Origin of the sequence: Pseudomonas sp. ANT_H12B (assembly GCF_008369325.1) — a bacterium.
Lineage (GTDB): Bacteria > Pseudomonadota > Gammaproteobacteria > Pseudomonadales > Pseudomonadaceae > Aquipseudomonas.
On sequence record NZ_VOBI01000027.1, the window covers coordinates 1 to 55772 of the forward strand.

Sequence of the window (55772 nt, forward strand, 5' to 3'; positions counted from 1 at the left end):
CAATCACTCGCGTATCAGACTGAAGCTAAACGGCCTGAGTCCTGTTGAATACAGAACTCAGGCCGCTCAGGCATAGATGGGTAAACGTCCAACTTTGTGGGGTCAGTTCAGAGCGTGGGAACGATCACTGTTACAGCAACGGATCATCCGCCTTTTTGTGTTTCCAGCTGTCATTGCCCGGCAGTAACAGGTTCAGGGCAATCGCCGTCACCGCGCACAGCGCGATGCCTTTGAGGCCGAAATCGTCCGGGCCAGTCCCGGTGCCGACCAGCACGCCGCCAATCCCGAACACCAGGGTCACCGAAACAATCACCAGATTGCGCGCCTCGCCCAGGTCGATCTTGTGGCGGATCAGCGTGTTCATGCCCACGGCCGCGATCGAGCCGAACAGCAGGCACAGAATCCCGCCCATCACCGGCACGGGAATGCTTTGCAGCAGCGCGCCGAACTTGCCGACGAACGCCAGGCTGATGGCGAAGATCGCCGCCCAGGTCATGATTTTCGGGTTGTAGTTTTTGGTCAGCATCACCGCGCCAGTCACTTCGGCGTAGGTGGTGTTGGGTGGACCGCCAAACAGTCCCGCTGCGGTGGTAGCAATGCCATCGCCGAGCAGGGTGCGGTGCAGGCCAGGCTTCTTGAGGTAATCGCGACCGGTCACGCTACCGACGGCGATCACGCCGCCGATGTGCTCGATGGCCGGGGCCAGGGCCACCGGAACGATGAACAGAATCGCCTGCCAGTTGAATTCCGGCGCGGTGAAATGCGGGATGGCAAACCACGGTGCAGCGGCAATCTTCGCGGTATCGACCACACCGAAGTAGAACGCCATGCCAAAACCCACCAGCACGCCGGAGATGATCGGCACCAGGCGGAAAATACCTTTGCCGAACACAGCAACGATCAGGGTGGTCAGCAGCGCTGGCATCGAGATCAGCATTGCGGTCTGGTAATGAATCAGCTCAGTACCGTCGTCAGCCTTGCCCATTGCCATGTTGGCGGCGATCGGCGCCATGGCCAGGCCGATGGAGATGATCACCGGACCAATCACCACCGGAGGCAGCAGACGGTCAATGAAACCGGTGCCTTTGATCTTCACGGCAAGGCCGAGGAAGGTGTAGACGAAACCCGCCGCCATCACACCGCCCATGGTCGCCGCGAGGCCAAACTGGCCCTTGGCGAGAATGATCGGGGTAATGAAGGCAAAGCTCGACGCCAGGAACACTGGCACCTGACGCCCGGTGACGATCTGGAACAGAATCGTCCCCAGGCCTGCAGTGAACAGCGCCACGTTTGGGTCGAGGCCGGTAATCAGCGGCATCAATACCAGGGCGCCGAAAGCCACGAACAGCATCTGTGCGCCAGACAGCACTGTGCGCCAGAGCGGATCGTTGAACTCATCCTGCATGCTCACGCGTCCTTCTGCTTGGTGCCGAAAATCTTGTCACCGGCATCGCCCAGGCCTGGGATGATGTAACCGTGTTCGTTGAGTTTTTCGTCGATAGATGCGGTGTAGATGGTCACGTCCGGGTGAGCCTTCTCCACAGCGGCGATGCCTTCAGGCGCGGCAACCAGCACCATCGCGCGGATGTCGCGGCAACCGGCTTTTTTCAGCAGGTCGATGGTTGCGACCATGGAACTGCCGGTGGCGAGCATCGGGTCGATGATCATCGCCAGACGTTCATTGATTTCCGGAACCAGTTTTTCCAGGTAGGTGTGAGCCTGCAGGGTTTGTTCGTTGCGGGCCACGCCCACAGCGCTGACTTTCGCGCCCGGGATCAGGCTCAGCACGCCTTCGAGCATGCCGATGCCGGCGCGCAAAATTGGCACCACGGTAATTTTCTTGCCGGCGATTTTCTCGACCGACACCGTGCCGGCCCAACCTTGGATATCGTAGGTTTCCAGCGGCAGGTCTTTGGTGGCTTCATAGGTCAGCAGGGCACCGACTTCCTGAGCGAGCTCACGGAAATTCTTGGTGCTGATGTCTGCGCGGCGCATAAGGCCAAGTTTATGACGGATCAGCGGATGGCGGATCTCTTGGATGGGCATGGGGAAAGGCTCCGGCGGCGGGCAAAAAAACCGGCCTAGATTAATCTATCCGAGGGTGTTGTCCTATAGACATACAGTACGTTAGTCCACAAAGGCTTGATCTGGCCTCGCTTGATGCGTACCTTTGCCCGCTTTTCCGAACCCGTCCCTCCCCCTCACTCCCCCCTGGAGAGCGCCATGTCCGCTGATCTCGAGCATATCCGTCAAATCATGCGAGAGGCTGACTGCCTGTACACCGAAGCTGAAGTCGAGGCGGCCATCGCCCGCGTCGGTGCACACATCAACGAACAGCTGGCTGAAAGCAATCCGGTGGTGTTCTGCGTGATGAACGGCGGGCTGATTTTCGCCGGCAAGTTGCTCACCCATTTGCAATTCCCGCTGGAAGCGTCCTACCTGCACGCGACCCGTTATCGTAACGAAACCAGCGGCGGCGACCTGTTCTGGAAAGCCAAGCCGGAAGTTTCGTTCATCGACCGCGACGTACTGATCATCGACGATATTCTCGACGAAGGTCACACCCTGAGCGCGATCATCAACTTCTGCAAACACGCCGGCGCGCGCAAAGTGCACACCGCCGTGCTGATCGACAAGGACCACGACCGCAAGGCTCGCCCGGACCTGAAAGCCGATTTCGTCGGTCTGCCATGCATCGATCGTTACATCTTCGGCTATGGCATGGACTACAAAGGCTACTGGCGTAACGCCAACGGGATCTTTGCCGTTAAAGGAATGTAAACAATGGCTGCGCCGAGCTTTCTTGATCAAACGTTGTTCGCTGAGTTGGCCGGGAAAGCAGGGGCGAATCCTCGCGGGCGTCAACATCACAACTTCCATCAGATGGAAGAGGCGTGCCATCGCATGGCGGTGGGCTTGCAGCCGAGCACTTATATCCCGCCTCACCGTCACTTGGGCGATAACAAGGCTGAAACCTTGTTAGTCCTCAAAGGACGGCTGGGTGTGTTGATCTTCGATGAGTCTGGCGCTGTGGTGAGCAAGCGGATCCTGCAGGCCGGCGGCGACTGCGTCGGTGTTGACCTGCCAACCGGTGTGTTCCATGGCCTGGTGATACTGGAAGCCGACAGCCTGATGTTTGAATGCAAGGCTGGGCCTTATCGTCCGGTCGGTGAAGGTGAGCTTGCTCACTGGGCGCCACGCGAAGGCGAACCCGGTGTGGCCGAGTATCAAGCCTGGATGCGCGCGCAGTTTGATTGATAGATCTCTGTAATTGAATGGACTCGCCCAAGGAACCCGTCATGAGCCTTTTGATCCGCAGCTGCGCCGCCCTGTTGCTGACCCTCAGCCTGCCCTTGGCGGCCGCCCCGGCGCCGATGCACGCGCAGTTCCTGCCTGCGGACGACCTGACCCTGCGTGATGCGCAGCCCGAGCAGCAACAGCTATTGCAGGTCACCGAATATTCGGTGGTGGTGGGTAGCCAGCGTCAGTCCAATCAGCAGCCGATTCCGGTCACTTCACCGTTGTTGATTCGCCTCAAGGGCAAATCCTTGAACAAGGGCGCGACCATTAATCAAGTCTTGGTCAACTTCGATGGCGAAAGCAAAAGCCTGAAAAAGCCGATCTACGATGAAAAAAGCAAAACCCTGACGCTCTACTACCCGATGGCTCAGTACCGGGTGATCATCGATTTGTTGCGCAACGACACGGTGTATTGCCAGTTCCTCAGCTACGCCAACGGCCATGTCTGGGCCGATCTGCACACAGGCAGCGTTCGTCCGCGTTGAGCCCGGCGCCAAGTGAGGGGTAAACTGCCCGCCCCGTGAAATGTCTGCGAGCTGGAGTCGGCAATGCGTAAAGATAAGAAGCAAGTGATTGGTGACGAGATCGGCGATGCGCAGATCAAACTGTTCCTCGATTTCGAGCCGATCGACGCCACGTCGCCGTCGCTGCACAAACTGATCAAGGCCTATCGCGGCCTGCGGATCGATGACTTCGAGCGTTTTCTGACGTTCTTCGTCGAGGCCGGCCTGGACCTGGACGGCAAGGATGAGCACGGCAATGACTTCGTCACCCTGATCAAGGATCAGCGCAACGCGGGCGAGTACATCGAGCTGATCGACAAGGCTCGCGGTTAAGCTATTTTTACAGGCACAAAAAAACGCCCCGATCTCACTGAGAACGGGGCGTTTTTTATAGAGCCGAATCAAGCGTAGCTTTCGGTCTCATTGCTGGCTTCAACCAGTTCCAGGGCGACATTGTTCTGCACATTGATCTTGCGATACAGCGCAGCATCGGTTTCCAGAACCTTTTCCCGCGCCGGGAAGATTTCCGCGAGCTTGGCAGCCCACTCACCGGAGGTTTTGTTCGGGAAGCATTTTTCGATCAGCTCAAGCATGATCGAAACCGTGACCGAAGCACCTGGCGAGGCGCCGAGCAGGGCAGCAAGGGAACCGTCCTTGGAGGCTACCAGTTCAGTACCGAACTGCAGAATGCCGCCCTTTTTCGGGTCTTTCTTGATGATCTGCACGCGTTGGCCGGCCACTTCCAGGCGCCAGTCTTCGGCTTTCGCTTCAGGGTAGAAACGACGCAGGGAGTCCAGGCGCTGCTCCATCGACTGCATCACTTCGCTGACCAGGTATTTGGTCAGGTCCATGTTGTTTTTCGCCACGGCCAGCATCGGGCCGATGTTGCCGGCGCGAACCGACATCGGCAGGTCCATGAAGGAGCCGTGCTTGAGGAACTTGGTGGTGAAACCGGCGTAAGGTCCGAACAGCAGGGACTTCTTGCCATCGACTACGCGGGTGTCCAGGTGCGGTACCGACATCGGTGGCGAACCCACCGCTGCCTGGCTGTAAACCTTGGCCTGGTGATGCTTGACCACTTCCGGGTTGTCGCAACGCAGCCATTGGCCACTGATCGGGAAGCCGCCGAAGCCTTTGCTTTCTTCGATGCCTGACGCCTGCAACAGCGGCAACGCCGCGCCGCCAGCGCCGAGGAAGACGAATTTTGCGTCGACTTCACGGGAGTTGCCGCTGTTGACGTCCTTGATGCTGACGGTCCAGCCGCTACCGTTACGCTTCAGGCCGGTGACGCGCTTGCAGTACTTGACCTGGGCATCGGGTGCGCTGGTCAGGTGCGCGAGCAATTGATTGGTCAGGGCGCCGAAGTTGACGTCAGTACCGTTCATCACGCGGGTGGCAGCGACGACTTCGTCAGCCGGGCGGCCCGGCATCATCAGCGGCATCCACTCAGCCATGGTGGCTTTGTCTTCGGTGTATTCCATGTCCGAGAAGGCGTGGTGTTTGCTCAGCGTCTTGAAGCGTTCCTTGAGGAAGGAAACGCCATCGTTGCCTTGCACGAAGCTCAGGTGCGGTACCGGGCTGATAAAGGTCTTGGACGAGCCGAAGGTGCCTTTTTTGGTCAGGTACGACCAGAACTGCTTCGACACCTCGAACTGGGTGTTGATGTGCACGGCTTTCTTGATGTCGACGGTGCCGTCGGCGGCCTGCGGCGTGTAATTGAGCTCACACAGCCCGGCGTGACCGGTACCGGCGTTGTTCCACGGATTGGAACTCTCCGCGGCACCGGAGTCCATCAGCTCGACGACTTCCAGCTTGATCGCGGGGTCGAGCTCTTTGAGCAGTACAGCGAGGGTGGCACTCATGATGCCGGCCCCAACCAGTACTACGTCGACTGCTTCGTTATGCGCCATTTAACGCGTCTCCAAAATCTGCAGCACCAAATTGTCGGCATGGCTGCCAGGAGTGACGGGGCGTGTCAGTGATGCCCCAGGTACCCATGGCAGTATCGCCATGTCCGAATCTTCGCATTTTTTCGCAACTTCGACGGACGCTACCTGCCGGGTCTAAAAAGAGTTACATGAACTCACTTCAACGCGCGGCTGGCAATTCGACTTATGGTCGATACATCCGTTTGTGCAACCAAATCCGTAGCGGACAGGCTTCAGGCTCCGGTGTTCGAGGAGTACTCGGTCCTGTGTCGTTGGGCTGTTTCAGACGCTAATGGTGCATGTTCAGACGCAAAACTATTCATTTGCTCGCCACACTCTTGTGAAGTTGTGAAAACCCGTTTTTTTCACGCTCTTTTGAAGACGTGAACCTCAAAAAAGGGCTGTCCCAGCCTGGCACCGTGCCCGGATGGATTGCCGTCATGGGATACATGACAGGCAAAACGGGCAAACAGCTCAGTGACCGAGCGTAATGACAGCTCTGCAGATTCGCGAAAAGTGGAGGTTTTGCTTAAAGAACAGCAAGCGCGCCAGCTTCACTCGATCTGTGTGGGCGGCTCTCTGTGGGCGGTGCGGGGTGTCAATACAAGCGCATTGACGATGCTGCGAGGCCCGATCAGGAGACGTCCTTATAATCGGGGGGAGATTGTAGCGAAGAAACGCAGGGAAATGGTCGTGATTAATGACTTTTATTAGGCGTTCGGTCAGGTGGTCAACAGATGTTGCACCCGTGCACGTGGCTGGCGCTGGCTGACACGGGCGCTAGGGGGCAGGGGATGGTGCAACCAGTTGAGGCGGATTTCTTCGATTTCGACCCAGCCATCACCCATTGGCTGGAGGCTGCACTGCTTGAACGCCTGGCAGTGGCCATTGCGGTCGAGCAGGGCAAAGCTGCGGTGCAGCGGGCGTGGCGCGAACAGCGAGATGAGATAACGCATGGCAAAGTACCTTGTGGGGTGACTGCTGTGAAGGTTGCCAGCAAGCCGTGACGTGAAAGTGTATGGACGATGACAGATGTGTGACAGGAACCGCCTTCCCAAGGGTTTGTCAGACTTTTCAGCAATTGTTGAGAGACATGAGTATCCGGTCTTACAAATGCTGTTTCTCGACGATGGCCCACCGCTATACTGCGCACCTGTTTGTGCCTGATTCTGGAGAGAAGAGCATGTTGCAACGCCTGTTGTTCGGTTTGATCACTGTGACCAGTTTGACCCTGGTCGGCTGCGCCCACAGCCCGCAACAACTGAACCCGGAACCCAAGCTGACGACGCAGCTGGCGCCGGTCGGCCGCGGTCAGCCGGTGGTGGTGCGTGTGGTGGACGGTCGTCCGTCGCCAACCTTGGGCACCCGTGGTGGCCTGTATCCTGAGACCAGCGCGATCACCGTGCAGGGTGCGCAGATTCTGCCGAAGTTGCAGGCCCAGGCCGAGGCGGCCGTTCGGCTGTTGGGCTTCACCCCGACGTCGAATGCGCTGAATGCGCCGCAGTTGACCGTGACCCTGGCAGAGCTGAAGTATCAGTCGCCTAAAGAAGGCATGTATGTGACCGAGGCGACCATTGGCGCGACGTTCCGCTCCGATGTGCAGAATGCCAACCGCCGTTACAGCGGTCGTTACGGTGCGTCCCTGGATCAGCGTTTTGGTATGGCGCCGAATCAGGAAACCAATACCAAACTCGTCAGCGATGTATTGAGCGATGCGTTGACGCGTCTGTTCAAGGATCCGACGATTGGTCAGATTCTCGCCGAATAACCTTTCGCCTGAATTGATAAAAGCCCGGAGCCAGCAATGGCCCCGGGCTTTTTCATGCCTGTCGATTTCTCACGGACCTGTCAGGCGGCCTGCGAATAAAAATCCAGCACACTCACGCCCGTCAGCAAATCCGTCTCTGGCAAATCCGCATGTTGATGCCCACCCAATGCGCAATACACCAACCAGTGGCGGTCCTGAACGTTGAAGGCGAGGCTGCCAACGAGGTTTTGTTGTTCGTCGCTTTGGGCGATGAGGTAGAGGCGATCCTGGTTTTCGGCGTGCAGCATGACGGTTTCCGTGTCGGTTTAGAGGGGCGCCAGACTGGCGTATTCAGATGACGGCGCCGTGACACAGGACAGGAATCGGTCAAATGGTTCGTTATTTGTCGGAAAGCAAGGGCAGGAGGCGAGGCTTTCGGTAGAATTCACGCCGCAGTCGTCGGCCCGGCGTCTGCTACGTCTGTTTTGCCCGAGGTCCGTGATGTCGTTGCATTTGATTTCGCTGTTTACCAACCATCCCGCCAAGTTGATCAACCTGTTGGCTTTGCTGTTGGCTTTTCCGGGCGGATGGTTGCTGCATGCCACTCGTCGCCGCGAACAGCGCGCGCTGGCCAGTCTGGAAGCCCAGCGCCAGAGTCGTCCCAGCGAAGAGCCAATCCTGGATTGGGCGACCTTGCGCATGAATCGTTTTTTCTATCGATTCGGTTTCGCCTGCCTGGGGTTGGCGTTGCTGGTGTCGTGGATCAGCACGCGGGTCTGACAGCGAAAAACGCAGCAATGAAAACGGCGCCCAAGGGCGCCGTTGTCGTATCCAGCCAGAAACTTTACAGCGGCAATCCCGCTTTCACACGGTACTGATTGCGCACCGGCGTCGCATATTGCAGCACCAGAAACGGACGATGCTCCTCAGAGCAATCGTCCAGACGCTGTTGCCATTGCTCCTGAGCCTTGGCCAGCTCGTCAGCCGCAAACACCTCGGCAGCTTTCGGAACCTGCAATTGCGGGTCGGCGTCTTTCCACTGGGCGTAAGCCAGGTAGTGCACCGGGAACAACCGGTACCCGCCGAGGATTTGCCGATCCATCTCGATCGCCAATTGCTTGGTGTCGTCGAACAGCTCGGTGATCGGTGAGGCGAAGTTCACGTGGACCCGGCCCTTGTAGCCGGTGATGCCTTTGGCAATGCTCACATCGTCCTCGCCCGGCACTTTGGTGTAGCTGCCGGTGGTGGCGCGGATGAACAGCTCGCGGGCCTTGGCCTGGTCGCACGGATCGTATTCGTAGCTGATCGACACCGGAGTGACGTTCAGCGAGCGGATGACTTCGCCAAACGGCTCATCCTTGCGGCTCATGTGGAACATCTTGAGGATCGCCGACTCGGTGCGGTCGTCGCCGTCCTTGGCCCGGCCTTCGGCCTGAGCGATCCAGATCGAGGCGCAATCGTTGCGGATCGAGTGGTTGATGTAGGCCGACAGCAGCTGATACGCCGCCATCTTCTCGCGGCGTCCGGTGATCGAGCGGTGCACGATGAAGCTTTTGTTCAGGCGCATCAGGTCGCTGACGAAAGGCTTTTGCAGCAGGTTGTCGCCAATCGCAATGCGCGGTGTCGGCAGGCCGGCGTGGTACACGGCGTAATTGACGAAGGCCGGGTCCATCACGATATCGCGGTGATTGGCGATGAACAGATAGGCGCTGCCGGACTTGAACTGCTCGACGCCGGTGTACGTCACCCCGTCCGTGGCGCGCTCGATGGTGTGGTCGACGTACATCTCGACTTTGTCCTGCAGCGTGGCCACCGACGTGACGCCGGCGAACTCACGGCGTAGCCGATGAGCTATAAGAGGTTTGAGCATCCAGCCGAAAGCACCGGCAAAACGCGGGAAGCGGAAGTGGATGAGGATATCTAGAAATGCCTTGTCGCCTAGCAGTCGGTCCAGCACCGCTGGGACTTCGCTGTCGTCGTAAGGTCGGATGGCATCGAATTCGCCCATCATGCTCTCTTGTTAGAAACGGCTAGGGTAAGTAAAGGTTTTGATCGAAAACCAACGGGGCACGGTCTGAAAAGTTAGCCAGACAAAAATAGCCCTGCAAATAGACCGGCGATTATACGCACAAGTCACCTGGGAGACCGCGATGCTGGAAACTGCGCTGTATGAATGTCCGTATTGTGGTGAAGCGGTTGAGACGTCTGTGGATATATCCGGGGGCGATCAGACCTATATCGAGGACTGCCAGGTGTGCTGTCGGCCGATAAAGTTTGTGTTGCAGGTTGACGCAGAGGAATGGCATCTCGAAGTGTTCAGCGAAAACGAGTAAGGGGCGTCTATGCAGCGAATCTACGAGCCGGAAAACCTCATGGAAGGTGAGTTGCTGCAAGGCATGCTGGCCAGCGAGGGCATCGAGGCGCATCTGGTGGGCCGCCATTTGCTCGGTGGCACCGGTGAATTACCGGTCTTCGGCCTGCTGGGCTTGTCGGTGGATAACGACCAGGCCGAATACGCCCGGGAGCTGATCGCCGCGTACAATGCCGCGCTGCCGCTGCCCGGCGATGAACTGGAGAGCTTTCCCGGCACGCTGGTCTGTTAGGCTGACGTACGTTTTATTCAGAGTCGTGTTGCCCCATGTGTGGACGTTATGCCCTGTTTCGCTGGAACCCCGCCTTCGCGGCCCTGCCTGGCTTCCCCGCCGATCAGCAGGCCCAGTGGAATATTTCCCCCAATGATTCGGTGTTGATGCTGCGCGCAGGCGTCGATGGTCAGCGCGAGTTGGCCCGGGCGCGTTGGGGGTTGACGCCGCCGTGGCTGACCGATTTGTCCCGCACTCCGGCCCATGCCCGGGCCGAAACCGTCGCTGAACAACCGATGTTTCGCCAGGCCCTGCGCGAACGCCGCTGTTTGCTGCCGGCCAATGGTTTCTACGAATGGCGCGGCACGACACGCAAGCGTCCGTATTGGCTGACGCCGGGGGAGGGCTCGGCGCTGTTTTTTGCAGCGATCTGGGAGGCGTATCCGGTGCAGGAGCAGGTGTGGCTCAGCACGGCAGTGATCACCCAGCCGGCTGCGAGTCAGCGCCGGCCGTTGATTCTTGATGCGGCGGGGCAGGAGGCGTGGCTCAACCCCGAGACGCCGTTGCATACGTTGCAGGCATTGCTCGCCAGTGAGCCGGCTGCGTTGCGCGAGCGGGTGTTGGCGAATCTGGTGAATGATCCGAAGTTGAATGGGCCGGAGTGTCTGACCCCGGGCTAAATGCGCGTTCGTGCTGGCCTCATCGCGAGCAGGCTTCCGGCGATTGTTAAACCATGAATTGATTGATCGGCATGTGAGTTTTTTTCTACGGCCATGAGAGCTTTGTCTGAAATGTGCGTCTACACCTCTGTTGTATCTGGCGTCGATACAAATCCACGCCTAGGATACGCGGCATGTTTTCAGGGAGTTTTTTAATGAACAAAACATTGGTTGTGTGTGCACTGAGCGCAGGTTTGCTGCTCGCCGGTTGTCAGTCGGTCAATACCACCAGCGGTGGTGCCGTGGGTGTTGAGCGCAAACAGTACATGTTCAGCATGCTGTCGGCTGACGAGGTCAACCAGATGTACGCCCAGTCTTATCAAAAGACCGTGGGGGAGGCGAATACCAAAGGCGTGCTGGACAAGACCAGTGCCGATGCCAAACGCGTGCAGGCGATTGCCGACCGGCTGATTGCTCAGGCGCCGGTTTTTCGTCCGGATTCGGCCCAATGGAAGTGGGAAGTCAACCTGATCAAGAGCGACGAACTCAACGCCAACTGCGGGCCTGGCGGCAAGATCATTTTCTACACTGGGCTGATCGACAGCCTGAAACTGACCGACGATGAAATTGCCGCGATCATGGGCCATGAAATCGCCCACGCTCTGCGTGAGCATGGTCGTGAAGCGATGTCCAAGGCTTACGGTATCGAAATGGCCAAGCAGGGCGCTGGAGCCTTGTTCGGTCTGGGTCAGGGCAGTCTGGCGCTGGCAGACACCGTGGCCAACTACGGCATGACCTTGCCTAATAGTCGCTCCAATGAAAACGAGGCGGACCTGATCGGTCTGGAACTGGCCGCTCGCGCCGGTTACAACCCGAATGCCGCGATCACCCTGTGGAACAAGATGACCAAGACCTCGGAAGGTTCGCCACCGGAGTTCATGAGTACTCACCCGGCGTCGTCCAGTCGTATTGCTTCATTGCAAGCGGCGATTCCGAAGGTCATGCCGCTGTACGAGAAGGCCCCGAAATCCTGATAGTCATACGGTAAGGCCGCTGACGCCTTCGCGGGCAAGCCTCGCTCCCACAGGTTTTAGATCGATTACATAATTTGTGTACGACACAACACCTGTGGGAGCGGGCTTGCCCGCGATGAACGATAACGTGGTCTACCGACCTACAACATTAAACCCACCCGCTGCTCTGCATCGCCTTGTACACCGCAACCACAGCCAGGATGAAGAACGCCGACGCCGCCAAACGACGAATCAGCGTCAATGGCAATTTGTCCGCCGCAAAGTTGCCCGCCAATACCACAGGCACGTTGGCAATCAACATGCCGACCGTGGTGCCGATAATCACCAGCCACAGTTCCGGGTACTGCGCGGCGAGCATCACGGTTGCGATCTGGGTCTTGTCGCCGATTTCCGCAAGGAAGAATGCGATCAGCGTGGTCAGGAACGGCCCGAACTTACGGGCGGTGCTGGCTTCGTCGTCATCCATCTTGTCCGGCACCAGGGTCCACAGCGCAGTCGCGGTGAAGCTCGCGGCGAGGATCCAGTGCAGCACCGCATCCGAGAAGAAGCTGCCGACCCAGGCACCTACCGCACCGGCTGCCGCGTGGTTGGCCAGGGTTGCGGCGACGATGCCGGCGATGATCGGCCAGGGTTTGCGAAAGCGGGCAGCGAGAATGAGCGCGAGCAGTTGCGTCTTGTCGCCGATTTCGGCCAAGGCAACGATTGCGGTGGGGACGAGAAGTGAATCCAGCATCAGGGTTTTCCTAAGGGGCGGGTCGACACGGCTATGACACGTACAGCCTTCCCGCCCCGGGTAAGGTGTTCGTGTCATAGGTCTTGTCAAACCCTGCGATCCGTCTGATGCGGACGCTTGGGTCGCATACGCCATGGTCTGTTGACCAAGTATGTTGACGTATGCCGGACGAGCATGGCGCTCGTGGGAGACTACTCCCCTAGGACGGAGCGGATTCTGCCTAGGCAAATCCGATTGGGCAAGAACAAATTTTCAGCCGCGTTTGGCCCGATAAATTCTGAAACCCTGTCCTTCAGCCTTGATTGCACACACGCCGAGATGCTCTTCGATCAGCGGTTGGTACTTCAGGAAGCTGTTCGCCACCAAGCGCAGTTCGCCACCGTTTTTCAGATGTTTGGCCGCTTTTCGCAACAAGTTCTCGGTAGCAAAGTAATCAGTGTGCACGCCGACATGGAACGGCGGGTTGCTCAGAATTGCGCTCAAACCCATGGGCGCGGCGTCGATACCGTCACCGGTAATGACCTCTGCTTCCAGACCGTTGGCGGCCAATGTCAGGCGACTACTGGCAGCGGCAAACGCGTCCACATCAAGCAGCGTGACCTGGTAGTGCGGATAACGACGTTTCACCGCCGCCCCCAATACGCCTGCACCGCAACCGAAATCCAGCAAGTGGCCGCTTGGCAGTTTGTCCAGATGCTCCAGCAACAACGCGCTACCGCGATCCAGTCGACCATGGCTGAATACGCCCGGCAGACTGATGACTTTCAACGGGCCTTCGGCCAGTGGCAGTTCATATTCCTGGGCCAGGCTTTCCAGCGATTTGGCTTCTGGCGCGTCGGCCACGGTGACTTGCCAGAGCTGACAATGCCGCGCGCTGTCGAGCTTGCGCGGTTTGCCGAACGGGTTCAGTTGCTTGGCCGCGCCTTCGATACCGCTGCGTTTTTCACCGACCAGGTACAACTCACGACCGGCCAGGCGCGAGGCGAGGGCGTTGAGGATGTAATCGGTCAGATCCTTGGATTTGGGCAGAAACACCACGGCGGTGTCGAATTCACGCTCGGGTGCGTTCACCCCGAAATGGCTGCGTTCGGCAAAACGCGCATCCAGTGCGGCTTGATCGCCGGCATGCCAGCACCAGCCATGAGCATCGGGCAGACGACCCAGCAGATCGTCGGCGGGCAAACCGGCCAGCAACACCGAGCCCTGGAATAACTCAGCCTGACGAAGCAGTACTTCACTGCGCGGATCCATAATCTGCTCCTGTGAAAAAAAGTGCCGCAGTTTATCAACTGACGACACGCAGCGCTTTACCGCTGAAGTATCCCTGAGCGTTTTCGGTCAATTGGCCCACGATCCGCTGCCGCGCTTCGCGACTGCCCCAGGCGTTGTGCGGGGTGACGATCAACCGTGGAATGTCGGCGGCCAGCAATGGATTGTCAGCGGTCGGTGGCTCGACGCTCAGCACGTCGGTGGCCGCACCGCCCAAGTGACCCTTGCGCAAGGCATCGGCCAGGGCCTGTTCGTCGATCAAGCCGCCGCGTGCGGTGTTGACCACAAAGGCGCCGGGCTTCATCGAGGCCAGCTCACGGGCACCAATGAAGTGGCGGGTGTGTTCGTTGAGCGGGCAGTGCAGCGTCAGCGCGTCAATTTGCGGTAGCAGTTCATCCAGCGGCAAACGATCCGGCCGGGCAGGGCGCCCCGGGATCTGCCCGAGCAGCACGCGCATACCGAACGCTTCGGCCAGCCGCGCCACCGCGCCGCCCAGTTCGCCGTGACCGAGCAGGCCCAGGGTTTTGCCTTCCAGTTCGACGATCGGGTAGTCCAGCAGGCAGAACTGTTTCGCTTGCTGCCAACGGCCTTCGCCGACGGCTTTTTGATAGTCGGCCAGGCGCGTGGCCAGGTTGAGCAGCAACATGATCGTGTGCTGCGCCACCGACGGTGTGCCGTAGCCCTGACAGTTGCAGACGGTGATCCCATGGGCGCGGGCGGCGGCGAGGTCAACGTTATTGGTGCCGGTGGCGGTGATCAAAATCAGCTTCAATTCGGGGCTGGCAGCGATGGCGGCAGCGTCGATCAGGATCTTGTTGCTGATGGCGACGGTGGCGCCCTTGAGGCGTTCGATCACTTGGTCCGGCGTAGTCTGGGCAAACAGCTGCAAGTCGCTGAAACACGCTTGCAACGGGCTGAGGTCGAGGTCGCCCAGGTCCAGGGATGGGTGGTCGAGGAAAACGGCGCGGTGAGTGTTCGTCATCAACTGTACCTTTTGTGCAATGAACTGAAGGCGTAATCTGCCGAGCCTACCAGATGAAACAAACAGTTACGCTTGGCCAAAAGGATCCCCCATGTACTGGACAGAGTTTTTGACCGTTGCCCTGATTCACTTGCTGGCCGTGGCCAGCCCCGGGCCGGACTTTGCCGTGGTGGTGCGTGAAAGCGTGACCCACGGTCGTCGCGCCGGGACCTGGACGGCGCTGGGCGTCGGCACGGCGATTTTCCTGCACGTGGGTTACTCGCTGCTCGGCATCGGCCTGATCGTGTCCCAGTCGATCGTGTTGTTCAACGCCTTGAAATGGGCCGCCGCCGCTTACCTGCTGTACATCGGCTTCAAGGCCCTGCGTGCGCAACCGGCCAAACCTGCGACGGACGATCTGCACAAGGAAACGGGCGAACGCACCGCACGCGGCGCCTTCACCTCGGGGTTTGTGACCAACGGTCTGAACCCGAAAGCCACGCTGTTCTTCCTGTCGTTGTTCACCGTGGTGATCAATCCGCACACGCCTCTGACGGTACAGGCCGGTTACGGAATTTATCTTGCCGTGGCGACGGCGGTCTGGTTCTGCCTGGTGGCGATGCTGTTCAGCCAGCAGCGCGTGCGCGCCAGCTTCGCTCGCATGGGGCACTGGTTCGACCGCACCATGGGCGCGGTACTGATCGCCATCGGCGTGAAACTCGCGTTTACCGAGATGCACTGATCGCGCTGAGCGCATTGGACGACCCATACGCGCAAATGCTGGCGCAACGCTAGCATTTGCCCGGTTCTACAAATCATTCCTTTGGCTGATTTGGCTGGCGGTGAAGGGCACTAGAGTGCTTTCTTTCAGCCACGACCGTGTAGTCAGAAAAGGGATTCTTATGTTGCAGACTCGCGTTATTCCTCCAGCCGAAGGCGCTTACCAGTATCCGCTGCTGATTAAACGGCTGCTTATGTCCGGCGCGCGTTACGAGAAAACCCGCGAGATCGTTTACCGCGATCAGTTGCGCTACAGCTATCCGACCCTGATCGAGCGGGTCGCACGGCTGGCCAACGTACTGACGGCGGCCGGGGTCAAGCCCGGGGATACCGTGGCGGTGATGGACTGGGACAGCCATCGTTATCTGGAATGCATGTTCGCCATCCCGATGATCGGCGCGGTCATCCACACCATCAACGTGCGCCTGTCACCGGAGCAGATTCTCTACACCATGAACCACGCCGAGGACCGCTTCGTGTTGGTCAACAGCGAGTTCGTGGGGCTCTACAACGCGATTGCCGGGCACCTGACCACGGTCGAGAAAACCCTGCTGCTGACCGACCTGCCGGAAAAAACCGCTGATTTGCCAAACCTCGTCGGTGAGTACGAGCAGTTGCTGGCGGCCGCGAGTACGCAGTACGACTTCCAGGACTTCGACGAAAACTCGGTCGCCACCACCTTTTACACCACCGGCACCACCGGTAATCCCAAAGGTGTGTACTTCACCCATCGGCAGTTGGTGCTGCATACCATGGGCGTCTCGACCATCATGGGCGCCATCGACAGTGTGCGGCTGTTGGGCACCAACGACGTGTACATGCCGATCACCCCGATGTTCCATGTGCACGCTTGGGGCTTGCCGTATGTGGCGACCATGCTCGGGCTCAAACAGGTTTATCCCGGCCGCTACGACCCGGAATACCTGGTGGAGCTGTGGCGCAAGGAAAAGGTCACCTTCTCCCACTGCGTGCCGACCATCCTGCAGATGGTCCTCAACGCCAAGGCTGCGCAAGGCACCGACTTCGGTGGCTGGAAAATCGTTATCGGCGGCAGTGCGCTGAACCGTGCACTGTATGACGCCGCCAAGGCCAAAGGCATTCAGCTGACCGCCGCTTATGGCATGTCGGAAACCGGGCCGCTGGTGTCCTGCGCTCACCTTAATGACGAGTTGATGGCCGGCACCGAAGACGAACGCACCACGTACCGGATCAAGGCCGGTGTGCCGGGGCCTTTGGTGGAGGCGGCGATCGTCGACACCGATGGCAACTTCCTGCCCGCCGATGGCGAGACCCAGGGCGAACTGGTGTTGCGCGCGCCGTGGCTCACCGAGGGTTATTTCAACGAACCGCAAAAGGGCGCCGAGCTCTGGGCCGGGGGCTGGCTGCGCACCGGCGACGTCGCGACCCTGGACAGCATGGGCGTCATCGACATTCGCGACCGGATCAAGGACGTGATCAAGACCGGCGGCGAGTGGATCTCCTCCCTGGACCTGGAAGACCTGATCAGTCGCCATGCAGCGGTACGCGAAGTAGCAGTGGTGGGGATTGCCGATCCACAGTGGGGCGAGCGGCCGTTTGCCTTGTTGGTGATCCGCGAAGGCCATGTGATCGGGGCCAGGGAACTCAAGGAACACCTCAAACCGTTTGTGGAACTGGGGCACCTGAGCAAGTGGGCAATCCCGAGCCAGATCGCCCTTGTTACTGAAATTCCCAAGACCAGCGTCGGCAAACTCGACAAGAAGCGAATTCGCATCGACATCACCGAATGGCAAGCCAACAACAGTACCTTCCTCTCGACGCTTTAAGCGTCTTCTGGCGTGCCCGAAAAGGCACGCCAGCCCCACCAAGCAAGCGCTTGGCTTGTCAAATCCGAAATTTCAGCCATCCTTGCCGTGCCGACAGGTGTCGGTCTGGCGAAAGGACTGTTCCAGAGTGGCTGGCAGCTGCAAATCACACTTTAGAGGGATCAAGCAGTACTACCTGCTGGCTATAGTCCGCTCAAGGATTTTTAAGAACGGAAGCAAACGCACACACCGGGGCGATGCAACTTTGGAATGACTTAGGGACACCTTGGCTCCCAGTCATCCACAGCGTTTTTAAAAGTGCTCACTGCCATAACAATAATGCACATGGAGTAGCGTCGATGACATCAGCAAACCAGTTCTGGCGCCGGGCGAAACTGCCCCTGGCGGTCAGTCTTGCCTCTACGCTCGCCGGGCCAGCATTCGGCGTCAGTTTCAACGTTGGTGAAATCGAAGGTCAGTTCGATTCATCCCTGTCGATCGGTGCCAGTTGGTCTACCGAGAGTGCCAACAAGAACCTCATCGGCGTCAACAACGGGGGCCACGGTCTCTCCCAGACTTCCGATGACGGTCACTTGAACTTCGAGAGCGGAAAAACCTTCTCGAAGATTTTCAAGGGCATCCATGACCTTGAATTGAAATACGGCGATACCGGCGTTTTCGTCCGTGGCAAATACTGGTACGACTTCGAACTCAAAGACGAAAGCCGTCCGTTCAAGGACATCAGCGACAGCAACCGCAAAGAAGGCGCCAAGTCTGCTGGCGGGCAGATCCTCGATGCCTTCGTCTACCACAACTACGCCATTGCCGATCAGCCGGGTTCCGTGCGTCTGGGCAAGCAAGTTGTCAGCTGGGGTGAAAGTACCTTCATCGGCAGCGGCATCAACTCGATCAACCCGATCGACGTTTCCGCGTTCCGTCGCCCAGGTGCCGAGATCAAGGAAGGCCTGATCCCGGTCAACATGTTCTACGTGTCGCAGAGCCTGACCGATACGCTCTCCGCCGAAGCCTTCTACCAGCTGGAATGGGACCAGACCATCGTTGATAACTGCGGCACATTCTTCTCTCAGCCGGACATCATTGCCGACGGTTGCGACAACAACCTGCGCGTGCTGAACAAGCGCTCGACCATTCCGGCCGCCGCCTTGCCGACGCTGGGCGCGCTGGGTGTCGACGTCAACAACGAAGGCGTGCTGGTACGCCGTGGCCCGGATCGCGATGCGCGCGACAGCGGCCAATGGGGCGCGTCCCTCAAATACATGTTCGAGCCGCTGGACACCGAGTTCGGCGCTTATTTCATGAACTACCACAGCCGTGCGCCGATCTTCAGCGCCACCGGCGCCCCGGCATCGACCTATGCCCGGGTGGGGGCTTTGCCTGCGCAGCTTCGTGCCTTGGCGCCACTGGTTGTCGCGGGTAACTCGAACTACTTCGTCGAGTACCCGGAAGACATCCGCCTGTACGGCTTGAGCTTCTCCACCACCCTGCCTACCGGTACGGCGTGGAGCGGTGAAATCAGCTACCGTCCGAACGCGCCGGTACAGCTCAACTCCACCGATATCCTGTTTGCCGGTGTACGTCCTTTGGGCGGCGCGCTGACCAACGCTTCGCTGCTCAACGGCGTACCGGGTCAGGACTTGCACGGCTATCGCCGCAAGGAAGTCACCCAGTTCCAGACCACCCTGACGCACTTCTTCGATCAGGTCATGGGCGCCAGCCGCCTGACCCTGGTGGGCGAAGTGGGCGTGACCCACGTCGGCGGTCTGGAAAGCACCTCCAATGTCCGTTATGGCCGTGATCCGGTCTACGGTCCTGGCGAGTTGCCTGCCACCGGCGGTGCCAACACCTGCGTGGCACTTAACTCCAGCACCATCGCCGGTGCCGGTCCAGGTGCTGCCACCAACAACCGCAGCCGCAATTGCAACGACGAAGGCTTTACCACGTCGACATCGTGGGGCTACCGCGGTCGTGCCATCTGGGAATACAACGACGTGTTCGCCGGTGTGAACCTCAAGCCAAACGTGGCCTGGTCCCATGACGTGAGCGGTTACTCGCCTGGCCCTGGCGGCAACTTCGAGGAAGGTCGCAAAGCGGTGAGCCTGGGCGTCGATGCCGAGTACCAGAACACCTACACCGCGAGCCTGGCGTACACCAACTTCTTCGACGGCAAGTACACCACCGTGGATGACCGCGACTTCGTTGCGCTCAGCTTCGGCGTGAACTTCTAAGCACAGCATTATCAGGACGAACACACCTATGAAAATAACAAAGAGTCTGTTCCACGTCGGTGTTCTGGGGCTTTCGCTGCTGGCGACCGGCGTGATGGCGGCGGTCCCTGCGGCCGAAGCGGACAAGCTGGGCAAAAGTCTGACCCCGATGGGCGCCGAGATGGCGGGTAACGCCGACGGTTCGATTCCAGCCTGGAAACCGATGGCGAAAAACGCCGGCACCGTCGACAGCAAAGGTTTCCTGTCCGACCCGTTCGTCAGTGAAAAACCGCTGTTCACCATCACCGCGCAGAACGTTGACCAGTACAAGGAAAAGCTCGCCCCGGGCCAGTACGCGATGTTCAAGCGTTACCCGGAAACCTTCAAGATGCCGGTCTACCCGTCCCATCGCGGCGCGACCGTGCCGGATAACGTGTTCGCCTCCATCAAGAAAAACGCCACCAGCACCAACCTGGTGTCCGGCGGCAACGGTCTGGAAAACTTCGAAACCGCCGTTCCGTTCCCGATTCCGAAGACCGGCGTTGAAGTCATCTGGAACCACATCACCCGCTATCGCGGTGGCAGCGTGACCCGTCTGGTCACCCAGGCCACGCCGCAGCCAAACGGCTCGTTCAGCCTGGTGTACTTCCAGGATCAGTTCGTGTTCCGCGACAAAATGAAGGACTACGATCCGGCGAACCCGGGCAACATCCTGTTCTACTTCAAGCAGAAAGTGACCGCGCCGGCACGTCTGGCCGGTGGTGTGCTGCTGGTGCACGAAACCCTTGACCAGGTTAAAGAGCCGCGTTCGGCGTGGGTCTACAACGCCGGTCAGCGTCGTGTGCGTCGTGCGCCACAAGTGTCCTATGACGGGCCGGGTACTGCGGCTGATGGCCTGCGTACCTCCGATAATCTGGACATGTACAACGGTGCACCGGATCGCTACGACTGGAAACTCGAAGGCAAAAAAGAGATGTACATCGCCTCCGACAGCTACAAGCTCGACGATCCGAAACTGAAGTACGCCGACATCATCAAGGCCGGTCACATCAACCAGGACCTGGCTCGTTACGAGCTGCGCCGGGTCTGGCATGTGGTTGCAACCCTGAAAGAAGGTCAGCGCCACATTTACGCCAAGCGTGACTTCTACATCGACGAAGACACCTGGCAAGCGGCCGTGATCGACCACTACGACGGTCGTAATCAACTGTGGCGTGTGGCGGAAGCTCACTCCCAGAATTACTACAACGTTCAAGTGCCGTGGTACACCCTGGAAACCTTGTACGACCTGCAATCGGGTCGTTACCTGGCGCTGGGTATGAAGAACGAAGAGAAATCGGCGTATGACTTCGGCTTCACCGCGACCACCAGCGATTTCACTCCGGCTGCGCTGCGTCAGGATGGGGTTCGTTAACCTGCACTGAACAGAGGCCGCATCCTCGAAAACGCCCCGACTGGTTCGGGGCGTTTTTTTTTGCCTGAAATATTCGGCGCGTGAGATGGCCTCTTCGCGAGCAGGCTCGCTCCCACACTGGATCTGCATTGCGCACAGATTTTATGCCCACCGAAGATCAAATGTGGGAGCGAGCCCGCTCGCGAAGAGGGCGACACGGTCTGTCAGGAAAACTTCATCTGCGGCCCGGCAACTTTGGGTTGTATTCTTTTTGTAGCCATTTGTAGCAATAACCTTCATTCCCTCTTCGTTTACCGCTAGTCTGCGGACATCTGCAACGCCGCCAACAGCATTTCAAACAAGAGCCGGCCATGACTGATTTGTCCTCACACCCGGGCCCTGCAAGCGTTGCCGTCACTGCACTGGACGGGCGTTTTTTTCGGCCTCCGTTGCCCGACGGCCATGTGCTGCGGCCTCGACTGTGCGAGCGCCTGAGTGCTGGGCTCGGTGGCAGGCTGTTGCTGGTCAGCGCGCCAGCGGGGTTTGGCAAGAGTTCGTTGGCGGTCGAGTTCTGTCAGGGGTTGCCGGATCACTGGCAAAGCCTTTGGCTGGGGTTGAGTCCGCGAGACAGCGATCCCGGTCGTTTTCTTGAACGGTTGCTCGAAGGCCTTCAGGACTATTTCCCGCGGCTGGGCAGCCAGTCTCTGGGGCTGCTGAAAATGCGTCAGCGCCATCAGCCATTTGCTTTCGAAGAATGGCTGGACGGTTTGCTCGACGAGTTGGCCCTGCGTCTGTCGCCGACGGCGCCACTGTTACTCGTACTCGACGACTACCATTTGGCCCAAGGGCCGGTTCTCGATCGCTGCCTGCAGTTTTTCCTCAATCATCTGCCTGACGGCTTGCTGGTGATGGTCACCAGCCGGCAGCGGCCGGACTGGCATCTGGCGCGTCTGCGGTTGTCACGGCAACTGCTCGAGTTGCACGAGCAGGACTTGCGCCTGACCCACGATGAAGCGCTGACCCTGCTCGATCGGCACAGCAGCTCCCTGCGCGGCGAAGCGCTGGAGAGCCTGATCCAGCGCAGCGAAGGCTGGGTCGCCGGACTGCGTTTCTGGTTGCTGGCAGCGTCCGAAGCGGGCACCCATGGCGCCTTGCCACAAGCGCTGCACGGCGGGGAAGGGCTGATCCGCGACTACCTGCTCGAAGAAGTCATCGATTGCCTGCCCGCTGAGGTGCAGTCATTCCTTTACGACACGGCACCCCAGGAACGCTTTTGCAGCGAACTGTGCGACGCCGTTCGCGAAGCCCACGACAGCGCCGAGATCCTGCGTTTTCTGCTGGCTCATCAGGTGTTCCTGGTGCCGCTGGACGAAAGCGGTAACTGGTATCGCTATCACCATCTGTTTTCCGACCTGCTGCGCACCCGGCCTACCGCTCAGGCGATCGTGCCGGCAGCCAGCCTGCACCTGCGCGCCTGCCGCTGGTTCAATGCCCAGGGGCTGCTTGATGAGGCGGTGGAGCAAGCGCTGCGTGCCGGGCACCTGGACGTCGCGGCGAACCTGGTGCAGAACCTCTCGGAAGAACAATTGCTGGCCGAACAGAACGTCGGCATGTTGCTGCGCTGGAAAATGGACCTGCCCGACAGCCTGCTGATCAGCACGCCACGGCTGATCGTGCTCTACAGCTGGGCGTTGGGGCTGGCCTGTCAACTGGACGCCGCCGAGGAGCTGGCCAGTCATTTGAGCCGCTTCCTGCCGGCACCATCGGCCACTGCGCAGAAATCCATGCTGGCGCAGTGGCTGGCCTTGAGCGGCATCATCGCTCGCGGGCGCGGCAATCGTGAGCTGACGCTGCTCTATTGCACCGAAGCGTTGGAGAGCCTTCCGTCCAAGCGTTACGGCCAGCGACTGATGTGCCTCTCGACCCTGTCCAACCTTGCCATTGCCGATGGCGACTTGTGGCGTGCGCGGGGGTTGAACCGTGAATCCCTGGAGTTGGCGCAACGGGTCGGCAACCCGTTGTTCGAAGCGCTGGCCCATTACGACCGTGCTCGCGTGTTGCAAGCACGAGGGGAAATCCTGCGTTCACTGGATGAAGTGCGTCAGGGGTTGCAACGCCTGCACGGGTTATCCCCGCAACGGCTCTATGCGGTGCGCGCCCGACTGACGTTGTATGAAGGTTTTTTACTGGCCCTGCGCCTGCAACCACACGCTGCGCGGGTGCGTTTGCAGGCGGGTTTATCGGAAGCGCGGGCGTGTCGCGATATCAGCGTATTGATCGGTCATTGCGTCATTGCCAGGCTCGAAGGCAGCAGCGGCGAGTTTGCCAAAGCCTTTGCCGAACTCGCCGAAGCCGAACGGCTGATGCACATCTGGGACGTACCGCCGATCTACTACCTGGCGATGATCACCCTGGTCAAATGTGAACTGTGGCTGGCCCAGGGCCGCACCGATCTGGCCGAAGCCTGGCTGGCACGATTGAGCCAGACCTACAACGGCGAACGGGCGGCCGCACCGCCGGAATTCCATCCACAGTTGCCTTTGCACATCGAGTTGCAGCAAGCCTTGCTGGATGTCATTCGGGGGCAACCGATGCTCGCCGAAGGACGATTGAATGCGTTGCTGGAGCATGGTCAGAAAACCGGCAGGCAGCTGCTCAGCGTCATGGCACTGACTCAGAAAGTGACGTTGTTGCTGGGTAGCGGACGCGAACCCGAGGCTCGAAAGGCACTGGCCCAAGCGCTGGAAGCTGCGGCGGGTGGAGTGCTGCAACCGTTTGACGGCTTGTTGGCTGAACATCCGGACTGGCTGCGTGGCCAATTTCAACTCTGCACGCTGACGCCTGTTTCACAGAGCCTTTCCGACAAACTTCCGATACTGCCGGTCCGTCCAGTACTGGAGTCATCCAGCGCGGCGGAACAACTCAGTACGCGGGAAATGGCTGTCCTGCGCTTGATCGCCCAAGGCTGCTCGAACCAGGAAATCAGCGATCAGTTGTTCATCTCCCTGCACACGGTGAAAACCCACGCCAGCCATATCAACAGCAAGCTTGGAGTTGACCGGCGCACGCAGGCGGTAGCGCGGGCGAAGGAGTTGGGGGTGTTGGGCTGAACGTTGTTTGGCAATACACATGGCCGTAAAAGGCTTGATTGCGATTTGTGCGAAAATCGCCCATCCCCGTTTACCGAGCAGCCCCCGATGTCCAAGCAACCGACCCTCATCCGCGAAATCTTCCCCGTCGGCCCGTTGCAGTGCAACTGCACGATCATCGGCGATCCGATCACCAAAAAGGCCATCGTGGTCGATCCGGGTGGCAATCACGAACTGATCCTCGCACGGCTCGACGCCCTGGGCCTGAAAGTGGTCAGCATCATTCACACCCACGCGCACCTCGATCACTTCCTGGCTTCCGGTCAGTTGAAGGAGAAAACCGGCGCAACCCTGCATCTGCACAAAGACGATCAGTTCCTCTGGGACAACCTGGAAATGCAGTGCCAGATGTTCGGTGTGCCTTACACGCCGGTGCCGTCGCCGGATCGCTGGTTGGCCGATGATGAAGAGCTGGCCTGCGGCTGCGGCGTGGCGTTGCACACGCCGGGTCATACGCCGGGCTCCATGAGCTTTTGGTTTTCAGAGGCTAAGCTGCTGATTGCCGGCGACACGTTGTTTCGTCGCGGGGTAGGGCGCACGGATTTGTGGGGTGGCGATCAGGCAACTATCGTGCGTTCGATCAAGCAGCGGTTGTACACGCTTGATGAAGAGGCGACGGTGGTGACCGGGCATGGTCCGGACACGCGCCTTGGCGATGAGATGCGCGAGAACCCTTTTGTGCGGGCTTAATTGTTACAGACGGAATTTTTGTCCGCCGAAAGGATCCAACGCCCGCAAAGGCTGATGCCTTGTCCGTTGCACCACAGAATGCAAAAAAAGTAGGAGCTCTTCATGTTCACCACGAGTCGTTTGATTATTGTCGCTACTGCTGTGGCCTTGTTGTCTGGCTGCGCCTCGCCTAACCCTTACGACAACCAGGGTCAGGCTGATAGCGGCTCCACTGGCATGAGCAAAACCGCCAAGTACGGTGGCCTCGGCGCTCTCGCCGGTGCACTGGCTGGCGCCGCCATCGGTCACGACAACCGTGGCAAGGGCGCGCTGATTGGCGCCGCGGTGGTAGGTGCTTCCGCCGCCGGTTATGGCTACTACGCCGACCAGCAAGAGAAGAAGCTGCGTGCCAGCATGGCCAACACCGGGGTTGAAGTGCAGCGTGAGGGCGATCAGATCAAGCTGATCATGCCGGGCAACATCACGTTCGCTACCGATTCGGCGAATATTGCGTCGAGCTTCTATCAGCCGCTGAACAACCTGGCGGGCTCGCTCAAGGAATTCAGCCAGAACCAAATCGAGATCGTCGGCTACACCGACAGCACCGGCAGCCGCCAGCACAACATGGACCTGTCCCAGCGTCGCGCCCAGAGCGTGGCGACTTACCTGACTTCGCAGGGTGTCAGCGGCACCAACTTGAGCGCCCGTGGCGCCGGGCCGGATAACCCGGTTGCCAGCAACGGCGACGTCAATGGCCGGGCTCAGAACCGTCGGGTCGAGGTCAACCTGAAGGCAATTCCAGGTCAGCAGTACGGTGGCCAGCAACCAGGCACCGTTCAGCAATATCCATAACACCTGCGCATAAAAACTGTGGGAGCGAGCCTGCTCGCGAAAGCGGTCTGTCAGCCGAAATTAACGTCGACTGACACGCCCCCTTCGCGAGCAGGCTCGCTCCCACATTGGTATTTGTGTTTCCCCTTTCTTGCCTAGTTGGCTTCTTTCACCGCGCTGAGAAACGCGCACGTGCGTTCCTGCTGCGGATGTTCGAAGATCTGCGCCGGCGTGCCTTGCTCGTGAATCTGCCCTTTATAGAAAAAGCACACACGATCGGCGAACTCCCGGGCGAAGCCCATCTGGTGCGTGACCATCAGCATCGTCAGGTTGTGTTCGGTACCGAGCTTGCGGATCACGTTGAGTACTTCGCCGCACAGTTCCGGGTCGAGCGCCGAGGTTACTTCGTCGAACAGCATGACTTTGGGGCGCATGGCGAGCGCCCGGGCAATCGCCACCCGCTGTTGCTGCCCGCCGGACAATTGCGAAGGGTAATGCCCCAGTTTGCTGCCCAGCCCCACCAATTCCAGCAAATCTGCCGCGCGTTCACGCGCCTCGACCGGTTTCATGCCGAGCACCTGCACCGGCGCCTCAATGACGTTCTGCAACGCCGTCATGTGCGGGAACAGGTTGAAACTCTGAAACACCATGCCGATCTTGCCCCGCACCCGACGGATATGCCGATCGTTAGCCGGTACCAGTACGCCATTGCGATTGGGCATGTGAGTCAGCAAATCATCTTCGATGCGGATCAACCCGTCATCGATGCCTTCGAGCGTCATCAGCACCCGCAGCAGCGTGGATTTACCCGAACCACTGGGGCCGATGATCGCGACTTTCTCGCCCGGTGTGACGTCCAGGTTCAAGTGGTCGAGGACGGTGAAGTTGCCGTAGCTCTTGGTGACGTCCTGGAAGCTGACGATCGGTTTGACCGGTTTGGTGTCCTGCATGTCCGTGGCCTCCTGCGGATGCAGCGGGGTCGGGTTGCTGCGCCGGGAAAGGTCGCTGGGTGTCGAGAGTGGAGAAGTCATTAGCGTAGCTCCAGGCGCACTTCAAGGCGCCGTACCAGATAAGCCAAAGCGATGCTCAGGGCGAGGAAAAACAGACCGACCATGGTGATCGGCTCCAGGTAGCGGAAGTTCTCGGAGCCGATGTTCTTGGCCTGTTGCATGATTTCCACCACGGTAATCGCCGACAGCACCGGCGTGTCCTTGAGCATCGCCACCAGGTAGTTGCCCAATGGCGGCAGGATCGGCCGCAAGGCCTGGGGCAGAATGATGTTGCGGTAAGCGCTGTACGGGGCGATGTTCAGCGCCGTGACCGCTTCCCATTGTGCGCGTGGTACTGCGTCGAGACCGCCGCGATAAACCTCGGCGATGTAGCAGGCGTAATGCAGGCCGATGCCGAGAATCCCCACTTGCATGGCGGTCATGCTGACGCCGTAATTGGGCAGCACGTAATAGAGGAAATACACCTGGATCAGCAGCGGCGTGCTGCGAATGAACTCGATCACCGCAGTGGCCGGCCACGCCAGCCAGACGCGGCGGCTGCGGCGGCCGATGGCCAGGAACAGCCCCAGCACAATGGCGATCAGGAACCCGATCAGGGTAATGCCCACGGTGTTGAGCGAGGCGCGCAGCAAATCGGGAAGGATCTGCCAGGCGTAGGTCCAGTCGAACAGTGTCATGACAGACCTCCACGCATCCGCCCGCGAGCCAGATGCCGTTCAATGCGGCGCATGCCGATGTTGATCGCTTGCGCCAGGACGAAATACATCACCAGCGCCAGGCTGAAAATCTCCAGGGTCTGGAAGGTCGCCTGATCCAGTTGCCGAGCGCGGAAGCTCAGGTCGGACAAGGTGATCAGCGACACCAGCGAGGTGTTTTTCAGCAATTCGATCAGCAGATTGGTGCCCGGCGGGATAGCCGCCAGCAACGCCTGCGGCAGAATGATTCGGCGAAAGCGTTTGTAGCCGCTGAAGTTCAGCGCCGTGGACGCTTCGTACTGGCCCTTGGCGACCGAGCTGATTGCACCGCGCATCACCTCGGCACCGTAAGCCCCGATGTGCAGCCCGAGGCCGACGATGGCCACGCTGTACGGGCTCAGTTCAATATTGAACGGTGGCAGCGGCAATACAAAAAACAGCCAGAACAATTGCACCAGCAACGACGTGCCGCGGAACACTTCAATGTAGGCAATGGAAAACCAGCGCAGTGGCCGCCATGTCGACATGCGTCCGAGCGCCGCCAGAATGGCCGCGACAATTGCCAGTATCGAGCCGAAGAATGTCACCTGGAGCGTTACCCAGGCGCCTTGTATCAATAGCGGAAGTAATTCACCCATGATTCAACCTGGCCATCCGGATTAAGCAGGGAATAGGCATCGCGCCGGGGCGCCATGCCTGTCTCGACTATTGAGCGCAGAGCTCGACAGCCGTTTTGCTCGTCACGTTGGATTTGTCGAACCCGAAAGGTGCGACTGCCTTGAGGTGCTCTTCAGAGCCCAGCCACTTTTTCAGCTCGGCATTGACCGCATCGCGCAGGTCTTTGTCTTCCGGGCGGAAGGCGAGGGCGCCGTAACCGATGTGCGACGGGTCGTCCTTGAATTCGGTGACGGCTTCGACTTTCTCGCCACCCTTGGACGCCAGGCCTTTCATGGTCAGCTGTGTGCCCACTGCCGCATCGGCACGACCGGCGCGCACGGCTTGCAACTGAGCGGTGGTGTCTGGCACCTGAAGGATTTGCGCGTCCTTCACGCCTGAATCCCGTGCATAGGCCAGGTTCACCGTGCCGGCCATGATTGCCAGTTTCACATCGGGGTTCTTGGCGATGTCTTCATAGCTGTGCAGGTTCTTCGGGTTGCCTTTGGCGGTGAGCAAAGCATCCGGCAGCTGATACTGCGGATCGGTGAACAGCACCTGCTTGCAGCGAGCCGGGGTGATGTACATGCCGGCGGCAATCACGTCGAAGCGCCCGGCGCGCAGGCCCGGAATCAACGAACCCCACTCGGTCAGCACACCGTCGACCTTCTTGATGCCCATTTTTTCGAAGATGGCTTTGGCGATTTCCGGTGATTCACCGGTGACCCTGCCGTCGGTTTCAGTAAAGGCGAACGGGGTTTCGTTGGCATAACCGATGCGGATACTGCTGTTCTGTTTGACGGTTTCCAGCGTACTGGCGGCGTGGGCGCTGGCGGCCACGCCGAACATCGCACAAGCCACGAACAGGCGACGTAAAACATGGGTGCTGCGGGAAGGGAAATTGCTCATCGATAAAATCTCCTGTTTCTTGTGGACCCGTCGTTGACGGCTCTGTGGTAGGAGGCAGTGTGACAAGAGCAAAGCGTACGCAGGACTGATCCCATGGATCGGGGTGCAGTTCCGGTACAGGTCGATTGGTTTTGTTGTGAGGGCTTGGAACCTGCCCGGGCGTCGACCTTGAACCGAGCATACAAAAGCCCTGCGCATCATTGCATTGCACTAGGACAATTGCTTTGCATGGATTCTCGCGGGATGCTGTCCCGACTAGCACATACGCGGGTTCTGACGGCGATGGACAAGTGGAAAGCAGCATTGGAAATAGCCCGCAGCGGCGAATCCAAATACAAGATTCTGGTGCAGGCGATTGCTGACGACATCGAACAGGGTGTGTTGGCCAACGATCAGCGCTTGCCGCCCCAGCGACATGTCGCCGATGCGATGGGCATCAGCGTGCAGACGGTCACCAATGCCTATAAAGAACTGGAGCGTCAGGGGCTGGTTCGTTGCGAAGTCGGACGCGGCAGCTTTGTCTCGCGGCGCATGAGCGACCGGGTGTCCACCTACATTCTCGACAGTCCTGAACGGGCGCTGGTGGATTTTTCCATCGCGCGGATCCTGCACACTCGCGAGCACGACCAGTTATGGCGTGACACCTGTCGGGAACTCAGCACTGAAGAAGATCAGCCGTGGATTCACGCATTTCGTCCGATTGCCGGTTTCGAATCGCATCGCGAAGCCGCCATGCACTGGATCGGACGGCAGGGCCTGCGGGTCGAGCGCGATGACATCCTGATCACCAACGGCGCGGCCCACGGCATCTTCCTCGCTTTGGCGTCGCTGGCCGGCCCCGATGATGTTGTGCTGTGTGAAGGCCTGACCGACCACGGCGTGATCGGCAACTCCCAGGTGCTGGGGTTTACCCTCAAAGGCCTGGAGATGGATAGCTATGGCATTGACCCGGAACACTTCGAAGACATGTGCAGCAACGAGCGCATCACTGCGTTGGTGTGCACGCCGAACCTGAATAACCCGACCACCAGCCTGATGCCGGACAGTCGTCGGCGGGAAATTGCCGACATCGCCCGGCGTTTCGGCGTGCACATCATCGAGGACGATGTGTACGGTCCGTTGCTGGATGAACAGCGCGCGCCGCCGATCAGTCATTACCTGCCGGAACTGTCGTTCTATTGCACCAGCATGACCAAGTCGGTGCTCACCGGTTTGCGCATCGGCTATCTGGTGGTGCCCAAGCGGCTGGCGCTTCGCACCGAGAGCATCTTGCGGGTCAACAGCTGGATGGCCACGCCGATGGTGTCCGAGATCGCCGCGCGCTGGATTCGCGACGGTCGCGCCGACACCCTCGTGCGTTTGCAACGCAAGCTGTTGGCCGGCCGTCAGGCCATGGTCAGCGAATACCTGGGCGAGTACCTGCTCGGCCAGCATCCGCATGCATTGAATGCCTGGGTCGGCATTCCGCCGCATTGGGAGGTCGACGGACTGGTGCGAGCCCTGCGTCACCGGCACATCGCGGTGACTTCCCCTGACCCGTTTACCGTGCGTGGCACGCCTCGGCCACGGGCGGTACGGATCTGTGTCGGCGCCGAATGCAGCGATGAAGAAATGCGCGATGCGCTGGTGAGCATGTGCGAGATATTCGGCCAGTACCCGCAAATCCATGACTTTTGAGCGGAAAAAAGTTAGCAAAAAGTTTGTCGGTTAAATTGCCCTAGTACATTCATCGCGACAATCCAGCCCTCTTAGACTGCGCCCAACACCTAAGTCGGGATGCGGACATGTCAGCGCTGCAGCTAAACGATATTTACCTCGCTCGCCAGCGAATCGAATCGCTGGTCCGGCGCACCCCCATGGAATATTCGCCGAGCCTCTCGCAGCAATTGGGCGTGGCGGTGTACCTCAAACTCGAATCCCAGCAAATCACCGGCAGCTTCAAACTTCGCGGCGCGAGCAATGCTGTGGCGCAACTCAGCGCCGAAGAGAAAGTGCGTGGCGTGGTGGCGGCGTCGACCGGCAATCACGGTCGTGCACTGGCGTATGCCGCGTCCCGGCAAGGCGTGAAGGCGACCATTTGCCTGTCGCACCTGGTGCCGGCGAACAAAGTTCAAGCCATTCGAGATCTGGGTGCCGAGGTGTGCATCGTCGGCCAGTCCCAGGACGATGCCCAGCGTGAAGCCGAGCGGATCGCCAGTGAGCAGGGCGCAACATTGCTGCCGCCGTTCGATCACCCGGCCATCATCGCGGGGCAGGGCACCCTCGGTCTGGAGATCCTTGAGCAGCAACCGGATGTCGCACAAGTATTGGTGCCGTTATCCGGTGGCGGTCTGTTTGCCGGTGTGGCACTGGCGATCAAAAGCGCCAATCCACACATCGTCACCCACGGCATCAGCATGCAACGCGGCGCGGCCATGCACGCCAGCCTCGCGGCCGGGCACCCGGTGGACGTCGAAGAGTTGCCGACCCTGGCCGACTCGCTCGGCGGCGGCATCGGCCTGGACAATCGTTACACCTTCAGCATGACCCGCGACCGCTGCGATCACCTGCACCTGCTCAGCGAAACCTCCATCGCCAATGCCATCCGCCATGCCTATCGCGAAGAGCGACTGGTGCTGGAAGGTGCGGCTGCGGTCGGCATCGCCGCGTTGCTTGACGGACTGATCGAGCCGCGCGGGCCGATCGTGGTGGTGGTCAGCGGCCGTAACGTCGACATCGATCAGCATTTGCGCGTCCTTGCGGGCCTGGACGCGTGAGCCAAAACAAAAACCGTCTGACTGGAGCGCTACGTTGATGAGTGCAATCACCTTACTGAACGAAGCGGATCTGCGTGCTTGCGTGGCGCTGGATCTGCCGAGCATCGAAGCCATCGAACAGGCCTTTGTGCTGCTGGCCACGGCGGCGGTGGCGATGCCGCCGATCCTGCGCCTGGACATCCCCGAGCATAACGGCGAAGTGGACGTGAAGACCGCGTACTTGCCGGGTCTTGAGCGGTTTGCAATCAAGGTCAGTCCGGGCTTTTTCGACAACCCGAAACTCGGCCTGCCGAGCCTCAACGGCATGATGATGCTGTTGTCGGCACGCACCGGTTTGCTCGATGCCTTGCTGCTGGATAACGGCTACCTGACTGCCGTGCGCACGGCAGCGGCGGGCGCGGTGGCGGCGCGAGCGTTGTCGCGGGCCGACAGTCGTAGCGTGGCACTCATCGGTGCCGGTGAGCAGGCGGCGTTGCAGCTTCAAGCGTTGCGTCTGGTGCGGCCGATTGAACACGTACGGGTCTGGGCCCGCGACAGCGCCAAGGCAGAAGCCTTCAGCATTGAGCTGGCTCGTGACAGCGGTCTTTCGGTCACGTCTTGCGCGAGCATCGACGAGGCCATGGCCGACGTGGACATCGCGATCACCTGCACGCCGAGCCGCGAACCGCTGATTGAAGCGCGCCACCTGCACCCCGGTCTGCACATCACCGCCATGGGTTCGGACGCCGAACACAAAAACGAAATTTCCCCCCAGGCCTTGGCCAAGGTCGACCGCTACGTGGCGGATCGCCTGAGCCAGACCCGCATCCTCGGCGAGTTGCATCACGCCTTGGCGGCCGGCGTCATTGCCGACGAATCGAGCCTGGCGGAACTGGGCCAGGTGCTGGCAGGCCAGCGCCCCGGTCGGACCCGCTCGGCGCAAATCACCTTGTGCGACCTCACCGGCACCGGCGCCCAGGACACGGCCATGGCCAATCTGGCGTTCGAGCGAGCGCGCTCGGCCGGCAAAGGTTTTCAGTTCGGCAGCTAATCGGTTTTCTCATCCGTGCGTCGTTTATCCCGCTTCACCTATAAGAGGGCATGTGCATGTCTCAGATAGTCGTCAATCTTCCGTTCGAACGGGAGGAATACGCCCAGCGTCTGGCCAAGGCCCGTGCGGCCATGCAGGCGCAGGGCATCGAGTTGTTGCTGGTCACCGATCCATCGAACATGGCCTGGCTGACCGGCTATGACGGTTGGTCGTTTTATGTCCACCAATGCGTGCTGCTGGCGCTCGACGGCGAACCGGTGTGGTTCGGTCGCGGGCAAGATGCCAACGGCGCCAAACGTACGGTGTTCATGCAACACGAAAACATCGTCGGGTACCCGGACATCTACGTGCAGTCCCGGGAACGCCATCCGATGGATTACCTGTCGCGGGAAGTCATCAGCGCTCGCGGCTGGGACGCGCTGACCATTGGCGTGGAAATGGACAACTATTACTTCAGCGCTGCGGCCTATCTGTCGCTGAAGAAAAACCTGCCGAAAGCGAACCTGATCGATGCGGTCGGGCTGGTGAACTGGCAGCGAGCGATCAAGTCGCCGCAGGAAATTGCCTACATGCGCATCGCCGCGCGCATCGTTGAAAACATGCACGGTCGGATCCTCGAACGGATCGAGCCGGGCATGCGCAAAAACGAACTGGTGGCGGAGATTTACAGCAGCGGCATCCTCGGCGCCGACGGTCATGGCGGCGACTACCCGGCCATCGTGCCGCTGTTGCCGACCGGCGCCGACGCCAGCGCGCCGCACCTGACCTGGGACGATTCGCCGTTCGAAAAGGGCGCCGGCACGTTCTTCGAAATTGCCGGTTGCTACAAGCGCTATCACTGCCCGTTGTCGCGCACGATCTATTTGGGCAAACCGCCGCAGCACTTTCTCGACGGCGAAAAAGCCGTGGTCGAAGGCATCGCCGCCGGCCTTGAAGCGGCCAAACCAGGCAACACCACCGGTGACATTGCCGTGGCGTTTTTCAAAGTGCTGGAGAAGTTCGGCATTCACAAGGACAGCCGTTGCGGCTACCCGATCGGTATCAGTTATCCGCCGGATTGGGGCGAGCGCACCATGAGCCTGCGTCCCGGCGACACCAGCGTGTTGCAACCGGACATGACCTTCCACTTCATGCCGGGCCTGTGGATGGACGATTGGGGGCTGGAAATCACCGAAAGCATTTTGATCACCGACACCGGCGTCGAGACGCTGTGCAACGTGCCACGTCAACTGTTCGTGAAGGATTGAGCCATGAGCGAATTGCCTGACAACCCGATCAGCGCCACGGTGGATTTTGCCCGCGAAGGCGTGCAGCACGGGTTTCTCAAACTGCCGTATTCGCGGGATGACTCGGCTTGGGGTGCGGTGATGATTCCGGTCACGGTGATCCAGCGTGGTCAGGGACCGACCGCGTTGCTCACCGGCGGTAACCACGGTGACGAATACGAAGGCCCGGTGGCGCTGAGCAAACTGGCGCAGGACCTGACGGCTGCCGAGGTCACGGGACGGGTGATTATCGTCCCGTTCATGAACACTCCGGCGTTCCATGCCGGTCGCCGTACGTCGCCGATCGACAAGGGCAACCTCAATCGCAGTTTCCCCGGTAAGCCGGACGGCACGGTGACCGAGAAAATCGCCGATTACTTCAACCGCACTTTATTGCCGCTGGCCGACATCGTGCTGGACATTCATTCGGGCGGGCGCACCCTGGATTTTCTGCCGTTTGCGGCCTGCCATGTGCTGCCCGATAAACACCAGCAGGCCCAGTGCGAAGCCGGCATGCGCGCGTTCAATGCGCCGTACAGCATGCGCATGCTGGAGCTCGATGCTGGAGCGATGTACGACACCGCCGCAGAAAGTCAGGGCAAAGTGTTCGTCACGACCGAACTGGGCGGCGGCGGTTCGTCCAGTGCGCGCAGCGTGGCGATTGCCGAGCGCGGAGTGCGTAATCTGCTGGTGCATGCCGGAATTCTCGAAGGCGAGGTCCAGACCTCGGCATCGATCATGCTCGACATGCCCGACGCCGATTGTTTCATCGCCAGCGAACACGACGGCTTGCTGGAAATGTGCCGCGATCTGGGCGACAACGTGAGCAAGGGCGAAGTGATCGCCCGGGTTTACGACGCCACGCGCACGGGTGTTGCACCGGTGGAATACCGCGCCGCACGCAGCGGTTTGTTGGCTGCGCGGCATTTTCCGGGGCTGGTGCAGTGCGGCGACACCGTTGCGGTCATCGCCGAAGTGCTGACCTGACACAAAAAACCTGTGGGAGCGGGCTTGCCCGCGATTGCGGTATGTCAGTCACATCAATGTTGGATGGGCCGCCATCATCGTGGGCAAGCCCACTCCCACAGGTTCCTCATCGCTTGGAGATCCTCGGCCCATGCACAAGCTCGATCGCTATGACCTGAAAATCCTGCGAATCCTCGCCGAAGACGGACGGATCACCAAGTCGAACCTGGCCGAGGCGATCAATCTCTCGGTGACTCCGGCGTGGGAGCGCGTACGCAAACTGGAGGCCCTGGGGTTGATCAAGGGTTACCGGGCGCAGATCGACTGGAACGCGGTGTTCAAAAGTCAGCAGGTGCTGGTGGAAATCACCCTGGCCCGGCACACCGCCCAGGATATGCGGCGTTTCGAGCAGCGCATGAACGAGGCCGCTGAAGTGGCGTTCTGTTACGCCACCGGTGGTGGCGTCGACTACATGGCGATGATTCAGGCACCGGACATCGATCACTACCAGCGGTTTATCGATCAGTTGCTGCTCGATGACCTGGGCATCGAGCGCTACTTCACCTACATCGTGACCAAGACCATCAAGACCGCCGGCGCGTTGCCGGCTGAGCTATCGCAGGAGTCATGAAACATCGCAGATCCAATGTGGGTGCGAGCCTGCTCGCGAAGGCGTCGGCATGGCGCATATTGGTATCGACTGACACTCCGCTTTCGCGAGCAGGCTCGCTCCCACAGTGGTTTCCGTTGGGTTTGAGAGTGGTATTCCCTGGCTGACAATGCAGCAAAACCCTCACCGCAAAAAGCCTCTGTTTACCGCCGTTCAATCAGAAAAAACCACCTGCCACGCCTCGCGAAACGCCAAATCTCTCGCACCGACCAGCCCTAACATGGCTTCACGCACACGGATTGGAGTGAACGCCATGACCTACAAACATCCCCTGCTGTTCAAGGCCCTTTGCTACGTCGATGGCCATTGGGTCCACAGCGACAGCGGCCACAGTGTCGCCGTGCATAACCCGGCCGATCAAAAGTTGATCGGCCATGTGCCGATGCTCGATCAGCCGCAAATCATCGCCGCTGTCGATGCTGCACACCGGGCATTCGCCACGTGGCGCGAACAAAGCCTCGATGCCCGTGGGACGATTCTGCGACGCTGGGCGGCGCTGATGCTCGAACATCAGGAAGACCTGGCGCGCATTCTCAGTCAGGAGCAAGGCAAGCCCTTGGCCGAGTCTCGCGGCGAAATCGCCTACGCCGCGAGTTTCATTCCCTGGTTCGCCGAAGAAGCGCGGCGCCTTTACGGGCAGAACATCCCCAGCCATATCCCTGGCGCGCATCTGGGCACAGTCAAAGAACCGGTCGGCGTCTGTGCGCTGCTGACACCGTGGAATTTCCCTTCGGCAATGATCACCCGCAAAGCCGCTGCAGCACTGGCCGCCGGTTGCACCGTGGTGATCAAACCGGCCCATGAAACGCCGTTTTCGGCATTGGCCCTGGCGCAACTCGCGGAGGAGGCGGGCTTCCCGGCCGGCGTGTTCAACGTGGTGCTGGGCGAACCGCAGATGACCATGCAAACCCTGGTGCAGGACAGTCGCGTGCGTTCGGTGAGTTTCACCGGCTCAACCCGCGTCGGTAAGTTGGTCCTGCAAGCGGCCGCTCAGGATGTGAAGAAAGTCTCGCTGGAACTGGGCGGCAATGCGCCGTTCATTGTCTGCGCCGATGCCGATCTGGAGCTGGCGGTAAAAGTCGCGGTGGAGGCCAAGTTTCAGACGTCCGGCCAGGATTGCTGCGCGGCCAACCGGATCATGGTGCAACGTTCGCTCTACCCGGCGTTCCTCAGCCGTTTTGCCGCTGCGGTGCGTGAACTGCGGGTCGGCCCGGCGCTGGTGGGCGATCAGGAGCAAAGCGTCGACATCGGCCCGCTGATGCATCAGGCCGCATTCGATGTTACGGCCGAGCGCGTCGAAGACGCCTTGCAACGCGGCGCGCAACGCCTGGTGGGTGGCGAGGCCCACGCCCTCGGCGGCTTGTTCTACCAGCCGACGGTGCTGGCCGATGTCACGCCGCAAATGCGCATCTACCGTGAAGAGAATTTCGCGCCAATCGCCGGGGTGATGCCTTTTGACACGATTGAGCAGGCCATCGAAATGGCCAATGACACCGAATACGGTTTGGCCGCCTACATTTGTTCCAACCGTCTGGACCTGATCTACCCTCTGATTCGCCGCCTCGACCACGCCATGGTCGCGGTCAACGGCGTCAAGTTCACCGGCCATCCGATTCCGTTCGGTGGCATGAAGGCCTCTGGCCTGGGCCGCGAAGGCGGGGCCGAGGGCTTCGAAGCCTTTGTCGAAACCAAATATTTTTGCCTGCACCATCAAGGCCAGTTCTAAGGAGACATGCAATGAGCCAAGAACTCGATACGCTGTTCGAACAAGACCGTGCGCACTTCATGCACCCCTCGACCCACGCCCATGACCACGCCAGCGGGGCGCTCAAGGGGCGCATCATCAAAAGCGCGTCGGGCATTCGCATTCGTGACCATGAGGGCCGTGATTTCATCGACGCCTTCGCCGGGCTGTACTGCGTGAACATCGGCTACGGCCGCACCGAAGTCGCCGACGCGATCTACAAGCAGGCCAAGGAACTGGCCTATTACCACACCTACGTCGGCCACTCGACCGAGGCGATCATCGAGCTGTCCAGCCGCATCATGGACTGGGCGCCCGAGGGCATGAAAAAGGTCTATTACGGCCTGTCCGGTTCTGACGCCAACGAAACCCAGGTCAAACTGGTGCGTTACTACAACAACGTGCTGGGCCGCCCGCTGAAGAAGAAAATCATCTCCCGCGACCGTGGTTATCACGGCTCGGGCATCATGACCGGCAGCCTGACGGGCCTGCCGACCTTCCATCAGCATTTCGACCTGCCGGCCGAAGGCGTCAAACACACCGTTTGCCCGCACTGGTACCGCAAGGCACCGGCCGGCATGGATGAAGCCGCGTTCGTGCGCTATTGCGCCGACGAACTGGAAAAAATGATCCTGGCCGAAGGGCCGGACACCGTGGCCGCCTTCATCGGTGAACCGCTGATGGGCACCGGCGGCATCATTGTTCCGCCGGCCGGCTACTGGGCGGCGATTCAAGCGGTGTTGAACAAATACGACGTGTTGCTGATCGCCGATGAAGTGGTCTGCGCCTTCGGTCGTTTGGGTTCGAAGATGGGCAGTCAACGCTATGGCATGCGCCCGGACCTGATCACCACCGCCAAAGGTCTGACCAGCGCCTACGCGCCGTTGTCGGCGGTGATCGTCGGCGAAAAGGTCTGGGACGTGATTGAAAAAGCCTCCGAATCCCAAGGTGCAATGGGCCATGGCTGGACCTACTCGGGGCATCCGATCTGTGCAGCGGCGGCCTTGGCTAACCTCGATATCCTGGAACGGGAAAACCTGACGGCCAACGCCGAGAAGGTCGGCAGCTACCTGAACCGTCGGTTGCGCGAAACCCTGGAAGGCCATCCGTTGGTGGGCGAAGTGCGCGGTGATGGCATGCTTGCCGCCGTCGAGTTCATGGCGGATCGTGAGCAGCGCACGCCGTTCGATGCGGCGTTGAAGGTTGGCCCGAAGGTCTCGGCGGCTTGTCTTGAACGCGGCATGATTGCCCGGGCGATGCCTCATGGCGACATTCTTGGCTTTGCACCGCCGTTGATTTTGACTGAGGAAGAGGCGGATCTGATCGTCGACATCACCAAGAGCGCGGTTGATCAGGTGGCTAGCGAAGTCTTGGGCTGAGAACACTCAGTCTGAGTATTTTGTGTCGCTGGGTCCGGTCTCATCGCGAGCAGGCTCGCTCCCACAGGTGACCGCGTACCGTCTAGCAACTCGGTCTAATGTGGGAGCGAGCCTGCTCGCGATGGGGCCCGAATGGGCGCTAGTGATATTGGGTCAGAAATGAAAAAGCCCCCGGACAATCACGTGTCCGAGGGCTTTTTGTATTGCGCGATCCTGATTACTTCTTCAGGCCGTAATGTTCGTCGAGCATGCCCGGTGCGTTCGGGGCTTTTGGCGCGTAATCGCGAGGCGGCTCCTGATTGCGCGGTGGCGTCAGGCGTTCCCGTGGAGCCTGCGCCGCGTCGGCGTGCAGGGAGGCGAGCAAGCGTTGGCGAGTCTGCTCGTCCAGGGCCAGGCGGTTGGCACCCTCGGCGAGATGATCCTGCACTTCCTGATAGCTCTGAGTCAGTTTCTTGACCAGTGTTGCAGTGCTGTTGAAGTGGGTGACCACCTCGTTCTGATAACTGTCAAAACGTTCCTGAACGTCATCCAGCTGACGTTGCGTGCTGCTCGGCGCAGCATTCGGCACAAGGCGAGCGATCAGGAAACCAATGGCGACACCCACAACCAGGGCAAGAGTCGGCAACAACCAAACTAAGAGCGAGTGTTCCACGAGTCCTTCCTCTATAAACGGCTTTGCTTTACGTTAACGGCTCGAACCTGCGCTGTATACCGCGATTCACTCGCAATAGATTGGCACAGACAATTTGCTAGACGAGTCGACCCGATTCGAGGTCACGGAGTTCCTTCCTTGCTTATGCGCGAAACCCCTGTAGTGATTGATGGCCCGGTCGGCCAACTGGAAGCTCTTTATCTTGATAATGAGCAGCCCCGTGGCCTGGCGCTGATTTGCCACCCGAACCCGGTGCAGGGCGGCACCATGCTCAACAAAGTCGTCTCGACGTTGCAGCGTACTGCTCGCGATGCCGGTTTGATTACTTTGCGGTTCAATTATCGCGGCGTCGGTGCCAGCGAAGGCTCCCACGATATGGGCACCGGCGAAGTCGACGACGCCCAAGCCGTTGCCAAGTGGTTGCGGGCCAAACACCCCGAGTTGCCGCTGACGCTGTTCGGATTCTCCTTCGGCGGTTTTGTTGCAGCAAGTCTCGGCGGACGCCTGGAAGCGAAGGGCGAACAGCTGAAACATTTGTTCATGGTCGCACCCGCTGTCATGCGTCTGGGCGATCAGGATCAACTGCCGCAACAAGGTGAGTTGACTCTGATTCAGCCAGAAACCGACGAAGTCATTGATCCGCAACTCGTTTACGAATGGTCCGACAAGCTCGAACGCCCCCATGAGCTGCTGAAAGTGGCAGAATGCGGACACTTTTTTCATGGCAAGCTGACCGATCTCAAGGATCTGATCCTGCCGCGTCTTTCGAATTGATTGCAGTCTGACAAGCGATTACCCATGACGACTCGTACCCGTATCCTCACCGGCATCACCACCACCGGCACGCCGCACCTGGGCAACTACGCCGGCGCCATCCGCCCCGCGATCCTTGCCAGCCGCGACAGCAATGCCGATTCGTTCTACTTCCTGGCCGACTACCACGCCCTGATCAAATGCGATGACCCGCTGCGCATTCAGCGCTCGCGTCTGGAAATCGCCGCGACCTGGCTGGCCGGTGGCCTGGATGTGGACCGTGTGACCTTCTATCGCCAGTCCGACATCCCGGAAATCCCCGAGCTGACCTGGCTGCTGACGTGCGTCGCGGCCAAGGGCCTGCTCAACCGCGCCCACGCTTACAAGGCCTCGGTGGACAAGAACGTCGAGACTGGCGAAGACCCGGATGCCGGCATCACCATGGGCTTGTACAGCTACCCGGTGCTGATGGCCGCGGACATCCTGATGTTCAACGCGCACAAGGTGCCGGTCGGTCGTGACCAGATCCAGCACGTGGAAATGGCCCGTGACATCGGCCAGCGTTTCAACCACCTGTTCGGTCAGGGCAAAGAATTCTTCACCATGCCCGAAGCGCTGATCGAAGAAAGCGTCGCCACGTTGCCAGGCCTCGACGGTCGCAAGATGTCGAAAAGCTACGACAACACCATTCCGTTGTTCAGCAGCGCCAAGGAAATGAAGGATGCGATTTCGCGGATCGTCACCGACTCCCGCGCGCCGGGCGAGGCGAAAGATCCGGATAACTCGCACCTGTTCACCTTGTTCCAGGCCTTCGCCACCCCGGCGCAGTCCGACGAATTCCGCAGCGAACTGTTGCAGGGCCTGGGTTGGGGCGAGGCGAAAAATCGTCTGTTCCAACTGCTCGACAGCGAGCTGGGCGAGTCCCGCGATCGCTATTACAAGCTGATTGAGCGTCCGGCAGACCTGGAAGACATGCTGCAGCTCGGCGCCAAAAAGGCTCGTTCGGTGGCGACACCATTCCTTCACGAACTGCGTGAAGCGGTTGGCCTGCGTTCTTTCGTCGCTCAGACCCAGGTCGCAACCACCACCAAGAAGAAAGCCGCGAAAGCCGCGCGTTTTGTCAGTTTCCGCGAAGAAGACAGCAGTTTCCGTTTCCGTCTGCTATCGGCCGATGGCGAACAACTGCTGCTGTCGCGCAACTTCGCCGACGGCAAAACCGCAGGGCAAGTGACCAAGCAGTTGCAATCGGGGCAGCCGTTGGATGTGCACAGTGAAGAGCAGAGCTTCAGCGTCTGGCTGGAAGGCGAATGCGTAGCCGACAGCCCGACCTTTGCTGACAACACCGCTCGCGACGTCGCCATCGACGCCCTGCGGATCGCCCTGACCCCCGTTCAGGAATAAATCTGCGGCTCGGTCCGACCAAGGGCCGATTGCCATTCTCACGGGCCGTCGCTACAGTGACGGCCCGTTTTTGTTGCCTTGCTAACGAATTATGACGCCCCTAGAACGATATCAAGCTGATCTGAAACGCCCGGAATTCTTCCATGACGCCGCGCAGGAAACTGCGGTGCGCCATTTGCAACGCCTGTACGACGATCTGATCGCGGCCTCGCACAGCAAACCGGGCCTGCTCGGCAAACTGTTTGGCAAGAAAGACGCGGCACCGGTCAAGGGCCTGTACTTCTGGGGCGGCGTCGGCCGCGGCAAGACCTACCTGGTCGATACCTTCTTCGAAGCGCTGCCGTTCAAGGAAAAGGTCCGCACTCACTTCCACCGCTTCATGAAGCGCGTGCACGAAGAGATGAAGACCCTCAGCGGCGAAAAAAACCCGCTGACCATCATCGCCAAGCGTTTCTCCGACGAAGCCCGGGTGATTTGCTTCGATGAGTTTTTCGTGTCCGACATTACCGACGCGATGATCCTCGGCACGCTGATGGAAGAGCTGTTCAAGAACGGCGTGACCCTGGTCGCGACCTCGAATATCGTGCCGGATGGTTTGTACAAGGACGGCCTGCAACGTGCGCGCTTCCTGCCGGCCATTGCGCTGATCAAGCAGAATACCGAGATCGTCAATGTCGACAGCGGCGTGGATTATCGTCTGCGTCACCTCGAACAAGCGGAGCTGTTCCACTTCCCGCTGGACGAAGCGTCCCACGAAAGCCTGCGCAAGAGCTTCCGTGCCCTGACGCCGGAATGCACGGCAGCCATCGAGAACGATGTGCTGATGATCGAGAACCGCGAAATCCGTGCTTTGCGCACGTGCGATGACGTGGCCTGGTTCGACTTCCGCGAACTGTGCGACGGCCCGCGCAGCCAGAACGACTACATCGAACTGGGCAAGATCTTCCACGCTGTGTTGCTCAGCGGTGTGGAGCAGATGAACGTCACCACCGACGACATTGCGCGACGCTTTATCAACATGGTCGACGAGTTCTACGACCGCAACGTGAAGCTGATCATTTCTGCAGAAGTCGAGCTCAAGGATCTCTACACCGGCGGTCGCCTGAACTTCGAGTTCCAGCGCACCCTGAGTCGGCTCCTGGAAATGCAATCCCACGAATTCCTGTCCCGGGCGCATAAGCCGTAGGACGATTCGGAAAATAAGGAAGGCCTGCATTGCAGGCCTTTTTTGTGCGCTGTTTTGTCAGTTTTGAACGAGAAAGCGCGCCAGTTCATCTTGCCGCTGGCAACCGACGAGCAGCCACAGCAGGATTCGAGCTTTGCGTGGACAAAGAAATCCGGCCATCGATGCGCCTTTACGGATCAGGTCCATCTCGCTGCCGATAAAGCCGTAAGTCGATTGAGCCGTAGAGCCGGAACCTGTCCGTGTGGCGACGATGACAGGGATTTTTCTGGCGATAGTCTCAATCACCTCCGCCCAGCCCGCGCAAACGTGTCCTGCACCGAAACCCGCAATCACCAGCCCGTCGTAACCCAGTTCGAGGATGTTCTCGATTAACAGCGTGTCGGCGCAAAGCGACGCTTCCAGCAACGCAACCTTCTGTGTGGTCAGCTGTGGCACCGGCAGGACTCTGCGCTGGAACGGCTGGCGTAGATACTTGACAGTGTTTTCCATCAGCATGCCGACAGGGCCAACGATAGGGGAGGAGAACGCCTGCAATGCCAAGGAATCGGTTTTTCGGATGGAATTCGCTGAATGAATCTGTCCGTTCATCACTACTTGAACGCCTCGTTGACAGCTATTTTCAGCCATTGCAACACGGCAAGCATCCAACAGATTCGCCGGACCATCGGCCCCTGCCTGGGCTGCCGAACGCATGGCGCCGGTCAGGACCAACGGCTCTTTGTGGTCCCACAAATAGTCGAAAAATGTGGCTGTTTCTTCGAGGGTGTCCGTGCCTTGAGTGATGACCACACCCACCGCACCTTGACTGATTTGCACATGCGCCCAGGAAAGGACACTCAGTAAAAACTCGAAATCCAGTGAGGCACTCGGCAACAGCCCGAGCGTTTCTACGGTGACCCGTGCCAGAGTCGACAACTCAGGAACCGATTCCAGCAAGGTTTCACCGCTGACGGTCGGGATCACCCCTTCACCGGCATTCCTGGCTTGCATGCTCACGGTGCCGCCGAGCGCCGCAATGGCCAGTTTGGGCAGGTCCATGGGATACCTCATTTGTTTGTGATGAGAAGTGGCTGTATCCGCATTTGGGTCCGTGATACAGCCCAAAAGCGATGCACATCAGTTAGCGATCAGCAGTCCGATAAACGGAATGATCAGTAGCGTACTGATGGCCATGGACAGCACATTGCCGATAAAACCATGCATGTCAGGCGGCAAGCGCTTGGCGATCGCGCATGCCAGCGGAGGCGCAATCAAAGCCCCTAGCAACGCGCTCGAGACAATGACCTCCCAGCTACCCCCGTGCGTCAAAACGGCCGCCGGCACGACTGACACCAACGGAACGTAAGTGGGATACCAGCCACGCAACATCCATTGTCGACGCCAGATCACCACTCCCAACGCCGAGGTCAGCGCCTGCGCGGCGAGCAGTTGTGGCAGCAGACCCGTGCCATACACCGGGCTGGTCGGGTTCAAGGAGTAAGCCAGCAAGGCGCCCGCGATCAAACCGAGACTGGCCCATTCATTGCCAAAGAACGGCGCTTCGGAAAAGTCCGCCAACACCCGGCGCAGCGTCCACACGACGCCGTAGTCAGGCGTTTTGGTGACGGTGGGTGAGGGCGCAGGAGCGGAGGGCTCTTGGGTTCGGTCGGACTTCATCAGGCTCGGCAGGCAACGACAGAGCACAAAAGCGCCGACGCTGGCGACCGCCATGCCCGTGACGTTGCCGATCACGGCGGGCAATCCCAAGGGATTGCAGACGTAATTGACGATCAGCAAGCACAGAGGCGTGACGAACACCGCGCCCATGATTGCGCCATTGATCGCAACCTTCCAGCCGCCGCCAAACATCAGCACCATCGCCGCCGGCAACGAAACAAACGCCGCAAACGTCGGTTGCCAACTGGTGGCCGTGACCGTCCAGCCCCACAGCAGGTTGCTCAGCAACAGTCCAAGCAACGAACTGGTCACAAGCCATGGCCATAAACCACTGCCGTAGCAAATGGTAAAGCCTTGCCAGGCTCTACCCGTTCGATTCGCCCAGTAGGCCAGATAGGCGCCTGCCAGCAGCCCGATCGAAGCAAACTCATGTTTGTAGAACGCCACCTCGCTGATGTCTCCCAGGATCCAGCGCAACCAGGCGCTCGGCTCCGGAAGGCTCGATACCATGTGACTGTAGTCTGGCCAATGAGCTGACCAGGATGAGCGGTAAGTAAATGAAAGCCAGATGATCAACAGTGCCGTGCCGAGCATCAGCCAGATGATCGCCGTATCCATCGGCGACCTGGCGGCAAGGCGGTTTTGCGGTTTTTCGTTTGCGGTTTCCATCAGTCATGCCCCCTTATCAGCGCGGCAGACAAGGGTGCTGGGTGTAACCGAGCATTTGATCGTAAAGATCGGCTCGACGGTCGCGATGCAAATCGTTCAAGTTGTTCCAGATAGGTGCGCTGCGCGAGCTGGTCAGGTCGATGTCGGCAAACAGGATTTCCTGCTTGTCCGCTGAAGCCACCTTGCCAATAGGCCAGCCGTTGGTGCCTGCGATCAGCGAGCAACCCAGGTAACGTGCACCTCGCTCTTCGCCTATCCGGCTCGCCGCCGCGATAAAGACATTGTTGACGTGAGCCGCCGTCATCGTCAGGTACGACGCCATGCACTTGCCGGCGTCATCAAACAGAGGCGGCGGGGTCCAGACCCAATTGTTCAGGCTGCAAATGATGTCGGCGCCTTGCTGGCTCAAAATGCGCGGTACTTCCGGGAACCAGATATCCCAGCAGATCAACAAGCCGATGCGACCGATTGGGGTGTCGAAAACCGGGAAGCCCAGATCGCCCGGCGTGAACCACAATTTTTCCAGATTCCATAAATGTGCTTTTCGGTACTTGCCGATGAAGCCGTCAGGTCCGACAAGAACGCCAGTGTTGAACAGCTGCATGCCGTCGCGCTCCGTCAAACCGGCGACCAGATAAACCTTGTGCTGACGGGCAAAGTCCATCCAGCTCTGTACGCTCGCCCCGCTGGGGACGGCCTCCGAATGCTCAAACGCATCCTGCCGGGTTTTGAAGAAGTAACCTGTGCTTGAAAGCTCGGGCAGGACGATGAGATTCGCACCGTCATTTGCCGCCTTCAGCGCTAATTCCAGGCTGTTTCGCAGATTTGCTTCGCGATTTTGCATGCCGACTTGTGGGTCGAATTGCACGACTGCTACACGAACAGGACTTGTTGACTCGCTCATTCCCGATGACCTCTTTTTTATTGTTATTCACGCTGTTTAAGTGCGTGCTTATGAGAGTCGAATGGACGAGAACGCGTAAGTCAGCTACTTCCGTTTAGGGTGTAGTCCATGTCCCAAGATGACTGCACGAGGCGCTTGGCAGGAGGTCGCCAAAGTAGAGCCAATACACGTCGTGCATGGCTCCAGGCAAGGAAGGTGATCAGGTTCTGACGTTATAGTGCGGATAGTCACTCAAGGAAAAACCGCCATGGAAAGCAGCGCCAGTTTTGTTGCAGATATGAATGACCGCATCGATGGCGCCGCGAAAGCACGGTTCGGTCCAGCCGGCATCAACCGAAAATGACTCGCCGGAAAAATACAGGCCTGAAACATGCCCGAAATCCCGGTTGTACTTCATCAGGCTGACGGCGTTGTAGTAGGTGCCGGCCCGGTATAACTTTGCACAACCCAACGCATTTTTATCGGTCATCCAGCGATGAACCACTGCTTGATCAAGACCAATGTAGGGCGAGATTTTTTCCTGGATATTGGCGGAGTTCATGAGGATGCGGTCCAGTTCTTTGGCGCATTTGTCCACCAGTTCCTTGTCGCTGAATGAGGCCAGTTTGGTGGCGTCATCTTCCCATGTGTAACTCAGGAGAATGCAGTCGTAGCTGTAGTTGGCGTTGTAGCGATAGGTGTAGACGTCATGGATAAAGCTGTCGGTGACGATGGCTTGCGGGATGTTGGTGTTTTTTGAAAGAAAAGATTTCTTTAGCGGGGCGAATACTTTGCAACTGGTTTCCCAGTGCGCAGTTTTGTAGGCATTGATCGTCTCCAAAGGCAGCATCTCCCGTGTGAAGTTTTCAAGCAGGATTCGAGTTTCGATCAGCCAGGAAGGTAGGGTCATGATGACCGAGTCGAAGTCATCGAAATGTTCCTGGGTGTGCTCGGGTTGGCTGTGTTTCCAGTTGTAGTAGACGCGGGTTTTCCGATTAGCCAGTTTTTGCAATTTTGTAACGGATGAGTCAGTGAGTAAGCCGTTGTTTCTTTCCCCGCAGTGTTCGTAGAAGGACTTTCCGGTTTCGGCGGTTTTCATGAACAGCAGGCATTCGTCCAGCGCTGCGAGCCCGATGTAACGGGGGCGGTCGAAACTCAGACCCTTCGAGTCAAAAACAGCCTCGTCGTGCAGATAAGGGGAATCCAGCGGATCGCCCATTGAGTCCACCCGGCCCAGGATCAATTGCAGTTGGCTGCTGAATCCAAAAATGGCAGTACGCAGGGGATACAGAGAGCAGACATCGTAAAAGGCTCCCCAGCTACCATCGCCGATGCCGATGGCGTAGAAAATCGCAGATTCCTCTGCGGACATGCCCATTCCGCCGAAGTCGCCCGGCAAGCGTTCGTCCCAGGCTTGCAGGGCAGGCATGCTGACCAAATCGCGGAACGAAACGCCCTGGTATTTTTCCACGATAGCGGCCCACATGGCTTCCCATGCCTGACTGGCAAACACCTCAGCGACGTGACGGGTCATGTGATCGGCGAAGGCTTTCCACTTTGCATAAACCCTTTGTAGGTCTGCGCCGGGCGGTGGGGTCTGGCCATCAGCGTTTTTCCAGATCAGCATCTGCGGAGTTGATCCGCCGCCCATGCTGCCTTCTCGCAGATAAATCCCCGTCGAGGTGACCCATTGGCTTCCGGGATTGGCGAAATCCGAACACTCCAGGTCGAAGGCATTGGCGTAATAAGCCATCAGCGAGCGACCTTCTTTCGGTGGCTCGCCGGCTCGGTTGAAAAAGGGCATTCGCATGGCGCCCATTTCAAAAGGTGTATGGCTCGTCGTCGAATTCGCGCTCCCGGCAACAGTCAGGTGCCTGCCGCCGATCCGTCTGGATTGTTCGATCAGGGTAATGTCGGTAAACCCGCAGCGATACAGTTCTCTGGCGGCCGTCAGCCCGGTGACACCGGCGCCGATGATGCTGATTTTATGGTGTGGGTCAGCTGCCTTGGCGATACCGTTTTCCTGTTCCACCAGTGCACGATAGTCGAAGCACAAGTCGGGCGGATTAGGGAAACGGGCCGCCCATTTGCCATTGGTCGAACGTTGGGTTCGAGTGGTATTGATGATGGATGATGGGTGGTTGTAGCTTGATCCAATGGTCACTGTTGATCTTCCCTGATGATGTTTGCAGGGAAGATGTTGAGGTACGGAGCAATCGGGGCGGTATCAGCACATTGGGGCGCTGGGCTGCTCTAGTTTCCGTTTGTTGCGTGGGAAAAAGGCCTTGGTGACAGGCCCTTTTGCGCGTGCCGAAGAATCCCTGCGGGAGCGACGAATCGTCGCACCGTCGCTCCCACATTGGATTTGTGGTGAGGCTGAATATCAAGCCGCCTGCTGAAACTGCTGACGATACTGGTTCGGCGACAATTCGGTGTGTTGGCGGAACAACCGCGCAAAGAAACTCGCATCGTCGTAGCCGACCTCATAACTGATGGTCTTGATGCTCTTGCGGCTGCCGGACAGCAAGCCTTTGGCCGTCTCTATACGCAGGCGTTGCAGATAGTGCAGCGGCTTGTCGCCGGTGGCGGTCTGGAAGCGGCGCATGAAATTGCGGATGCTCATGCCGTGCTCGCGAGCGACGTCTTCGAAGCGGAATTTGTCGGCGAAGTGTTCTTCGAGCCAGTGCTGGATCTGCAGGATGATCACGTCCTGATGCAGCTTCTGACCACCGAAACCGATTCTTCCTGGCGAGTAGCTGCGCTGCACTTCATAGAGAATGTCCCGCGCTACAGCCTGGGACACATTAGCGCCGCAGAACCGTTCGATCAGGTAGATATAAAGATCGCAGGCCGACGTGGTGCCGCCAGCGCAATAGAGGTTATCGGCATCGGTCAGGTGCTTGTCCTGATTGAGCTGAACCTTCGGGAAACGTTCGGCAAACGCGTTGAAGAAGCGCCAGTAGGTGGTGGCCTCCTTGCCATCGAGCAGGCCGGCTTCGGCGAGCCAGAACACGCCTGTAGCCTCGCCGCAAAGTACCGCGCCGCGCGCATGTTGCTGGCGCAGCCACGGCAGGACCTGTGGATAACGTTGGCAAAGGGTTTCGAAATCGTCCCAGAACGCCGGGAGGATGATGACGTCAGCGTTTTCCAGGCCGCCGTCCACCGGCATGATCACGTCGCTGAAGCTGTTCACCGGTTTGCCGTCGGGGCTGACCAGCCGGGTTTCGAATGCCGGTGTCAGGCCTTGGCCCAGTTGTTTGCCGTAACGCAGGCTGGCCAGGTGGAAGAAATCCTTGGCTTGCATGAGGGTGGAAGCGAAAACCCGGTCGATAGCCAGGATGCTGACGCGCCGCAAGGGCGTGGAGGCTTGGTTAGACATAATTCAACTTTATTCTTATAGGGGAAAGTGGTCACCAGACGGCTGGATCGTCTTATTTTTTGTCTGATGTGTCCAGTGTCCTGTATCGGATGTGAGGCTTAGTCTCTGAAGGTCAATCCTTTCTAACAATAACCACAGGTGCCGCATGATCCCCAGAACCTTGTTCAGTTCCGAGCACGAACTTTTCCGCGACAGCGTGCGAACGTTTCTCGAAAAAGAAGCCGTGCCGTTTCACGGACAATGGGAAAAGCAGGGCCATATCGACCGCAAACTCTGGAACAAGGCGGGAGAGGCGGGGATGCTCTGTTCGCACCTGCCGGAAGAGTACGGCGGGTTGGCAGCGGACTTTCTCTACAGCGCCGTCGTGATCGAAGAGGTCGGTCGTCTCGGCCTGACTGGTATCGGTTTCTCCCTGCATTCGGACATTGTCGCGCCGTACATCCTGCATTACGGCAGTGAGGCGCTGAAACACAAATACCTGCCGAAACTGGTGTCCGGGGAGATGGTCACTGCCATTGCGATGACCGAACCGGGCGCCGGCTCCGACCTGCAAGGGGTGAAAACCACCGCAGTGCTCGATGGCGATGAATATGTGATCAACGGTTCGAAAACTTTCATCACCAACGGCTTTCTCGCAGACCTGGTGATTGTCGTGGCCAAGACAGATCCGAAGGCTGGCGCGAAAGGCACCAGCCTGTTTCTGGTGGAAGCCAACACCCCAGGCTTCGCCAAGGGCAAGCGTCTGGAAAAAGTCGGCATGAAGGCTCAGGACACTTCGGAGTTGTTCTTTCAGGACGTGCGGGTGCCCAAGGAAAACCTGCTGGGACAGGCCGGGATGGGGTTCGCTTACCTGATGCAGGAATTGCCGCAAGAGCGGCTTACCGTTGCCATTGGCGGACTGGCTTCGGCTGAAGCTGCGCTGCAATGGACGCTCGACTACACCCGTGAACGCAAGGCGTTCGGCAAGGCGATCGCCGACTTCCAGAACACCCGCTTCAAACTGGCGGAAATGGCTACCGAGATTCAGATTGGCCGGGTCTTTGTCGATAAGTGTCTGGAGCTGCACCTGCAAGGCAAGCTCGACGTGCCGACGGCGGCGATGGCGAAATACTGGGGCACCGACCTGCAATGCAAGGTGCTCGACGAGTGCGTGCAGTTGCATGGTGGGTACGGGTTCATGTGGGAATACCCGGTGGCCCGGGCGTGGGCGGATGCGCGGGTGCAGCGGATCTATGCCGGGACCAATGAAATCATGAAGGAGATTATTGCGCGGTCGCTTTGACGTCGCGAGATCATTCCCACGCAGAGCGTGGGAATGATCGCCGTCGTAAGTTACGGCGCCGGATTCGGGTGATCCTTGTGAATCGCCTCAATCCCTTCCAGCACTTCATCGGAAAGTTTCAGCTCGAAGCTGGCGATGTTGCTCTCCAGCTGCTCCATGGTGGTAGCGCCGATGATGTTGCTGGTCACAAACGGCTGCTGCGTAACAAAAGCCAACGCCATTTGCGCCGGGTCCAGGCCGTGTTCGCGCGCCAGCGCTACATAACGGCTGCAGGCTGCTTCCGACTGCGGATTGAAATAGCGGCTGAAGCGGCTGTAGAGGCTCAGGCGACCTTTGGGCGGGCGGGCGCCACCTTCGTACTTGCCCGACAGGAAACCGAATGCCAACGGCGAATAGGCGAGCAGGCCGCACTGTTCGCGGATGGCAACTTCCGCCAGGCCGACTTCGAAGCTGCGGTTGAGCAGGTTGTAGGGGTTCTGGATCGACACCGCGCGCGGCCAGCCACGGGCTTCGGCCAAAGCGAGGAAACGCATGGCGCCCCACGGCGTTTCATTGGACAGGCCGATATGGCGGATCTTGCCGGCCTTGACCTGTTCGTCCAGCGCTTCGAGGGTGTCCTCCAGCGGCGTCAGATTGGCTTCGCTCTTGTGCTTGTAGCCCAACTGGCCGAAGAAATTGGTGCTGCGTTCCGGCCAGTGCAGCTGATAGAGGTCGATGTAGTCGGTTTGCAGGCGCTTGAGGCTGGCGTCCACGGCCTCAACGATATGCTGGCGGTTGTGCCGCAGATTTTTGTCGCGGATGTAATCGATGGTGTTGCCGGGGCCGGCGATCTTGCTGGCCAGGATCCAGTCGGCTCGATCGCCGCGACTTTTGAAGTAATTGCCGATGTAGCGTTCGGTGGTAGCGTAGGTTTCGGCCTTCGGCGGCACCGGGTACATCTCGGCAGTATCGATGAAATTGATCCCGGCGCTTTTGGCCCGTTCAATCTGGACGAAGGCTTCAGCCTCGCTGTTCTGCTCGCCCCAAGTCATGGTGCCGAGGCAGATTGCACTCACATTCAGATCGGTTCGGCCTAGCTGGCGATAGTCCATCGGGTGCTCCTTTGGCAAAACAATCATAAAAGCAGGTTGAATTATTTTTCGCAATCTGCATAATTGCGCACCTCTTTCTGCAGTGGAAGTGATGCGCCGCCGCCGAAGAATCTTGCCGTTGAACGGACGCGCCGACCCGAGCCCCCGAAAGCGTCTGTATCCGGCTGCCTTTGACTTGTCAAAGTACGCACTATTCAGTAAGATCCGCCGTCTAATTTACAGGGCGGCCCCTGAGGCTATAAAGAATGAAAACTTTTACTGCTAAACCGGAAACAGTACAGCACGACTGGTTTGTCGTCGACGCTGCGGGTCAGACCCTGGGTCGTCTGGCCACCGAAATCGCGAGCCGTCTGCGTGGCAAGCATAAAGCTGAGTACACTCCTCACGTTGACACCGGCGATTACATCGTCGTTATCAATGCCGAGCAGATTCGTGTAACCGGTGCTAAAACCACCGACAAAATCTACTACTCCCACTCCGGTTTCCCGGGCGGCATCAAGTCGATCAACTTCGAAAAGCTGATTGCTAAAGCCCCTGAGCGCGTGATCGAGACCGCGGTCAAAGGCATGCTGCCTAAGAACCCGCTGGGTCGCGACATGTATCGTAAGCTGAAAGTCTATGCGGGCGCTGTACACCCTCATACTGCTCAGCAGCCCCAAGAACTGAAGTTTTAACGGAATAGTTCATTATGTCGGCGACTCAAAATTACGGCACTGGCCGTCGCAAGACCGCAACCGCACGCGTTTTCCTGCGTCCGGGTACTGGTAACATCTCCATCAACAACCGCACCCTGGAAAATTTCTTCGGTCGCGAAACTGCCCGCATGGTAGTTCGTCAGCCGCTGGAACTGACTGAGACTGTCGAGAAATTCGACATCTACGTCACCGTGATCGGTGGTGGTGTAAGTGGTCAAGCTGGCGCAATCCGCCACGGTATCACTCGCGCACTGATGCAGTACGACGAAACCCTGCGTGGCGCTCTGCGCAAGGCTGGCTTCGTTACTCGCGATGCTCGTGAAGTTGAACGTAAGAAAGTTGGTCTGCGTAAAGCGCGTAAGCGTCCGCAGTACTCGAAGCGTTAATTCGCTTTCACGTTCAAAAAGAACGCCCCGTTTCTTCGGAAGCTGGGCGTTTTTTTATGGGCGCGATTTGTTGAGAAATTGTTCTGTGACAACTTGCCACATCCGCAGAAGCCCTATACTGCAAGGCTTGGCAGTGGAGCCCCTTGGTAATTACCTTGTCAGAATTGGGGCTTTTCATTACCATTCGGCAAAATTTTTATAAGTTCAGATTTTTACTTAGTAGATGCCTGATTTAACAGGCCACAAAGCTGATGGGAGAGGACTGAATGAGCAATGACGGCGTGAATGCAGGCCGGCGTCGCTTCTTGGTAGCAGCCACATCCGTGGTGGGTGCTGCAGGAGCGGTGGGGGCTGCGGTCCCGTTCGTGGGGTCATGGTTTCCCAGTGCCAAGGCGAAAGCCGCAGGTGCACCGGTGAAGGTGAATGTCAGCAAAATCGAGCCAGGTCAGCAGATGATTGCTGAATGGCGCGGTCAGCCGGTGTTCATTGTCCGCCGAACCGAGGAAATCCTGGGGAATCTTAAGAAGATCGAGGGCCAGCTCGCTGACCCGACCTCCAAGAACTCGACACAACCGACTTATGTCGACCCGGAAACACGTTCGATCAAGCCAGAGGTTCTGCTGCTGATCGGTATCTGCACACACCTGGGTTGCTCGCCGACCTTCCGTCCAGAAGTGGCACCTGCGGATCTGGGCAAGGACTGGGTAGGTGGTTATTTCTGCCCTTGCCACGGTTCCCACTACGATCTGGCTGGTCGCGTCTACAAGTCGCAACCTGCGCCTTTGAACCTGCCAGTTCCCCCGCATTCCTATGAGACCGATGACATCATTGTCATTGGCGTCGATACGGAGAAAGCGTGATGAGCAAGTTCATGGATTGGGTTGATGCGCGCTTTCCCGCGACCAAAATGTGGGAAGACCATCTCAGCAAGTACTACGCCCCGAAGAACTTCAACTTCTTCTATTTCTTTGGCTCCCTTGCACTGCTCGTTCTGGTCAACCAGATCGTTACCGGTGTCTGGCTGACCATGAGCTACACCCCGTCGGCGGAAGAAGCGTTCGCTTCCGTCGAATACATCATGCGCGACGTCGAGTACGGCTCGATCCTGCGTATGTTGCACGCGGTCGGCGCTTCGATGTTCTTCATCGTGGTTTATCTGCACATGTTCCGTGGCTTGCTCTACGGTTCGTACCAGAAGCCGCGCGAGCTGGTGTGGGTCTTCGGCATGCTGATCTATCTGGCGCTGATGGCTGAAGCCTTCATGGGTTACCTGCTGCCGTGGGGCCAGATGTCCTACTGGGGTGCCCAGGTGATCATCTCGCTGTTTGGGGCAATCCCGCTCATCGGCGACGACCTGACTCAGTGGATTCGTGGTGACTACCTGATTTCGGGTATTACCCTGAACCGCTTCTTCGCCCTGCACGTAGTCGCCTTGCCGATCGTGATTCTCGGTCTGGTGGTGCTGCACGTCCTGGCGCTGCACGAAGTCGGTTCGAACAACCCGGACGGCGTGGACATCAAGAAACACAAAGACGAAAACGGCGTACCGCTGGACGGCATTGCCTTCCATCCGTACTACACCGTGAAAGATATCGTCGGCGTGGTGGTGTTCCTGTTCATCTTCTGCTCGATCGTGTTCTTCTTCCCGGAAATGGGCGGCTACTTCCTCGAGAAGCCGAACTTTGAAGTGGCGAACGCCTTCAAGACGCCAGAGCACATCGCTCCGGTCTGGTACTTCACGCCGTTCTACGCGATTTTGCGGGCGGTTCCGGACAAGCTCCTGGGCGTTATCGCCATGGGGGCGGCCATCGCGGTACTGTTCGTCCTGCCATGGCTGGACCGCAGCCCGGTCAAGTCGATGCGCTACAAAGGCTGGCTGAGCAAGATCTGGCTCTGGGTGTTCTGCATCTCGTTCGTGATCCTGGGCGTGTTGGGTGTTCTGGCTCCAACGCCAGGTCGTACGTTGCTGTCGCAGGTATGTACCTTCCTGTACTTCGCCTACTTCATTCTGATGCCGTTCTACACCAGGCTCGAGAAGACCAAACCGGTTCCGGAAAGGGTGACTGGCTGATGAAAAAGCTATTTGCTGTACTGATTCTTGCTGCTATGCCTGTGTTCTCGTTCGCGTCGACAGCGGGTGCTCCTGAGCTGGAAAAGGTCGACATCGACGTTTCCGACAAGGCTGCCATGCAAGATGGCGCGCGTACGTTCGCCAACTACTGCATGGGCTGCCACAGCGCCAAGTTCCAGCGTTACGAACGTGTCGCCGATGATCTGGGCATTCCGCACGACCTGATGCTCTCGAAGCTGGTGTTCACCGGCGCCAAGATCGGCGATCACATGAGCATCGGCATGCAGCCGGCTGACGCCAAGACCTGGTTCGGTGCGGCACCGCCCGACCTGACCCTGGTCGCCCGCGTTCGTGGCACTGACTGGCTCTACGGTTACCTGAAGTCTTTCTACGAAGACCCGTCGCGCCCTTGGGGTGTGAACAACAAGGTGTTCCCAAACGTGGGTATGCCTAACGTTCTGGTTGGTCTTCAAGGTCGTCAGGTAGTCGGTTGCAAACAGGTTCAGGTCGTCGAAGACGGCAAGAAGCAATATGACCCGCTGACCGGTACTGCGCTGACTCATGAAGCGTGCGATCAGCTGACCATCGTGCCGAAGAGCGGTGCCCTGACCGAAGAGCAGTTCGATGAGAAGGTCAAGAATCTGGTAACCTTCCTCGCTTACTCGGCTAACCCGGTTAAGCTGCAACATCAGCGCATCGGTACTTACGTATTGCTGTACCTGGCGTTCTTCTTCGTATTCGCCTACCTGCTCAAGCGCGAATACTGGAAAGATGTGCACTGATAGAGCTTCAAGCAATTGCTGTTAATCGCGCGCGCCCAAGGGCGTCTCTGAAGGTGTAACGAGCCTGTTAATCCAGGCGTTACGGGAGGCGCTCTCTGGGCGCGCGCGTTTTTCCGCTTCCGATAATTTCAACAAGCGAGGAGGACCGCCATGGGCGTGACCAATCGGTTGGCCTGTTACTCCGACCCCGCCGACCACTATTCCCACCGAGTGCGTATCGTACTTGCAGAGAAGGGTGTCAGCGCCGAGATCATTTACGTG

56 protein-coding genes and 1 riboswitch (1 of these 57 running past the window's edge) are annotated in these 55772 nt (G+C 59.0%); of the genes, 36 read left to right on the plus strand and 20 right to left on the minus strand.

Features of this window, described 5'->3' with window-relative positions:
- Positions 1-76: IS3 family transposase (locus FQ185_RS31245; protein WP_346243103.1), on the plus strand; the 76-nt coding region annotated here is incomplete at its 5' end.
- 54 nt (positions 77-130) lie between these two features.
- On the opposite strand, the gene FQ185_RS27770 is transcribed toward FQ185_RS31245, so the two are convergent.
- Both FQ185_RS27770 and upp read right to left on the minus strand, forming a co-directional pair.
- Positions 131-1405: a uracil-xanthine permease family protein gene (locus FQ185_RS27770; protein ID WP_149420222.1), complete on the minus strand. Its 1275-nt coding sequence runs from the start codon at positions 1403-1405 to the stop codon at positions 131-133.
- A gap of 2 nt (positions 1406-1407) precedes the next feature.
- Positions 1408-2046, minus strand: a complete 639-nt coding sequence (gene upp, locus FQ185_RS27775; protein WP_149420223.1) for a uracil phosphoribosyltransferase — start codon at positions 2044-2046, stop codon at positions 1408-1410.
- A 177-nt stretch (positions 2047-2223) separates the two neighbouring features.
- Between upp and FQ185_RS27780 the strand changes: the two genes are divergently transcribed.
- The 4 genes from FQ185_RS27780 (at position 2224) to FQ185_RS27795 (ending at position 4136) form a co-directional block, all read left to right on the plus strand.
- Positions 2224-2781, plus strand: a complete 558-nt coding sequence (locus FQ185_RS27780; RefSeq protein ID WP_149420224.1) for a hypoxanthine-guanine phosphoribosyltransferase — start codon at positions 2224-2226, stop codon at positions 2779-2781.
- Positions 2782-2784: 3 nt separating this feature from the next.
- Positions 2785-3258 (plus strand): WbuC family cupin fold metalloprotein, encoded by a 474-nt coding sequence (locus FQ185_RS27785; protein WP_149420225.1) that lies wholly within the window; start codon positions 2785-2787, stop codon positions 3256-3258.
- A 41-nt stretch (positions 3259-3299) separates the two neighbouring features.
- On the plus strand, positions 3300-3785 hold the full coding sequence (locus tag FQ185_RS27790) for a hypothetical protein (RefSeq protein ID WP_149420226.1): 486 nt from the start codon (positions 3300-3302) through the stop codon (positions 3783-3785).
- Between the two features lie 63 nt (positions 3786-3848).
- Positions 3849-4136 carry a PA4642 family protein gene (locus FQ185_RS27795; protein ID WP_149420227.1) on the plus strand — a complete coding sequence of 96 codons (288 nt, stop codon included), beginning with the start codon at positions 3849-3851 and terminating at the stop codon, positions 4134-4136.
- Between the two features lie 68 nt (positions 4137-4204).
- Here FQ185_RS27795 and mqo read toward each other — a convergent pair whose 3' ends face one another.
- Both mqo and FQ185_RS27805 read right to left on the minus strand, forming a co-directional pair.
- The gene (mqo, locus tag FQ185_RS27800) at positions 4205-5713 is read right to left on the minus strand and encodes a malate dehydrogenase (quinone) (protein WP_149420228.1); all 1509 of its coding nucleotides are present in this window, start codon (positions 5711-5713) and stop codon (positions 4205-4207) included.
- Between the two features lie 740 nt (positions 5714-6453).
- Positions 6454-6687 carry a hypothetical protein gene (locus FQ185_RS27805; protein WP_131059469.1) on the minus strand — a complete coding sequence of 78 codons (234 nt, stop codon included), beginning with the start codon at positions 6685-6687 and terminating at the stop codon, positions 6454-6456.
- Positions 6688-6914: 227 nt separating this feature from the next.
- Between FQ185_RS27805 and FQ185_RS27810 the strand changes: the two genes are divergently transcribed.
- On the plus strand, positions 6915-7499 hold the full coding sequence (locus FQ185_RS27810) for a YajG family lipoprotein (RefSeq protein WP_149420229.1): 585 nt from the start codon (positions 6915-6917) through the stop codon (positions 7497-7499).
- A gap of 80 nt (positions 7500-7579) precedes the next feature.
- On the opposite strand, the gene FQ185_RS27815 is transcribed toward FQ185_RS27810, so the two are convergent.
- Positions 7580-7786, minus strand: a complete 207-nt coding sequence (locus FQ185_RS27815; RefSeq protein ID WP_010458215.1) for a hypothetical protein — start codon at positions 7784-7786, stop codon at positions 7580-7582.
- A 193-nt stretch (positions 7787-7979) separates the two neighbouring features.
- Here FQ185_RS27815 and FQ185_RS27820 point away from each other — a divergent pair, with 193 nt between their 5' ends.
- Positions 7980-8258 (plus strand): hypothetical protein, encoded by a 279-nt coding sequence (locus tag FQ185_RS27820; RefSeq protein ID WP_149420230.1) that lies wholly within the window; start codon positions 7980-7982, stop codon positions 8256-8258.
- Positions 8259-8322: 64 nt separating this feature from the next.
- Here FQ185_RS27820 and FQ185_RS27825 read toward each other — a convergent pair whose 3' ends face one another.
- Positions 8323-9486, minus strand: coding sequence for a 1-acyl-sn-glycerol-3-phosphate acyltransferase (locus FQ185_RS27825; RefSeq protein WP_178113617.1), 1164 nt, complete (start codon positions 9484-9486; stop codon positions 8323-8325).
- Between the two features lie 142 nt (positions 9487-9628).
- On the opposite strand from FQ185_RS27825, the gene FQ185_RS27830 reads away from it, so the two are divergent.
- The 4 genes from FQ185_RS27830 (at position 9629) to FQ185_RS27845 (ending at position 11753) form a co-directional block, all read left to right on the plus strand.
- Positions 9629-9811 carry a CPXCG motif-containing cysteine-rich protein gene (locus tag FQ185_RS27830; RefSeq protein WP_149420232.1) on the plus strand — a complete coding sequence of 61 codons (183 nt, stop codon included), beginning with the start codon at positions 9629-9631 and terminating at the stop codon, positions 9809-9811.
- 9 nt (positions 9812-9820) lie between these two features.
- Positions 9821-10081, plus strand: coding sequence for a putative signal transducing protein (locus tag FQ185_RS27835; protein ID WP_149420233.1), 261 nt, complete (start codon positions 9821-9823; stop codon positions 10079-10081).
- Between the two features lie 35 nt (positions 10082-10116).
- Positions 10117-10740, plus strand: a complete 624-nt coding sequence (locus FQ185_RS27840; protein WP_149420234.1) for an SOS response-associated peptidase — start codon at positions 10117-10119, stop codon at positions 10738-10740.
- Positions 10741-10934: 194 nt separating this feature from the next.
- Positions 10935-11753 (plus strand): M48 family metallopeptidase, encoded by an 819-nt coding sequence (locus tag FQ185_RS27845; protein ID WP_149420235.1) that lies wholly within the window; start codon positions 10935-10937, stop codon positions 11751-11753.
- A 148-nt stretch (positions 11754-11901) separates the two neighbouring features.
- Here the strand turns inward: FQ185_RS27845 and FQ185_RS27850 are convergent, their stop codons facing one another.
- The 3 genes from FQ185_RS27850 to FQ185_RS27860 all read right to left on the minus strand — a co-directional run bounded on the left by FQ185_RS27850 (position 11902) and on the right by FQ185_RS27860 (position 14737).
- Positions 11902-12486: a TMEM165/GDT1 family protein gene (locus tag FQ185_RS27850; RefSeq protein WP_149420236.1), complete on the minus strand. Its 585-nt coding sequence runs from the start codon at positions 12484-12486 to the stop codon at positions 11902-11904.
- An 89-nt stretch (positions 12487-12575) separates the two neighbouring features.
- Positions 12576-12698, minus strand: a riboswitch (yybP-ykoY riboswitch).
- Between the two features lie 40 nt (positions 12699-12738).
- Positions 12739-13737, minus strand: a complete 999-nt coding sequence (locus FQ185_RS27855; RefSeq protein WP_149420237.1) for a class I SAM-dependent methyltransferase — start codon at positions 13735-13737, stop codon at positions 12739-12741.
- 34 nt (positions 13738-13771) lie between these two features.
- Positions 13772-14737 (minus strand): 2-hydroxyacid dehydrogenase, encoded by a 966-nt coding sequence (locus FQ185_RS27860; RefSeq protein ID WP_149420238.1) that lies wholly within the window; start codon positions 14735-14737, stop codon positions 13772-13774.
- Between the two features lie 91 nt (positions 14738-14828).
- On the opposite strand from FQ185_RS27860, the gene FQ185_RS27865 reads away from it, so the two are divergent.
- From FQ185_RS27865 to FQ185_RS27895, 7 genes are all read left to right on the plus strand, one after another.
- Complete coding sequence (locus tag FQ185_RS27865; RefSeq protein ID WP_149420239.1) at positions 14829-15458, plus strand: LysE family translocator; 630 nt, start codon at positions 14829-14831, stop codon at positions 15456-15458.
- Between the two features lie 160 nt (positions 15459-15618).
- Positions 15619-17301, plus strand: a complete 1683-nt coding sequence (locus FQ185_RS27870; protein ID WP_149420240.1) for a fatty acid--CoA ligase — start codon at positions 15619-15621, stop codon at positions 17299-17301.
- A 338-nt stretch (positions 17302-17639) separates the two neighbouring features.
- Positions 17640-19526, plus strand: a complete 1887-nt coding sequence (locus tag FQ185_RS27875; RefSeq protein WP_149420241.1) for a DUF1302 domain-containing protein — start codon at positions 17640-17642, stop codon at positions 19524-19526.
- A gap of 28 nt (positions 19527-19554) precedes the next feature.
- Positions 19555-20919 (plus strand): DUF1329 domain-containing protein, encoded by a 1365-nt coding sequence (locus FQ185_RS27880; RefSeq protein ID WP_149420242.1) that lies wholly within the window; start codon positions 19555-19557, stop codon positions 20917-20919.
- A gap of 350 nt (positions 20920-21269) precedes the next feature.
- Positions 21270-24008 (plus strand): LuxR C-terminal-related transcriptional regulator, encoded by a 2739-nt coding sequence (locus FQ185_RS27885; RefSeq protein ID WP_149420243.1) that lies wholly within the window; start codon positions 21270-21272, stop codon positions 24006-24008.
- Between the two features lie 87 nt (positions 24009-24095).
- The gene (locus tag FQ185_RS27890) at positions 24096-24737 is read left to right on the plus strand and encodes an MBL fold metallo-hydrolase (protein WP_149420244.1); all 642 of its coding nucleotides are present in this window, start codon (positions 24096-24098) and stop codon (positions 24735-24737) included.
- Between the two features lie 102 nt (positions 24738-24839).
- Entirely contained in the window at positions 24840-25568 is a 729-nt protein-coding gene (locus FQ185_RS27895) for an OmpA family protein (protein WP_149420245.1), read from the plus strand.
- Between the two features lie 134 nt (positions 25569-25702).
- On the opposite strand, the gene ehuA is transcribed toward FQ185_RS27895, so the two are convergent.
- The 4 genes from ehuA to ehuB form a co-directional block, all read right to left on the minus strand.
- Entirely contained in the window at positions 25703-26497 is a 795-nt protein-coding gene (ehuA, locus tag FQ185_RS27900) for an ectoine/hydroxyectoine ABC transporter ATP-binding protein EhuA (RefSeq protein ID WP_149420270.1), read from the minus strand.
- Between the two features lie 80 nt (positions 26498-26577).
- The gene (ehuD, locus tag FQ185_RS27905) at positions 26578-27234 is read right to left on the minus strand and encodes an ectoine/hydroxyectoine ABC transporter permease subunit EhuD (protein ID WP_149420246.1); all 657 of its coding nucleotides are present in this window, start codon (positions 27232-27234) and stop codon (positions 26578-26580) included.
- Positions 27231-27890 carry an ectoine/hydroxyectoine ABC transporter permease subunit EhuC gene (ehuC, locus tag FQ185_RS27910; RefSeq protein ID WP_149420247.1) on the minus strand — a complete coding sequence of 220 codons (660 nt, stop codon included), beginning with the start codon at positions 27888-27890 and terminating at the stop codon, positions 27231-27233. The genes ehuD and ehuC overlap by 4 nt, the downstream gene beginning before the upstream one ends.
- A 67-nt stretch (positions 27891-27957) precedes the next feature.
- The gene (gene ehuB / locus FQ185_RS27915) at positions 27958-28815 is read right to left on the minus strand and encodes an ectoine/hydroxyectoine ABC transporter substrate-binding protein EhuB (protein WP_149420248.1); all 858 of its coding nucleotides are present in this window, start codon (positions 28813-28815) and stop codon (positions 27958-27960) included.
- A 282-nt stretch (positions 28816-29097) separates the two neighbouring features.
- On the opposite strand from ehuB, the gene FQ185_RS27920 reads away from it, so the two are divergent.
- From FQ185_RS27920 to FQ185_RS27955, 8 genes are all read left to right on the plus strand, one after another.
- Positions 29098-30492 carry a PLP-dependent aminotransferase family protein gene (locus FQ185_RS27920; RefSeq protein WP_149420271.1) on the plus strand — a complete coding sequence of 465 codons (1395 nt, stop codon included), beginning with the start codon at positions 29098-29100 and terminating at the stop codon, positions 30490-30492.
- Between the two features lie 107 nt (positions 30493-30599).
- Positions 30600-31571 (plus strand): hydroxyectoine utilization dehydratase EutB, encoded by a 972-nt coding sequence (eutB, locus tag FQ185_RS27925; RefSeq protein WP_149420249.1) that lies wholly within the window; start codon positions 30600-30602, stop codon positions 31569-31571.
- Positions 31572-31608: 37 nt separating this feature from the next.
- On the plus strand, positions 31609-32601 hold the full coding sequence (gene eutC, locus FQ185_RS27930) for an ectoine utilization protein EutC (protein WP_149420250.1): 993 nt from the start codon (positions 31609-31611) through the stop codon (positions 32599-32601).
- Between the two features lie 56 nt (positions 32602-32657).
- Complete coding sequence (gene doeA / locus FQ185_RS27935; protein WP_149420251.1) at positions 32658-33848, plus strand: ectoine hydrolase DoeA; 1191 nt, start codon at positions 32658-32660, stop codon at positions 33846-33848.
- A gap of 3 nt (positions 33849-33851) precedes the next feature.
- Entirely contained in the window at positions 33852-34853 is a 1002-nt protein-coding gene (gene doeB / locus FQ185_RS27940) for a N(2)-acetyl-L-2,4-diaminobutanoate deacetylase DoeB (protein ID WP_149420252.1), read from the plus strand.
- A gap of 130 nt (positions 34854-34983) precedes the next feature.
- A complete protein-coding gene (locus FQ185_RS27945) occupies positions 34984-35463 on the plus strand; it encodes an Lrp/AsnC family transcriptional regulator (protein ID WP_149420253.1) in 480 nt (159 codons plus the stop codon).
- Between the two features lie 292 nt (positions 35464-35755).
- Complete coding sequence (locus FQ185_RS27950) at positions 35756-37228, plus strand: NAD-dependent succinate-semialdehyde dehydrogenase (protein ID WP_149420254.1); 1473 nt, start codon at positions 35756-35758, stop codon at positions 37226-37228.
- 11 nt (positions 37229-37239) lie between these two features.
- A complete protein-coding gene (locus tag FQ185_RS27955) occupies positions 37240-38625 on the plus strand; it encodes an aspartate aminotransferase family protein (RefSeq protein ID WP_149420255.1) in 1386 nt (461 codons plus the stop codon).
- 217 nt (positions 38626-38842) lie between these two features.
- On the opposite strand, the gene FQ185_RS27960 is transcribed toward FQ185_RS27955, so the two are convergent.
- Entirely contained in the window at positions 38843-39277 is a 435-nt protein-coding gene (locus tag FQ185_RS27960) for a YhcB family protein (RefSeq protein WP_149420256.1), read from the minus strand.
- 144 nt (positions 39278-39421) lie between these two features.
- On the opposite strand from FQ185_RS27960, the gene FQ185_RS27965 reads away from it, so the two are divergent.
- From FQ185_RS27965 to zapE, 3 genes are all read left to right on the plus strand, one after another.
- Positions 39422-40051, plus strand: a complete 630-nt coding sequence (locus FQ185_RS27965; RefSeq protein ID WP_149420257.1) for an alpha/beta hydrolase — start codon at positions 39422-39424, stop codon at positions 40049-40051.
- A 24-nt stretch (positions 40052-40075) separates the two neighbouring features.
- Positions 40076-41431, plus strand: a complete 1356-nt coding sequence (locus FQ185_RS27970) for a tryptophan--tRNA ligase (RefSeq protein WP_149420258.1) — start codon at positions 40076-40078, stop codon at positions 41429-41431.
- A gap of 91 nt (positions 41432-41522) precedes the next feature.
- Positions 41523-42617 carry a cell division protein ZapE gene (zapE, locus tag FQ185_RS27975; protein WP_149420259.1) on the plus strand — a complete coding sequence of 365 codons (1095 nt, stop codon included), beginning with the start codon at positions 41523-41525 and terminating at the stop codon, positions 42615-42617.
- A 57-nt stretch (positions 42618-42674) separates the two neighbouring features.
- Here the strand turns inward: zapE and FQ185_RS27980 are convergent, their stop codons facing one another.
- From FQ185_RS27980 to FQ185_RS28000, 5 genes are all read right to left on the minus strand, one after another.
- Entirely contained in the window at positions 42675-43655 is a 981-nt protein-coding gene (locus FQ185_RS27980; RefSeq protein WP_149420260.1) for an asparaginase, read from the minus strand.
- A gap of 78 nt (positions 43656-43733) precedes the next feature.
- Entirely contained in the window at positions 43734-44942 is a 1209-nt protein-coding gene (locus FQ185_RS27985) for a hypothetical protein (RefSeq protein ID WP_149420261.1), read from the minus strand.
- A gap of 16 nt (positions 44943-44958) precedes the next feature.
- On the minus strand, positions 44959-45846 hold the full coding sequence (locus tag FQ185_RS27990) for a nitrilase family protein (protein ID WP_149420262.1): 888 nt from the start codon (positions 45844-45846) through the stop codon (positions 44959-44961).
- 199 nt (positions 45847-46045) lie between these two features.
- Positions 46046-47989 (minus strand): FAD-dependent oxidoreductase, encoded by a 1944-nt coding sequence (locus tag FQ185_RS27995; RefSeq protein ID WP_149420263.1) that lies wholly within the window; start codon positions 47987-47989, stop codon positions 46046-46048.
- Between the two features lie 219 nt (positions 47990-48208).
- The gene (locus tag FQ185_RS28000; protein WP_178113618.1) at positions 48209-49105 is read right to left on the minus strand and encodes a GlxA family transcriptional regulator; all 897 of its coding nucleotides are present in this window, start codon (positions 49103-49105) and stop codon (positions 48209-48211) included.
- A 244-nt stretch (positions 49106-49349) separates the two neighbouring features.
- Here FQ185_RS28000 and FQ185_RS28005 point away from each other — a divergent pair, with 244 nt between their 5' ends.
- Positions 49350-50486 carry an acyl-CoA dehydrogenase family protein gene (locus FQ185_RS28005; protein ID WP_149420265.1) on the plus strand — a complete coding sequence of 379 codons (1137 nt, stop codon included), beginning with the start codon at positions 49350-49352 and terminating at the stop codon, positions 50484-50486.
- Between the two features lie 50 nt (positions 50487-50536).
- Here FQ185_RS28005 and FQ185_RS28010 read toward each other — a convergent pair whose 3' ends face one another.
- Complete coding sequence (locus FQ185_RS28010) at positions 50537-51577, minus strand: NADP(H)-dependent aldo-keto reductase (protein ID WP_149420266.1); 1041 nt, start codon at positions 51575-51577, stop codon at positions 50537-50539.
- Positions 51578-51822: 245 nt separating this feature from the next.
- Here FQ185_RS28010 and rplM point away from each other — a divergent pair, with 245 nt between their 5' ends.
- The 6 genes from rplM to FQ185_RS28040 form a co-directional block, all read left to right on the plus strand.
- Complete coding sequence (gene rplM / locus FQ185_RS28015) at positions 51823-52251, plus strand: 50S ribosomal protein L13 (RefSeq protein WP_046048262.1); 429 nt, start codon at positions 51823-51825, stop codon at positions 52249-52251.
- Positions 52252-52265: 14 nt separating this feature from the next.
- Positions 52266-52658: a 30S ribosomal protein S9 gene (gene rpsI / locus FQ185_RS28020; protein WP_003216038.1), complete on the plus strand. Its 393-nt coding sequence runs from the start codon at positions 52266-52268 to the stop codon at positions 52656-52658.
- A 266-nt stretch (positions 52659-52924) separates the two neighbouring features.
- Positions 52925-53518, plus strand: coding sequence for a ubiquinol-cytochrome c reductase iron-sulfur subunit (gene petA, locus FQ185_RS28025; RefSeq protein ID WP_123494473.1), 594 nt, complete (start codon positions 52925-52927; stop codon positions 53516-53518).
- Positions 53518-54729, plus strand: coding sequence for a cytochrome bc complex cytochrome b subunit (locus FQ185_RS28030; protein ID WP_149420267.1), 1212 nt, complete (start codon positions 53518-53520; stop codon positions 54727-54729). The genes petA and FQ185_RS28030 overlap by 1 nt, the downstream gene beginning before the upstream one ends.
- Positions 54729-55511, plus strand: coding sequence for a cytochrome c1 (locus FQ185_RS28035; protein WP_149420268.1), 783 nt, complete (start codon positions 54729-54731; stop codon positions 55509-55511). The genes FQ185_RS28030 and FQ185_RS28035 overlap by 1 nt, the downstream gene beginning before the upstream one ends.
- 150 nt (positions 55512-55661) lie before the next feature.
- Positions 55662-55772: the 5' end (the start) of a glutathione S-transferase N-terminal domain-containing protein gene (locus tag FQ185_RS28040; protein WP_008155978.1), read on the plus strand. It continues 507 nt past the right edge of the window; the window shows 111 of its 618 coding nt (coding positions 1-111); its start codon is at positions 55662-55664; its stop codon lies off the right edge, out of view.

Coding starts and splice junctions, on each gene's coding strand:
- FQ185_RS27830 (WP_149420232.1), top strand. CDS start 9,629: ATGCTGGAAACTGCGCTGTATGAATGTCCGTATTGTGGTGAAGCGGTT.
- FQ185_RS27835 (WP_149420233.1), top strand. CDS start 9,821: ATGCAGCGAATCTACGAGCCGGAAAACCTCATGGAAGGTGAGTTGCTG.
- FQ185_RS27985 (WP_149420261.1), bottom strand. CDS start 44,942: ATGGAAACCGCAAACGAAAAACCGCAAAACCGCCTTGCCGCCAGGTCG.
- FQ185_RS27950 (WP_149420254.1), top strand. CDS start 35,756: ATGACCTACAAACATCCCCTGCTGTTCAAGGCCCTTTGCTACGTCGAT.
- FQ185_RS27770 (WP_149420222.1), bottom strand. CDS start 1,405: ATGCAGGATGAGTTCAACGATCCGCTCTGGCGCACAGTGCTGTCTGGC.
- FQ185_RS27980 (WP_149420260.1), bottom strand. CDS start 43,655: ATGGACCTGCCCAAACTGGCCATTGCGGCGCTCGGCGGCACCGTGAGC.
- FQ185_RS27855 (WP_149420237.1), bottom strand. CDS start 13,737: ATGGATCCGCGCAGTGAAGTACTGCTTCGTCAGGCTGAGTTATTCCAG.
- FQ185_RS27845 (WP_149420235.1), top strand. CDS start 10,935: ATGAACAAAACATTGGTTGTGTGTGCACTGAGCGCAGGTTTGCTGCTC.
- FQ185_RS27945 (WP_149420253.1), top strand. CDS start 34,984: ATGCACAAGCTCGATCGCTATGACCTGAAAATCCTGCGAATCCTCGCC.
- ehuA (WP_149420270.1), bottom strand. CDS start 26,497: ATGCAGGACACCAAACCGGTCAAACCGATCGTCAGCTTCCAGGACGTC.
- doeA (WP_149420251.1), top strand. CDS start 32,658: ATGTCTCAGATAGTCGTCAATCTTCCGTTCGAACGGGAGGAATACGCC.
- FQ185_RS27990 (WP_149420262.1), bottom strand. CDS start 45,846: ATGAGCGAGTCAACAAGTCCTGTTCGTGTAGCAGTCGTGCAATTCGAC.
- FQ185_RS27865 (WP_149420239.1), top strand. CDS start 14,829: ATGTACTGGACAGAGTTTTTGACCGTTGCCCTGATTCACTTGCTGGCC.
- ehuD (WP_149420246.1), bottom strand. CDS start 27,234: ATGACACTGTTCGACTGGACCTACGCCTGGCAGATCCTTCCCGATTTG.
- FQ185_RS27825 (WP_178113617.1), bottom strand. CDS start 9,486: ATGGGCGAATTCGATGCCATCCGACCTTACGACGACAGCGAAGTCCCA.
- rplM (WP_046048262.1), top strand. CDS start 51,823: ATGAAAACTTTTACTGCTAAACCGGAAACAGTACAGCACGACTGGTTT.
- FQ185_RS28035 (WP_149420268.1), top strand. CDS start 54,729: ATGAAAAAGCTATTTGCTGTACTGATTCTTGCTGCTATGCCTGTGTTC.
- FQ185_RS27815 (WP_010458215.1), bottom strand. CDS start 7,786: ATGCTGCACGCCGAAAACCAGGATCGCCTCTACCTCATCGCCCAAAGC.
- ehuC (WP_149420247.1), bottom strand. CDS start 27,890: ATGGGTGAATTACTTCCGCTATTGATACAAGGCGCCTGGGTAACGCTC.
- FQ185_RS27970 (WP_149420258.1), top strand. CDS start 40,076: ATGACGACTCGTACCCGTATCCTCACCGGCATCACCACCACCGGCACG.
- FQ185_RS28030 (WP_149420267.1), top strand. CDS start 53,518: ATGAGCAAGTTCATGGATTGGGTTGATGCGCGCTTTCCCGCGACCAAA.
- rpsI (WP_003216038.1), top strand. CDS start 52,266: ATGTCGGCGACTCAAAATTACGGCACTGGCCGTCGCAAGACCGCAACC.
- FQ185_RS27850 (WP_149420236.1), bottom strand. CDS start 12,486: ATGCTGGATTCACTTCTCGTCCCCACCGCAATCGTTGCCTTGGCCGAA.
- FQ185_RS27810 (WP_149420229.1), top strand. CDS start 6,915: ATGTTGCAACGCCTGTTGTTCGGTTTGATCACTGTGACCAGTTTGACC.
- FQ185_RS28010 (WP_149420266.1), bottom strand. CDS start 51,577: ATGGACTATCGCCAGCTAGGCCGAACCGATCTGAATGTGAGTGCAATC.
- upp (WP_149420223.1), bottom strand. CDS start 2,046: ATGCCCATCCAAGAGATCCGCCATCCGCTGATCCGTCATAAACTTGGC.
- FQ185_RS27790 (WP_149420226.1), top strand. CDS start 3,300: ATGAGCCTTTTGATCCGCAGCTGCGCCGCCCTGTTGCTGACCCTCAGC.
- FQ185_RS27785 (WP_149420225.1), top strand. CDS start 2,785: ATGGCTGCGCCGAGCTTTCTTGATCAAACGTTGTTCGCTGAGTTGGCC.
- FQ185_RS27860 (WP_149420238.1), bottom strand. CDS start 14,737: ATGACGAACACTCACCGCGCCGTTTTCCTCGACCACCCATCCCTGGAC.
- FQ185_RS27875 (WP_149420241.1), top strand. CDS start 17,640: ATGACATCAGCAAACCAGTTCTGGCGCCGGGCGAAACTGCCCCTGGCG.
- mqo (WP_149420228.1), bottom strand. CDS start 5,713: ATGGCGCATAACGAAGCAGTCGACGTAGTACTGGTTGGGGCCGGCATC.
- eutB (WP_149420249.1), top strand. CDS start 30,600: ATGTCAGCGCTGCAGCTAAACGATATTTACCTCGCTCGCCAGCGAATC.
- FQ185_RS27965 (WP_149420257.1), top strand. CDS start 39,422: ATGCGCGAAACCCCTGTAGTGATTGATGGCCCGGTCGGCCAACTGGAA.
- FQ185_RS27895 (WP_149420245.1), top strand. CDS start 24,840: ATGTTCACCACGAGTCGTTTGATTATTGTCGCTACTGCTGTGGCCTTG.
- FQ185_RS27805 (WP_131059469.1), bottom strand. CDS start 6,687: ATGCGTTATCTCATCTCGCTGTTCGCGCCACGCCCGCTGCACCGCAGC.
- zapE (WP_149420259.1), top strand. CDS start 41,523: ATGACGCCCCTAGAACGATATCAAGCTGATCTGAAACGCCCGGAATTC.
- FQ185_RS28005 (WP_149420265.1), top strand. CDS start 49,350: ATGATCCCCAGAACCTTGTTCAGTTCCGAGCACGAACTTTTCCGCGAC.
- FQ185_RS27795 (WP_149420227.1), top strand. CDS start 3,849: ATGCGTAAAGATAAGAAGCAAGTGATTGGTGACGAGATCGGCGATGCG.
- FQ185_RS27920 (WP_149420271.1), top strand. CDS start 29,098: ATGGACAAGTGGAAAGCAGCATTGGAAATAGCCCGCAGCGGCGAATCC.
- eutC (WP_149420250.1), top strand. CDS start 31,609: ATGAGTGCAATCACCTTACTGAACGAAGCGGATCTGCGTGCTTGCGTG.
- petA (WP_123494473.1), top strand. CDS start 52,925: ATGAGCAATGACGGCGTGAATGCAGGCCGGCGTCGCTTCTTGGTAGCA.
- FQ185_RS27820 (WP_149420230.1), top strand. CDS start 7,980: ATGTCGTTGCATTTGATTTCGCTGTTTACCAACCATCCCGCCAAGTTG.
- FQ185_RS27890 (WP_149420244.1), top strand. CDS start 24,096: ATGTCCAAGCAACCGACCCTCATCCGCGAAATCTTCCCCGTCGGCCCG.
- FQ185_RS27880 (WP_149420242.1), top strand. CDS start 19,555: ATGAAAATAACAAAGAGTCTGTTCCACGTCGGTGTTCTGGGGCTTTCG.
- FQ185_RS27780 (WP_149420224.1), top strand. CDS start 2,224: ATGTCCGCTGATCTCGAGCATATCCGTCAAATCATGCGAGAGGCTGAC.
- doeB (WP_149420252.1), top strand. CDS start 33,852: ATGAGCGAATTGCCTGACAACCCGATCAGCGCCACGGTGGATTTTGCC.
- FQ185_RS27870 (WP_149420240.1), top strand. CDS start 15,619: ATGTTGCAGACTCGCGTTATTCCTCCAGCCGAAGGCGCTTACCAGTAT.
- FQ185_RS27840 (WP_149420234.1), top strand. CDS start 10,117: ATGTGTGGACGTTATGCCCTGTTTCGCTGGAACCCCGCCTTCGCGGCC.
- ehuB (WP_149420248.1), bottom strand. CDS start 28,815: ATGAGCAATTTCCCTTCCCGCAGCACCCATGTTTTACGTCGCCTGTTC.
- FQ185_RS27885 (WP_149420243.1), top strand. CDS start 21,270: ATGACTGATTTGTCCTCACACCCGGGCCCTGCAAGCGTTGCCGTCACT.
- FQ185_RS27955 (WP_149420255.1), top strand. CDS start 37,240: ATGAGCCAAGAACTCGATACGCTGTTCGAACAAGACCGTGCGCACTTC.